This is a genomic window from Nocardia lijiangensis NBRC 108240, from assembly GCF_001613045.1.
GTDB lineage: Bacteria > Actinomycetota > Actinomycetes > Mycobacteriales > Mycobacteriaceae > Nocardia > Nocardia lijiangensis.
Map to the genome: position 1 here is coordinate 1 of NZ_BDBP01000053.1, position 55,296 is coordinate 55,296.

A 55,296-nucleotide genomic window follows, 5' to 3' on the forward strand; every position below is an offset into this window, starting at 1 on the left:
ATCAGGAAGTCCGGCGGGTCGTCGCGCCGGTACTCGGCGGGGACCGCGCTGTCGCGCCAGCGCGCCGCGGCCGCGCACTCGTCGGACAGGCTTGGCGTGCCGGGGAATTCGGTCGGCCGATGCCCGATCTTCATGGTGGCCAGGTACTGGTCGACCACCGCGCAGCAGGCCGCGCGGTAGGCGGGGTGCGGTTCGGCCTTGTCGATGCTCCAGCTCTCGGACAGATCGATCTCGGTGACGATGTTTGCGGGATCGACCCCGCGCGGATCCAGATGCCCGAACCCGGCGTGCAACAGGCAGTGCGCGAAAACCCAAGCCCACTCGGCGGATTCGGCGCGACGCTTCGGGTGGTAGGCGACTCCGGCTCCGACGATGCGCGCCCACACCTCCGGCGGGGTCTGGCGCGGGTCGAGCTCGTAGAGCCGCCCCGGCAGATACGCGAAGGCCCGGTGTGCTTTGACCATGCCCCAGCCGTCCAGCACCGCCTCGCGCCAGGGGTCAACGGTCGCGCGGCGCTTCCCGCGCGCGGCGCCCACGACTATCGCCGCGCGGCCAGGCGCGGCAGGTCGCGGGTCACCTCGACGAGGAACCAGGACGGCAGCACGGGCGCACCGTCGGCGTCGGCGGCGATCACCAATTGCGCGCATTCGACCGAGATCTCGGCCAGCTCGACGAGCATCGTCTTGGCCCGCAGCACGAACCGGTGTACCGCGCCGGAGACGTGCCTGCGCGAACCGGGCAGTTCCTTGATCAGCCGCGCGCGGAAGGTCTCGGACAGGAAGTACAGCAGATCCCGGTCGCCGGGGTCGCGTGGCCAGTCGGCCTCGCCCTTGATCACCGCGTCCAGATCGTAGGCGTGCCGGATGGTCCTGACGAAGGCGCGGAACGCCGAGGCGTGCGCGGGCGTCAGCGTGCCCGCGGCGAGCACGTCGAGCAGCGTGTCGTCGAGATCGTCGCCGCAGGAGTGCAGTGCGTCGGAGAGCATGTGCCACCCGCGCGGGGTGGAGAAGGGCGCCTCGGGCTTCGGCGCCGCCGACCACAGGTGATCGGGGCGCTGGGTCACGTAGCGCACCACCCAGGGATGGATGTCGTTGTGCGCGGCCCACTTCAGCCAGTGGTCCACGTCGGCGCGCAGATGCAGGTGCACCATGCGGTTGACCAGCGCCGAGGTCATCGGCCGTGCCAGCGCGTTGTCCGTGGCACGGTTGCCCGCGCCGATCACCACCGAACCGGCGGGCAGCTCGTAGGACCCGATGCGGCGGTCCAGAATCAGCGAGTAGAACGACTTCTGCACCTCGGGTGCCGCCGCGTTCAGCTCGTCCAGGAACAGGCAGTAGGGCGTCGGCCGGGCGATGAGCTCGGGCGGCGCGAAGCGGCTGCGATCACCGACGATCTGCGGCACCCCGATCAGATCCTCCGGCGCCAGCTGGGTGCCCAGCAGCGTGACGCACTCCAGCCCGAGCGACTCGGCGAACGCGCGCACGAGCGAACTCTTCCCGATACCCGGTGCGCCCCACAGGAATACCGGGCGCACCACGGCGACGTGCAGCAGCAACTCCGGCAGCTGGTCCGGGGTTACCGTGACCGTCGCCTCCATACCTTTCCTCCCCCGTCGAACATCACGAGGGTCGAAGGTACGCGCGCCGAGCCCGGCCGGGCCACTGGTTTTTCCGCGAGGTCAGGCGATCGAGGCCGGCCCGTGCCCTGCGACGGCGGCGCGGGCGAACCGGCCCGGCGAGACGCCACGCCACTGTTTGAATGCGTTGGAGAAGCTGGGCGCGCCCGAATAACCCATGCGGTAGGCGACGTCTTCGACGGTCAGGCCGGTCGCCAGCAGCTCCTCGGCCAGATTGCCGTAGGTCTCGCTGCACAGCCTGCGATAGGACGTGCCCTCGTCGGCCAGGCGGCGGCGCATGGTGCGCAGACTCATGTGCAGCGCGGCGGCCACGTCCTCCTGCGAGACACGCCCGCCCAGCCGGTGCAGCAGGACCTCGCGCACCGATCCGGCGATGCCTTGCGCCAGCCCGCGCCTGCGCAACAGCTGCGCGCACTGCTCCTCGAACAACGCCGCGGTGAGCGGGCTGGCCTGCGGCAGTGGGTCGTCGAAGCCCGCGGTGTCGAACACGACCAGGTGCGGTCCGGTGCTGTCGGTGGCCGGGAGGCCGTACCGGTCCAGGATCGGCCGCAGCCGCGGTCCGAAATGTCCTGACCTGACATCGCATGGCATACCCACCGCGACGCGACCTACCGTCGAGTCGAGGCAAAGGCGGGCGAAATCACATGTCGAAGAAGACACTTGCGGGCAAACGGGTAGCGATCACCGGAGGCGCGCACGGCGTCGGCCGCGAGACCGCGCTGGCGTTCATCGCGGCGGGCGCGCACATCGCGCTCGGCGACCGCGACACGGGGCGGACCCGCGCGGTCGCCGAGCAGTTCGCGCGGATGCACGGCGGCACGGTCGTCGGTCTCGCGCTCGACACCACCGACAGCGCCCGCTTCGCCGAATTCCTGGCCCGCGCCGAACGCAAGCTGGGCGGGCTGGACGTGGTGGTGAACGCCGCCGACGCAGAGCCGACGGGATCGTTCCTGAGCGAGTCCGAGGCCGAGTCGGATCACCAGATCGACGTCAACCTGCGCGCGGTCGTCACCGGATCCCGGCTGGCCGGACGGCGCTTCGTGGAGCAAGGCCACGGCCACATCGTCAATATCGGGTCGGCCGTCGGCGTCACCGCGGCGATGGGCGCTGCCGTCTACAGCGCAACCAAACACGCCGTCGTCGGCCTCGGCACTGCACTGCACCGCGGCTTGGCCGAACAGGGCGTGCTGGTGAGCACGATCGCGCCCGGCTACGCGCCCGCTCCCGAAATGGTGGCCGATGCCATCGTCGACTGCGTCGAGCACCGCAGGGGCGGCCTCGTCGTGGTCCCGCCCCGCGGCCGGTTCCGGACCGCGACCCCCGATTCCGCCCGACTCCGCCGAACCATGCTCCGCATGCTCGGCATGGTCTAACCCATTCCTGCGGAAGCGGGCTCGAAGGATGGCCCCGCCGCCTCGTGCCTCACCGTCTCCAGCTCGCCGCCGAACCCCGTGCGCTGCCTCGCGTTTCTAACTCAACTCGCGCAGAACGCGTTTCAGGACTTTGCCGGTGGGGTTGCGGGGGAGTTCGTCGACGAAGAGGACGTCGCGGGGGACCTTGAAGCGGGCCAGGTGGGTTTTGACGTGCTCACGCACCTCGTCCTCGGTGAGGGTGTGGCCGGGGCGCACCACGACCACCGCCCGCAGGCGCTGGCCGTAGCGATCGTCGTCGACGCCGAAGGCGCTCACTTCCGCGACCGCGGGGTGGGCGGCGAGCAGTTCCTCGACCTCGCCGGGAAAGACGTTCTCGCCGCCGGAGACGATCATGTCGTCGTCTCGGCCGTCGATGAAAAGCCTTCCCTCGCTGTCGAAATGGCCGACGTCGCCGGTGGCCATCAGGGCGCCGATGCGGTCCTTGTCGCCACCGCCGGTGTAGCCCTCGAACTGGTAGTCGTTGCCGACGAAGATGCGCCCGGTGCGACCGTGCGGCAGCTCGATGTCGTCGTCGTCGAAGATCTTCACGACGGTGCTGGGTACCGGGGTGCCGACGCAGCCGGGCTCGATCGCCAGATCCGCGGGCGTGGCGATGGTCGCGTAGGCCACTTCCGTGGAACCGTAGACGTTGTAGACCACGGGCCCGAACGCCTCGGTGACGCGCACGCACAGCTCGGCGCCCAGCTGCGAGCCCGCGACGAAGAGGATGCGCAGCCGCGAGAAATCGTGTCCGGCACGGGCTTCGGGCCCGAGATCGACGAGTCGCCGCAGCATCACCGGGACCGCGATCAAGGCGGTGGCGCGATGCCGGTGCAGGCTGTCGAGCACCGCCTGCGGATCGAAACGGCGCCGGATCACCAATGTCGAGCCGAAACCGACGGCCATGACGGCGTGCGCGAAGCCGAGGGTGTGGAACAGCGGCGCCGGGCATTCGGTGATCTCTTTGGCGCGGAACGGAACTCGGCCGAGGATGGCGCCGAGCGGGGCCAGCGACGTCGGCTCGCGGCGCGGTGCGCCCTTCGGGGTTCCGGTGGTGCCGCTGGTCAGCAGGATGATCCTGGCGGCGGTGCCGGGTCGGCGCGGCGGTTTCCTGGAGCCGCCCGCGATCAGGTTCTCCAGCGTGTCGACCGCGGGTGTGTCGGTCCAGGCGCGGTAGCGCCCGCGCGGCGGCCGCAGATCGCCGAGGATGCCCGCGTATTCGTCGTCGTAGACCAGCAGGTCGGCGCCTTCGCGGGCGAGTACCTCGCGCAGTTGTGGCCCCGCGAAATCGGTGTTGAGCAGGATGATCCTGGCGCCGCACTTGGCCGCGGCGAACACCGCGTAGTGGAAGCCGCGATGGTTGCGCGCCAGCACCGCGACGCCTTCGCCGTCGCGCAGGCCGCGCGCCCGCCAGGCGTTGGCCAAGGCGGTGCTGCGCTCGTCGAGCTCGCGGAAACTCACCGCGCCGAGTTCATCGATGAGCGCGGCCCGGTGCCGGTAGCGCAGCGCCGCGACCGTCACGAGTCCGCCGAGCATGCCCGAACGCACCACCGCCAAGCCCATCCGGGCCAGCCGGTCCGGCCGTTGCGGGGTGGCCAGGCCCGCGCGCACCGCCAGGCTCGCGTAATAGGTCTCGTCGGCGACGCGACGGGCCGCGCCGAGCGCGACGGAGCCGAGCGTGTTGACACGGTTCATAGATCCACCTGAGCTGAGCCACCGAGCGCAAAGGCACTCGAGGTGAGGGCGAGTGTCCTCACAGTAAGGTGTCTCACACAGTCCCGTCGAGGGCCCGGCGCGCGTCCATGATGGACGGTATGTCGAGCCACACCGAGGAACAGCCGTCGCGCACCGGCCTGCGCATCGCCGTCGACGACCTCACCGGCCCCGACGTCATCGATCTGCTGGCAGACCACTTGGCCGAGATGCACGCCAACTCCCCCGCGGACAGCATGCACGCACTGGACTTGTCCCAGCTCCGGGCCCCCGGCGTCACCTTCTGGAGCGTGCGCGACGATATCGAGCTCCTCGGCTGCGGGGCGATCAAGCACCTCGACGCCACGCATGGCGAGATCAAGTCCATGCGCACCGCGCCGGGCCACACCGGCCGCGGCGTCGCCGCCGCGCTGCTGGCCCATCTCGTCGCCGAAGCGCGCGCCCGCGGCTATCACCGGCTCAGCCTGGAGACCGGCGCCGCACCCTATTACCTTCCCGCCCAACGCCTCTACGCGCGGCACGGCTTCCAGGTCTGCCCGCCCTTCGCGGACTACACCGAGGACCCGCACAGCGTGTTCATGACGCTGGCGCTGTGTTCATGACGCCAGTGCTGTGTCCATAACACTGGCGCAGTGTCCGTGACGCTGGCGCAGTGAGTCCGGGGTCAGCCCAGCGCTCGGGTGAACGCGGCCGCCAGTTCGTCGACCTGGGCATCGGTCATCACGAAGGCGGGTGAGACCTGCATCGCCCCCTGACCCGCGGCACGGGTCGAAACACCCTCGGCGCGTAGTTCTTTGACGAAGGCGAGAGCCTCGGACGGGTCGGCCAGCTGGACCGCGGCCACCGCGCCGAGCCCGCTGCGCACCTCGGCCACCCGCGGGTGCGCGGCCAGCGGCGCGAGCTTCTCGTGCAGCGTGGTCTCCAGCCGGGCGGCTTCGGCGAGGAGGTTCTCGCGTTCGATGATGTCGAGGTTGACCAGCGCCGCGACGGCCGCGGCGGCGTGCCCGCCGTAGGTGTAGCCGTGCCGCCACCAGACCCCGCCGCCGAAGAACGGCTCGGCAAGGCGCGGCGCGGCGAACACCGCGCCCATCGGGAGGTATCCGCTGGTGAGCCCCTTGGCGGTGGTCATGATGTCGGGCCGCAGGTCGAATCGGGTGGAGGCGAACCAGCTTCCGCCGATGCGCCCGAATCCGGTGACGACCTCGTCGGCGACGAACAGGATGTCGTGGTCGTGGCAGATGCGGCGTACCTCGCTCAGATAGCCCTGCGGCGGCAGGTACACCCCGCCCGCGCCGATGATCGGCTCGCAGAAGAACGCGGCGATGTGTTCGGCGCCGACCTCCGCGACGAGGGCGAGCAGCGCCTCCGGCTCGTCCCACGCGATGATCCGCGCATCGGGCATGAGCTCGCCGTATCCCGCACGGTTGAGCGGAAGCCCCGCCAAAGCCGTTCCCGCGACGTGCATTCCGTGATAGGCGCGCTCCCTGCCCACCATGATCGTCTTCTCCGGCCTGCCCACTTCGTGCCAGTAGCGCCTGGCCAGTTTGGCGGCGGTATCGATGGCGTCCGACCCGCCGGAGGTGAAGAAGATCTTGCTGCCGGGCACCGGGGCGATCACGGCGAGCCGTTCGGCGAGTTCCCTGGTGGCCGGTTCGGCCAGGTCGCCGAAGTTGGAGTAGTGCGCGATGGTGCGCAACTGGCCGGCGACCGCGTCGGCGATCTCGGCGCGGCCGTGCCCGACGTTGGCGAACCACAGCCCGGCCGTGGCGTCCAGGTATCGGACGCCCGCCTCGTCGTAGATGTAGGCGCCTTCCCCGCGAGCGACCACGAACGCGCCGTCCCGTTCGACGGCGCCCATATCGGCGAACCCATGCCACAGCGCGCTCATGTCACCACCTCGCCGGGTGCACGCCCGCGCGCGCCGAAGGCGCTCACGGTGCGCAGCGCGATCCGGGACAGCGCCACGGTGCCGAGTACATCGGAGGCAACACGAAGTCCTCCGATCACCCACGCCGTGCCCGAGCCCGCGTCCATGGGCCGATCTTCGCACACGGGGCGGTGCTCGACCGGCCGAATCAGAGCTGTCGGCATACGTTCGGCTATCGGTGCGGGTGGCCGCGGCGGCCCGGTAGCGGCGGGCGGTGATGCCCGGCCCGGTAGGCTGGACGGCGCAATGACCAGGACAGCTGATACCGGAACCCGCGCGCTCCGCACCCGCCTGGCGAATCTCTCCCTCCGCGACGAGTACCGGCTGCGGCGTCGGCTGGACCGGGCGCGCGGCACGGACCTCGACGAGATCGCCGCCGACATCACCGCCGCGGAGCTGCGCATGGAGGCGCGCCGCGCGGCGGTGCCGCAGATCCGCTACCCGGAGCAGCTGCCCGTCAGCGCCCGTCGCGACGACATCGCGAAGGCCATCGCCGACAACCAGGTGGTGATCGTCGCGGGCGAGACCGGCTCCGGCAAGACGACGCAGATCCCGAAGATCTGCCTGGAGCTGGGCCGCGGCCTCCGCGGCGCCATCGGCCACACCCAGCCGCGCAGGCTGGCCGCGCGCACCGTCGCCGAACGCATCGCCGAGGAGCTGGGCACCGAGCTGGGCGACGTGATCGGCTACACGGTGCGGTTCACCGATCAGGCCTCCGAGCGCACCCTGGTCAAGCTGATGACCGACGGCATCCTGCTCGCCGAGATCCAGCGCGACCGGCTGCTGCGCCGCTACGACACGATCATCATCGACGAGGCGCACGAGCGCAGCCTCAACATCGATTTCCTGCTCGGTTACCTGAAGCAGCTGCTACCGCGCCGCCCCGACCTGAAGGTGATCATCACCTCGGCGACCATCGATCCGGAGCTGTTCGCCCGGCATTTCGCCGACGAAAAGGGCACGCCAGCACCGATTGTCGAGGTGTCGGGCCGGTCCTACCCGGTCGAGATCCGGTACCGGCCGCTGAGTCTCGAACTTCCCGCCGCCGACGAGGACGACGAGGACACCCGCGTGGTGGACCGCGACCCCGTCGACGCCATCGGCGACGCGGTGCGCGAGCTGTTCGCCGAGGGCGACGGCGACGTGCTTGTCTTTCTCTCCGGCGAACGCGAGATCCGCGACACCGCCGACGCGCTGCGCGACCTGAAGCTGCCGCGCACCGAGATCCTGCCGCTGTACGCCCGGCTCTCGACCGCCGAGCAGCACCGGGTCTTCCAGCAGCACACCGGCCGCCGCGTGGTGCTGGCCACCAATGTCGCGGAGACCTCGCTGACCGTGCCCGGCATCCGCTACGTGATCGACCCGGGCACCGCGCGCATCTCCCGCTATTCGATGCGCACGAAGGTGCAGCGGCTGCCGATCGAACCGGTCTCCCAGGCCTCGGCCCGGCAGCGCTCCGGACGCTGCGGCCGCGTCGCCGACGGCATCGCCATCCGGCTGTACGCCGAGGACGATTTCGAATCCCGGTCCGCCTTCACCGAACCGGAGATCCTGCGCACCAACCTTGCGGCCGTCATCTTGCAGATGACCGCGCTCGGGCTCGGCGATATCGAGAACTTCCCGTTCGTGGAGGCGCCGGACAAGCGCGCGATCCGCGACGGCATCGCGCTGCTGGAGGAGCTGGGCGCACTGGCCCGCGGCGCGGCGAGTCCCGACGCCGCGCTGGCGCTCACGCCGGTCGGCCGCGAGATGGCGCAACTGCCGGTCGATCCGCGCATGGCACGCATGCTGGTGCAGGCCAACGGCAACGGCTGTCTGGCCGAGGTGTTGATCGTCGTCGCGGCGCTGTCGATCCAGGACGTCCGCGAGCGGCCCGCCGAATTCCAGCAGGCCGCCGACACCAAGCACGCGCGCTTCCTCGTCGAGGGCTCGGATTTCCTCGCCTACCTTCGTCTTTGGGACTACCTCACCGAGCAGCGCAAATCGCTGTCGTCCAATCAGTTCCGGCGGATGTGCCGCGAGGAGTTCCTGCACTATCTGCGGATCAGGGAGTGGCAGGACCTGCACGGGCAGCTGCGCACGATCACCAAGGGGCTGGGCTGGTCGGCCGACGGCCGCGGTGCGCGATCCGACAGCGCGGCAACGGAATCCGCGCCCGCCGACCGCGGCGACGACTCCGCCGCATCGAATCGCTCCGGCAGACGACGCGGCGGCCGAGGGACGGCCAAAGCATCGGACGTTCCCGTCGTCGTCGCCGAGAACGACGGCCTACCTTGGGATTCCATCGCCATCCATCAATCGCTGCTGGCGGGCATGCTCTCCCACATCGGCGTGCGCGAGGCGGAGAGCAGGGAATTCCTCGGCGCGCGCGGCGCCAAGTTCATGATCTTCCCCGGCTCGTCGCTGGCGAAGAAGCCGCCGCGCTGGGTGATGGCCGCCGAACTCGTCGAGACGTCGCGCTTGTTCGGCCGCATCGCGGCCAGGGTGGAACCCGAGTGGGCCGAACGGCTCGCGGGCGACCTGGTGAAGCGCACCTACTCCGAACCGCACTGGTCGGCCAAGCGCGGTGCGGCGCGCGCCTACGAGCGGGTCACGCTCTACGGGGTGCCGCTGGTGACGAGCCGTCCCGTGGACTACGGCCGCATCGACCCCGAGGTTTCTCGCGAACTGTTCCTGCGGCACGCGCTGGTGCAGGGCGAGTGGCAGACCAAGCACGAGTTCTTCCACCGCAACCGGGAACTCCTCGACGACGTGGCCGACCTCGAGCACCGGGCCCGCCGCCGCGACATCCTCGTCGACGACGAGGTGCTGTTCGAGTTCTACGACCAGCGGGTCCCCGCCGAGGTGGTCTCGGCGCGCCATTTCGACAGCTGGTGGCGCACGGCGAAGCGGAAAGATCCCGCGCTGCTGGACTTCTCGAAGTCCACCGTGGTCAACGAGAACGCCGCGGCGCTGGACCCGACGGCCTTCCCGGACGCCTGGCGTCAAGGCGAGCTCAGCTTCCCGCTGACCTACCAGTTCGAGCCGGGTCAGGAGGACGACGGCGTCACCGTGCGCATCCCCGTCGAGCAGCTGGCGCACGTGCGCGCCGTCGGCTTCGACTGGCTGGTGCCCGGCATGCGCGAGGAACTGGCGGCGGCGATGATCAAGACACTGCCGAAGACGTTGCGGCGCAGCGTCGTACCCGCCCCGGACTTCGCGGCCGCCGCGCTGGCCGCGCTCACCCCGCGCGCCGAACCGCTGCGCACGGGACTGGCCAGGGAGCTGTCCCGGCTCGGATCGGTGACGATCACGCCGAACGACCTCGACCCCGCCGCGCTGCCCGACCACCTGCGCATGACCTTCGCCGCCGTCGACACCCGTGGCCGGGTGCTCGCCAAGGGCAAGAGCCTCGCCGCGCTGAAGACCGAACTCGCCGAACAGGTGTCGGCCTCGGTGGCCCGGGCGACCGCGGGCGCCGAGCGCGCCGCGGCGACGGTGTGGACCTCGGAGTCCCTCGGCACCGTCGAGCCGACGGTGCGGCGGAAGGTCGCCGGGCAGACCGTGACCGGGTATCCCGCGCTGGTGCCCGAGGGCGAGGGCGTCGCGGTGCGCGTGCTCAGCTCCCCCGCCGAACAGGCCGCCGCCATGCGGGCGGGCACCCGCACCCTGGTGCTGCACGCGATTCCGACCTCGGTGCGCACCGTCACGTCGGGGCTCTCGCCCACGGATCGCCTTGCGCTGAGCCAGAATCCGTACGGTTCGCTGGAGGGGTTGGTCGACGACTGCCGCGCCGCGGCCGCCGACGAGCTGATCGCGAGCGCGGGCGGCCCGGTGCACAGCCCGGACCGCTTCGAGGCGCTCGTCGCCGCGATCCGTCCCCGGCTGGCCACCGAGGTCGCCCGCCTCATCCGGTCGGTGGTGCCGGTCCTGGCCGAAGCACACCTGGTGACGTCGGCGCTGGGTGGCGCCGCGGAGCGCGACATCGCCGAGGATGTCCGGCACCAGCTCGACGATCTGGTCTTTCCCGGCTTCGTCTCCGAATGGGGCAGCGCCCGCCTGCGGGACCTCCCCCGCTACTTGCGCGCCGCGGTGACCCGGCTGGAGTCGCTGCCCGGTTCCGCCGTCCGCGACCGGCAGGGCATGGCCGAACTCGACCGCGTCCTCGCCGCGTACGACCGCTTGCTCGCCGCACTGCCCGAAGGGCGCAAGCAAGCGCCCGACGTCACCGAGATCTGGTGGATGACAGAGGAATTCCGGGTGAGCTTGTTCGCCCAGAAGCTCGGCACGCCCTATCCGGTGTCTGCCAAGCGGATCGAGAAAGCGATCGCCGCGATCCGCCGTTGAGGGCCTGCGTGTAGCCCGTCAGACACCAGAGCCCGCCGGATTCGTTCCGGCGGGCTCGGATGTCGGCGGATCAGTCCGCGGCGACGCTCGCCGCGGCGCGCGCCTCGCGCATCTGCTGGATCTCGCGTTCGAAATCCTCGGCGGAGGTGAAGGACCGGTAGACGGAGGCGAAGCGCAGATAGGCGACCTCGTCGAGGTCGCGCAGCGGGCCGAGGATGGCGAGACCGACCTCGTGGCTCGGCACCTCCGGCGAACCCGTCGCGCGCACGGCATCCTCCACCTGCTGGGCCAGCAGGTTCAGGGCGTCGTCGTCGACCTCGCGGCCTTGGCAGGCGCGCCGCACGCCGCGGATGACCTTCTCCCGGCTGAACGGTTCGGTGACGCCGCTGCGCTTGACCACGGACAGGATGGCGGTCTCGACCGTGGTGAAACGCCGCCCACAGTTCGGGCAGGAACGTCGACGGCGGATGGCCGCGCCTTCCTCGGCCTCGCGCGAGTCGACCACCCGCGAGTCAGGGTGTCGGCAGTACGGGCAATGCATCCGAGAGATCCTTCGTCGATGGACCCGGCACAAGGTATACCCCTTGACACGCGGTATACCTCCCTAGCCCTTCGAGAATACCCGGGTCGTTACCGGGCGTTTCGCCCGGCGGGGCCGCATCACTCGACCAACTGCCACCGAGCGGTCAGATCGGCCAGCAGTTCGGGCAGGCGCGGGACCAGCCTGCCACGGGCGAGCTTGTTCCAGAACGACTCGCCGAGCACCGCCCCGGCGAGCACGGGGTCGGTCTCCATGTCGATGTGGCGCGGCACCAGGTCACCCATGATGTAGGTCCAGCGGTCCTCCCGGTCGGCCCAGTTGAAGGCGGGCAGCGCGGTGCGCAGCGCCATCGGCCGTCCGCCGAGGTCGGCGCGCACGGTGGCCGGAGCGAAGACGCCCGGCGCGCGCACGCCCGGCACCGCGGGCTTGCCCGCGATGGTGCTGACGTAGGTGAGCACCCGCCCGATGCCATCGCGGCCCGCGGCGGTGACGTCCCACTGGTCGGCGACGACGTGGTTCTGCTCCCGGTCGGTCATGCGGATCAGCGCGTCGATGTAGCCGTCGCGGGTGCCCGACGTGATCGACTGCCACGCGGCGCGGATGCCGGCGTCGATGATGCCCGCGGCGTACATCTCGTCGATGCCCGGCATGCCCAGCGCGACAAAGGCTTCGTGCATCGGAACGAGGTCGGTGAAGATGTGTTTCTGCATGATCATCAGCCGGGTCTGGTACCAGGCGACGTCCTCGGCGGACAGGCGCGCGCCCTCGGTGGCCAGCAGCCGGAGGTCGGCGGGCAGCTCGCCCACCAGTTCCTCCGGGGTCCCGCGCAGCAGATCGGCGACCGTGTTGCCGAGCTGATGGATGCCGGGCACGTCGAGGACGACGCCGACATCGCTCATGTCGAAGAAACCCGAGGCGAACGAGCCGCCCGCGATCCCCGCCAGACCGGCCCAGTAGAACTCCGGATGCGTCGTGGTCAGCCGCAGGTAGTTGACGTACACCTGGTTGAACGTGCGCTCGTTGGCCCGCACGCCGCGACTCGGATCCCAGCCCGCCAGGTCGATCGCGGCGTTGCCGGTGGCCACCACGAGCCAGTACTGATGCAGCAGTGTCGCATAGCGTTCCGGTGCGATGCCGTCGGAACGCGCCCCGTCCAGCGCCGTGCGCAGCGTCGGTTCGTCCAGTGGCAGCGCGGGATTCAGGCCGCCGCCGTGCTCACCGTCGCCGTTCACCGACGGAAGATCGAGATAGCCCAGGTAGGCCGGCGTGGCGTTGGCGGCGGGAATCGCGCCGAGCCCCAAGAGAAGACAGAAGAACAGACCGGCGAAAGCCCGGAGCGCGCCGCCCGCGGTGTGTCGATGCGTCATTGCACGAAGTCCCGAAATCGTTCGAGGCAAATGTTGCCTGGGTCACGTTTTCAGCACAGTAGCAACGTGTTCTAGTTGTAGATCGAGATTTTCGGCCACGCCGACTGGCCGACTCCGTGGATGATCAACCCGTGTCGGCGCGCGAAACCTGCTCGCCCTCCGACGAATCGGAGGGGCGGCCGCCGAATCGGCGTCGCATCCGGTGAATCAGCGTGGCAGGCCGCCGTAGGCCGGTTGCTGTTCGATTTCGGCGGGGATCGAGGTCGAGAACTCGGGGACGACGACAGTGCCCGCCCGCCAGTGCGCCAACCCCAGCAGTGCCGCGACCACCAGCGCGCTCAGCAGTGCCGCGACCGCGAGCACCGCGAATCCCAGTTGCGCCTGCTCCACACTCGGCGCCGGATGCACGCGGCGCGGCCGCCGGGCCGCGTGGATGCGCACAGGCCGGCGCCGATACAGTTCCACCGCACCGCCGGGCCTGCTCGCCCGCGGGCGGCGATCCGCCACCGCGCGAACGGCGCGCAGTCCGCCGCGGTGCGCGCGCCGCACCCGCGGCACGGAGTCGAAGACCGGATTGCCGACCGGATGCCCTGATTCCGGAGCGGATTCGGTGGAGCGGATTTCGCGGATCGCTGTGTTCATCGGACAAACCTCCGTGTGGACGCTGGCGAGATGGCTCGAAGGGAGTCGCTTTTCGATCACATGTTCGAAGAACTGATGTTCGATTTCTACCACGTGCCCTCGCCGAAGTCAGCACGAAACGCCCGACATGCGTCGAACAGATGTTTGAAACCTGAGCGTGACCGGACTAAATTCGAGAAGCGACATCAACGACAGGAAAGGCGGTTGCGGTGAGCCACACAGACGACACGGGCGAGGAGAGCGGAGTCGGCGGCGAGCCGTCGCCGACCGGGGCAGATCTCACCGTGCGTCAGCGCAAGGTGCTGGAGGTCATCCGGACCTCGGTGAGCGAGCGCGGCTACCCGCCGAGCATCCGCGAGATCGGCGACGCGGTCGGATTGACCTCCACCTCGTCGGTCGCCCATCAACTCCGGGCCTTGGAGCGCAAGGGCTATTTACGCCGCGACCCCAACCGCCCCCGCGCGGTCGACGTTCGCGGACTCGACGAGGCGGTGCGCGCGGTGACCAGCCTGCCCGGCGCCGCGCTCGAGGACGCCGACGCCGCGGCGATCGATCCGAACCGCCCGACGCCGACGTTCGTTCCGGTGCTCGGCCGGATCGCCGCCGGTGGGCCGATCCTCGCCGAGCAGGCCGTGGAGGACGTGTTCCCGCTGCCGCGCGAACTCGTCGGCGACGGTTCGCTGTTCCTGCTGAAGGTCGTCGGCCAGTCCATGGTCGACGCCGCCATCTGCGACGGCGACTGGGTGGTCGTCCGCCAGCAGAACGTCGCCGACAACGGCGACATCGTGGCCGCGATGATCGAGGGCGAGGCCACGGTGAAGACCTTCAAGCGCAGCGGCAGGGACGTCTGGCTGATGCCGCACAACCCGTTGTTCGAGCCGATTCCGGGTAACGACGCCCGCATCCTCGGCAAGGTTGTGACGGTCATCCGCAAGATCTAGCGGAACAGCCGGACGTCGTCCGCGCTCCGGCCGCGCACGGCCGGAGCGAAGGCGGAGGCCCGGAATGCCCGCCGCGGGAACGGAATTCCTGCGGCGGGCACCCGTTCCAGCGCCGGAAGGCGCGAATGAACGAGGCCGATTCGGCGCAGCCGAGACGGCTCGCGATTGTTCGGTGGTCAGGTGCGTGTGGCCGACCAATTCCCCACGCGCTCGGCGCACGAAACTCGCGAATTCCCTTCGAAGAGAAGGGCGATCACGCCGCAGCGCTATCCCGCGGTGCGCACGTGGGCGATCGCGGGCGGGATGTCGCGCAGCACCGGCACCCGCTCGAACAGCGGCAGCGTGGCGGGCAGCGGTCCGTGCGACGGACTGTACGACGAGACCGTCACCTCCGTGACCTTCGGGCTCCACGAGCGCACCAGGGCCGCGATGCCGCTGCGCCGGACGCCCCACGGCATCGGCGGCGCCTCATAGTGCGGAGTCTTGTGGAAGCCGCGCACCGTCTTGCGGGAGAACCAGGGCGGGATGGTGTCGAACATCAACTCGACGCCAGGGAATCGGTCCAGGATCGTGGAGCACAGCTGCCGCACCTGCTCCGGTTCGAAGTACATGAAAAGCCCCTGCGCCGTGACGAATACGCCGCGCGCCGGATCCACCTCGTCCAGCCAGGCGGTGTCCAGCGCGCTCACGGCCAAGTGCCTGCATCGCCCACTCGGCGGCAGGAATCGTTCGCGCACCGCGATCGCGTCCGGCACGTCCACGCACAGCCACCGCACCTGCCCGTCGTCGCAGCGCTGGAACTGCGTCTCGAGTCCGGCCGCGAGTTCCACCACCGTGCCGCCGGGGTGCGCCGCGAGCCAGGGCCGCAGCACCGCGTCGAACTTCTTCGACCGCACCGCATGCGTGCCGTCCGGCTTGCCGAAAGTCCGCTCGTAGTCGAAGGCGATGGCATCGTAGATCCGCTCGCAGTCCGGGTCGCGCAGGATCGCGTCGGGCCGTTTGGACTCGGCGGCTCGATTGTGCAGGGTCCAGAGCATGGTCAGCGGGATACCGTCGAGTTCGACGTCGGCGCCCATGGGTTCGTCCTCTCACTCGGTCGGCCGGCGTCACCCGCGCACCCCGGCCGCAATAGTGAAATCAATGTTCAAGAAGAACTAAGGACAACCTAACTCAGGCCCGTTGCCTGCGCAACGACTTCGATTCTCCGCCCTGGCACCCGTCGGCGACAGCCGGTTCAGTCGAACGATTCGGCGCGTTCGGCGATGTCGGCCAGCAGCTTCGCCGCACCGGCGAGCGGAAACCTCGGACGCCAGATCGCGCGGAACCGCCTGGTCAGCGCGGTGGAATCGGCCAGAGGCACCTCGACGAGCGTCCCGCTCTCGAGCTCGGGCGCGGCGATCAATCTGCTGAGCACCGCGGGCGCCAGTGCCGTCCGCGCGGCGGCGATGATCGTGGCCGCCGAGCCCAGTTCCGCGGCCGGTCTGGCGGGCTCGCCATAGCCGCTGAGCACCTCCCAGACAGCGTCGCGGGTCCCCGAACCCGCCTCCCGCCACAGCAGCGGGGTGGCGGCCAGCTCGCGCAGCGACATCGCCCGGCGGCGGCGCGCCCACGGATGGGTGGGAGCGACCACGACAACGAGTTCGTCCGCGCCGAGCACCCGGCTACCGAGATCCGCGGGCGGGTGCGGACCCTCGACGAACCCGATGTCGGCGGCCTCGCGGCGGACCAGTTCCAGCACCTGACTGCTGTTGGCCACCTCCAAGGCGACCGCCACTTCGGGGTGGACATTGCGCAGCGCCTGCAACCACTGCGGAATCCGATGGTCGGCAATCGTTTTGGAGGCGGCGATGCGCAGCCGGGGAACGGCGCCCGCGCGCAGGGCGGCCACCGCCACACCGAAGGAGCGGGCGGCCTCGAGCACCGGGCGCGCGTGATCGACCACCGCGCGGCCCGCCTCGGTCAGCGCCGAACCGGTCGGCCCGCGGTCCAGCAGCCGCAGGTGCAGCCTGCGTTCCAGCGCGCTGATGCGCATGCTGGCGGCGGGCTGACTGATGCCGTGGCGGCGGGCGGCCGCGCCGAGGCTGCCGAGTTCGGCGACGGAGACGAGCAGATCGAGGACATCCAGATCGGGCGTCCCCGGCGGCAACGTCATGAGGACCGAGGATAGGCCCGGCGGTGGCACCGGGCGAGACGGGTGCACATAAGCGAATCTTATGGGGTCCTCGGAAAGCGCTCTCTACCTGGGCACCGTATGCCGCGCGATGGTGAAAGCGTGTGCTGCTCACCTCGTCTTCTGCCCGGGCTCGCGCTGGTCGCCGGGCTTGCCACCGTCGCGACACTGATCGGCCGGATTGCGCCTGCCATCGGCGCTCCGGTGGTCGCGCTGGGTGCGGGCGCGCTGGTCGGACTCGCGCGCAGGCGGTCGGTCGACGAGGGCGGCGTCTTCGGGCCCGGACTCGCGTTGACGCGGCAGCACGTGCTCGGGTTCGCCATCGTGCTGCTCGGTCTGGGGCTGCCGTTCGGCGCGGTGCTGAGCGTTGGGCGGCAGACGGCGGTGGTGCTGGTCGGCACCGTCGTCGCCGCGGCGGTCGCCGCGGTGGTGGTCGGCAGGCTGCTCGCTCTCGATCGAGAGTCGGCGACCTTGGTCGCGGTCGGGACGACGATCTGCGGTGCGTCGGCGATCGCGGCGGCGACCGCGGTCATCAAACCGGACCGGGAGCGGGTGGCCTACGCGCTCGGCACCATTTTCGTCTTCAATGTCCTTGCCGTGCTGATCTTTCCGCCGCTCGGCCGGATGCTCGGCATGTCCGAGGAGGCGTTCGGGCTGTGGGCGGGCACGGCGATCAACGACACCTCCTCGGTACTGGCGGCGGGCGCGATCTTCGGCCCCGCCGCGGCGCAGTTCGCGGTGATCGTGAAACTGGTGCGCAGCTTGCTGATCGTGCCGATGTGCGTGGGGTTGCATCTCGGTCAGCGCGGGCGGGCTGGGCAGTCCGGCGCGGAGAGCAATGGCAACCACGCCGCATGGCGGGTGATACCGCTGTTCGTGGTGCTCTTCGTGGCGGCCTCGGTGATCGCCGGGTTCGGGTTGGTGCCCGAATCGTGGTCCGGGCCGCTGGGCAAGGTGAGCGCATGGTTGATCGCGGCGGTGCTGGCAGCGATCGGGACGTCGCTCTCGTGGCAACGGGTTCGCTCTGCTGGCTTGCGGCCGCTGGTTTTCGGCGGGGCTCTCGGACTGGTGCTCGCGGTGACGTGCTTGGGTTTGCAGCAGCTCACCGGGTGGCTCTGAGTATTGCGGGCGACGAGATCCGCGCCCGGCTCCCGCGGACGTCCGGCAGGCGCCCGTCGGAACGAGGGACAATGACAGGGTGACGTGCCTCGTGTGGTACGCCGCCTACGGCTCCAACATGCATCACCGCCGCCTGCACTGCTATCTCGAGGGCGGCAGGCCCGCGGGCGGCGCGATCGAACTGCCCGGGTGCCGCGACCGTTCCGGTCCGCGGCGGTCCCGCCCCCTCATGCTGCCCGGCCTGCTCTACTTCGCCACCGAATCGCTCACCTGGACCGGCGGCCGGGCCTTCTACGCACCGGACGCCACGGGTGCGACGGCCGTCCGCGCCTACCTGCTGACGGCCGCGCAGTTCTCCGACATCGTCGCCCAGGAGATGTACCGCACGCCGGGCGAGGATATCGATCTGACCGAGGTGCTCACCCACGGCCGCACCACCCTCGGTCCCGGGCGCTACGAAACCCTGGTCCGCGCAGGCACTCTCGACGGCCATCCGATCCTCACCTGCACGGCCCCCTGGCGCCACACCGATCTCCCCGGCAATCCACCCGCCCCCGCCTACCTGCGCCACCTCGCCGCGGGTATCACCGAATCACACGGCTGGCCCCTCCCCCGCACCGCCGCCTACCTGGCCACCCGCCCCGGCGCCGACCTGCACTGGACCCCCACCTCCGTCGCCAACTTGCTGCGCACCACCGACCCCCCGCCACTACCGGCAGGCTAGCGCCTCGGCGGAAAAGCGTCCGGCCGCACGGTATTCCGTGCGGCCGGAGGCGAAAGAAGTGGGGATCAGGACAGATTCAGCGATCGGCCGATGATCTCCTTCATGATCTCGGTGGTGCCGCCGTAGATCGTCTGGATGCGGGCATCCATGTAGGCCTTGGCGATCGGGTATTCCTTCATGTAGCCGTAGCCGCCGTGCAGTTGCAGGCAGCGGTTGATCAGGTCGAGCTGTTCCTCGGTGCTCCACCACTTGGCCATGGCGGCGTCCTCGGCGGAGAGCTTGCCCGCGTTGAGGTCCTCGATGAAACGGTCGACCATGATCCGCACGGCGGTGGTCTTGGTGGCCAGTTCGGCGAGCACGAAGCGAGTGTTCTGCAGGGCGCCGATGGGCTTGCCGAACGCCTTGCGGTCGCGCACGTACTGGCAGGTCATGTCCAGGCAGGCCTCCATGGCGGCGGCGGCCATGACGGCGATCGACAGGCGCTCCTGCGGCAGGTTGTGCATCAGGTGGATGAAGCCCATGCCCTGGGTGCCGAGCAGGTTCTTACCGGGCACCCGCACGTCGGTGAAGCTGAGTTCGGCGGTGTCCTGGGCCTTGAGGCCGATCTTGTCCAGGTTGCGGCCACGCTCGAAGCCCGCCATGCCGCGCTCGACCACCAGCAGGCTGAAGCCCATCGCGCCCTTCTCGGGGTCGGTCTGGGCGACCACGATGACGATGTCGGCGTTGACGCCGTTGGTGATGAAGGTCTTGGCGCCGTTGAGGATCCAGTCGTCGCCGTCGCGCACCGCGCGGGTCTTGATGCCCTGCAGGTCCGAGCCGGTGCCGGGCTCGGTCATCGCGATGGCGGTGATGATCTCGCCGGAACAGAAGCCGGGCAGCCAGCGCTGCTTCTGCTCGTCGTTGGCCAGCTCCAGCAGGTACGGCGCGACGACATCGTTGTGCAGCGCGAAGCCGAGGCCGGAGTACTGACCCTGCACGCACTCCTCGGTGACGATCGCGTTGTAGCGGAAATCCTTGACCCCGCCGCCGCCGTACTCCTCCGGCACGGCCATGCCGAGGAAGCCCTGTTTGCCCGCCTCGAGCCAGACCTCACGGTCGACGATGCCCTGCTCTTCCCACTTCGCGTGGTTCGGCGCGACGTGCTGATCGAGAAACTTGCGGAACGACTCCCGGAACAGATCGTGTTCGGGCTCGAACAGTGTGCGCTCCACACCAACCTCCTAGTGACCACACCGGGCGGTCCACACCAGCCCGTCGTTACCGCATACGTTACCCGGAAGACGAATGGCAGTTCACTTCACGTACCGAATTCGCTGCTTCACCTGGAAAAGCTGCGCCGACATCGTCGTACTCACACCGATTCGCGACAAACCTGAGCCTCCAGTATGTGATAGCTCATTGCTATCGAACAGCGATCAGGAGGGAAGGCCGAGCCCCTTGGCCAGTACCGGCCAGGACGCCACGAGCGCGTCCTCCCAGTAGCCCCACGAGTGCGTGCCGACCGGCTGGAAATCGAAGGTCGCGGGAATGCCGAGCTCGCTCAGGCGAGCCTGCATGTTGTGCGTGCAGTAGTTCGAGGCCACCTCGAGCGCGCCGCCGACGGCGAGCTGATTGGCCAGCCCGCCGACGCCGGGCAGGGTGTACGGGCCGTCGAGGGTGTCCCACCGGCCGGGGATGCCGGTGCCCGTCGACAGGAACAGCTCGACCCCGCGCAGTCCTTCGGCGTTCCGATAGGGGTCGTTGGCCGCCCACATCGGATCACCCAGCGGGCCATACATGTTCGCCGTATTGCCGCCGCCCGTGGACACCACCGTTTTGACGAAGGTGTAGCCGACCGGGTCGCTGATCTGGGCGCAACCGCTGTACGAGGCGACCGCGCCGTACAGTCCCGGCGCGGCGATCGGCAACTGCAGCACCGAGGTTCCCGACATCGACAGTCCCGCGATGGCATTTACGCCGTTCGCGCCCAGCGCGCGGTCGATCAACGGCGGCAGCTCCTCGGTCAGGAATGTTTGCCACTTGTTGACCCCGAGCACCGGATCGGGTGCGCGCCAGTCGGTGTAGTAGGTCCACGCGCCGCCGACCGGCTGGACCACATTGACGTTCTTGTCGGCGAGGAACTGCAGCGCGGTGGTTCGCTGCTGCCAGGTCGCCGTATCCTGGCCGCCGCCCGCGCCATCGAGCAGGTACAGCGTCGGGCGTGGCGCCGAGGTGTCGGCCGGGCGTTGGACATCGATCTCGACAGTCCGCCTCATGGCGGCCGAGTACACCTGTAGCCGCAGGTTGCGCTCGTCCAGCACGGTGGTTTCGGTGATGCGGGAACCGTTGGTCCGCACCGGATTTCCGAGAGCGGTGATCGAATCGGCCGACGCCGCTACTGCATTCCCCGCGGCCGTTGCGGTGGCGCCGCAGACGATCACGGCCGCACAGGCCGTGACGGCCGATCTGATTCGCGTACTACCCATCTCCCCACGCTACGTGTCCGTAGCTGAGAGATTGCCAGCTGATTCTCGGTATCTACTCAGAAAGGCAGTGATTCGCGGACCCGGCCGACCAGAGTGCGACCGGAGTCACGGTCGCGCTCGGCGAGCAGGAACTTCAGCTCCTCCTCGAGCGCCTTGCGCACCACATCGCGCAGGTCGGTCGCGGCGGTGTCGAGGTCGTCGGCGTCGCGCCAGGGCGCCGGGTCGATCGGGGCGCCCGCGGAGAAGTAGAACCGTTCGGGACGCGGGATCGGGGTCGGGCCGACACCGCGCAGCAGCGGCGGGGTGAGGTCGCGCTTGAGGCCGAGCGCCTCGACCGTCCAGCGCAACGGGCGCATCACCGGATGGTCGCCATCGAAGACGATGTCGTAGGCGTCGTCCACGCCGATCATCGCGACCGGCACGATCGGGGCGCCCGCCTCGATCGCCATCCGTGCGAATCCGCTGCGCCCCTCCCACTTGAGCAGGTACTTCTCGTTCTTGCGGCGCACCGCTTCGCGCCCGCCGCCGGGGAAGACGATGACCGCCTCGCCCCGCGCGAGCAGCGTCGTGCAGTTGTGCCGGTTGCCGCGGACCGCGCCGTAGTAGTGCAGGAAGTGGCGCAGGCCGGGCACCGCGATCAGGACGTTCTCGGCGAGGCCGCGGATCAGCCTGCCGCGGCGGCGCAACACCTCGGGCATGAGCAGCGGAGCGTCGAGGCCGCCCATCAGGTTGTGGTTGCCGACCAGCAGCACTGGGCCGTCGGCGGGAATGTTGTCCAGGCCGTAGAAGCGCGGACTCGTCCAGGCTCGCATCGGCGCGAGCAGGGCTTCGATCAGCCGGATGTCGGTCTCGTCGAGACGCACGTCCAATGGCGCCCCGTCGGTCAGCGCCGCCGCGGCAGGCGAGGATTCAGGCATTGGCGGTTTCCCCATCGCATGTCGGATCCCAGCACATCGTCGTACGGAATTAAGGTCCCCTGCGCCGCAGTCGAATACGGCTACGGGGCCCCACCCTACCCGATCACGTTGGAACGCGTTGCAACACAGAGGCCCATTCTGTGTGACCGGTCACAAAGGGCGTACGGCGGGACCGGCGACTCCGCGAGCGATTCGGCAGCGAATACCCTTGCGTCCGAACGGCTCCGAAGCATAGCTGAACGAAACAGCCGCGGCGAGAGGAACCGCCACATCCGGCATCTGCACGACACCGAACATGACGGTCGATTCTATTTCTGCCCCTCGGATCGCACCACGGACTACGCGGACTGTCCTTCGGCGGGCGCCGCGCCGTCGCCGCCCGCGTGGGCGTATTCCGAGAGCGCCGCGGCCAGCGAGTGCGGAACCCGCGCCCGGACCCGGGTGCCCGACTCCTCGTGGGTGGAGGACAGGATCCGGCCATCGGCGTGGATACGCGCCAGCAGATCGCCGCGGGTGTACGGCAGCAGCACGCCGACCTCGACGTCCAGCCCGCCGAGCACCTCGGCCAGCCGGTCCAGCAGGCCCTCGATGCCCTCGCCGGTCTGCGCCGAGACGAACTCGGCGTCCGGAAGCAGGGCGCGCAGCCTGGTCAGCTCCATCGGATCGACGGCATCGATCTTGTTCAGCACCAACAGTTCCGGCGGAGCGGCCGAACCCTGCTCCTTGATCACATCGGTGATCACCTCGCGCACGGCCTTGATCTGCTCGGCAGGCAGCGAGTCGGAACCGTCCACCACGTGCAGCAGCAGATCGGCGCCGGTGACCTCCTCCAGGGTCGAGCGGAACGCCTCGACCAACTGGGTCGGCAGGTGCCGCACGAACCCGACGGTGTCGGTGAACACGACCTCGCGGCCGTCGTCCAGATCGGCGCGCCGGGTAGTCGGATCCAAAGTCGCGAACAGCGCGTCCTGGACCAGGAGGCCCGCGCCGGTGAGCGCGTTCATCAGGCTGGACTTGCCCGCGTTGGTGTAGCCGACGATGGCGACCTGCGGAATGCCCGAGGACGCCCGCCGCGCCCGCTTGGTCTCGCGAGCGGTCTTCATCTCCCGGATCTCGCGCCGGAGCTTGGCCATGCGCTCGCGAATGCGGCGACGATCGGTTTCGATCTTCGTCTCACCCGGACCGCGCAGACCCACACCGCCGTTGCTGCCCGCACGACCACCGGCCTGCCGGGACATCGACTCACCCCAGCCGCGCAGCCTGGGCAGCATGTACTCCATCTGGGCCAGCGCGACCTGCGCCTTGCCCTCGCTGGAGGTGGCGTGCTGGGCGAAGATGTCCAGGATCAGGGCGGTCCGGTCGATCACCTTGACCTTGACCACCTTCTCCAGCGCGGTCAGCTGGGCCGGGGTCAGTTCACCGTCGCAGATGACGGTGTCGGCGCCGGTCTCCAGCACCACCGAGCGGAGCTCGTCGGCCTTGCCGGAACCGATGTAGGTGGCCGGGTCCGGGCGGTCGCGGCGCTGGATCAGCGCCTCGAGCACCTCCGAACCCGCGGTCTCGGCGAGCGCGGCCAGCTCGGCCATGCTCGCGTCGGCTTGGGCCACCGAACCCGAGGTCCACACGCCGACCAGCACGACCCGCTCCAGGCGCAGCTGCCGGTACTCGACCTCGGTGATGTCGGTGAGTTCGGTGGACAGACCGGCGACGCGGCGCAGCGAGCTGCGTTCGTCCAGCTGCAGCTCACCGACCGTCGGCTCCATCGTCCAGCCGTTGCGCTTCATTCGGGCGGCACGTTCGGCCACCACGTCGCCGGAGCGCGCGGCGTCGTCGTCCGGATCGACGACATCGAAGTCGTCGTCCGGATTGATGTCATACGTCTCTGAATTCCTCATACACCATCCATGCTGCCACGATGCGGCCACCGTGCGCATTCCGTTATTTCGCCGGGCGCGCCTCAGCGCCCGTTCCACCACTGTTCTGCGAGCGTGCCGGTGGCGACGAGCACCGACGGCCCGCGCAGCCAGGCCGACCCGCCCTCGAGGCCCACGGTGACCGCGCCGCCCGGCACCCGGACCGTCACCCGGCCGGTGTCCTCGGCGATGCGGAAGCCGTCGGCGGCCAGCGCCGCCGCGGCCGCCGCCACGGTTCCCGTTCCGCAGGAACGGGTTTCGCCGACACCGCGCTCGTAGACGCGCATGTCGACCGCGCGGTCCGCGTCCAGCGGGGTCAGGATCTCGACGTTCACCCCGTGCGGGAAGAGGTCCGGGTCATAGCCGGGCGCGACGGTCAGGTCGAGCTTGCCGAGCGCCTCGGCCGTCAGGCCGGGGTCCACACAGGCCAGGTGCGGGTTGCCTACATCGATGCCGATCCCCGGATACGCCCAACCGACGATGGTCGCCGTCGAGTCCCCGAGTTCCTTCACCCGGCCCATGGCGACGGTGACCTCGCCCTCGACCGGTCCGCCCGCGTGCACGGTGACCGGCCGGGCGCCCGCCCTGCTGCCCACCACGAACTCCGCGCGCTGCTCGCGCCCGCTCGCGGCCAGGTAGTGCGCGAAGACCCGCACGCCGTTGCCGCACATCTCGGCGAGCGAGCCGTCGGCGTTGCGGTAGTCCATGAACCAGTCGTCCGCGCCGACGCCCTCGGGCAGGTCCGCCAGCACGCCGGCGTCTCGCAGCGCGCCCGCTCGCGCGACCCGCAGCACACCGTCGGCCCCGAGACCGCGCTGCCGGTCGCAGAGCGCGGCGATGCGGTCCGGGGTCAGGTCGAGCCGGACATCCTCGTCGGGCAGCACCACGAAGTCGTTCTGGGTGCCGTGCCCCTTCGTGAATTCGATGTCCGTCACGCGTGTGCTCTCCTCATGGTCGTCATCTGGCAAACGTCCGGCGCTGCCGGGAAATTTCGTACAGGGCTACCGCGGCAGCCGAGGGCGCGCCGAGCGAGCTGGCGGTGCCGCCCATCGGGATGGACACCAGGTCGTCGCACGCATCCTGCCAGGCGGCGCTCATCCCGCTGGTCTCGTTGCCGATGACCAGGATGGTCGCCTCGGTGAAGTCATGGTCGAACACCGGGTGCGAGCCGTGCTCGTCGGTGCCGACGATTCTGGTCGGAATGCCGCGCGCGATCTGGCGATCGCGCAGCTCGACCACCTGGGCGGGCCCGCCGGCGCGGTAGACCGGGACCGCGAACAGCGAGCCGGTGGAGGCCCGCACCGCCTGCGGGTCGTACTGGTCGGCGCCGTGACCGGTGACGATGACGGCGCAGGCGCCGAAGGCGTCCGCCGACCGGATCAGGGTGCCGAGGTTGCCGGGCGAGTTGGGGCGGTCGAACACCACGATCACCGGCGCGTCCTCACCCGGCTCGCCGGGCTCGAAGGTCGCCAGCTCGGACTGCCGCGATACCGCGACGGCCACCAGTTCCGGTACGGCGGTTGCCTTTTCCCCCAGCTCCGCCATCAGCTCCGGCACCAGGCCGACGCGCGGCACGTCGGTGGTGTCCAGCACTTCCCGCGCCCAGCCGGACAGATCGGGGTCGCCGAGCCGGTAGAGCAGGGTCTCCAGCGGCCACCCGTTGGCGATCGCCTGGGTGATCGGCCGCACGCCCTGCACCAGGAACCGGTTGTCACGGTGGCGCTTGGTGCGGTTGTTCAGGTACGCCTGCCACACCTGCACCGAGGCGTTGCGGGTGCTGACACGTCTGGTCACTGCGTGGTCCATTCTGTCCTGTCTATCGAGCCCGCGTTGTCGATGGCACTTGCGTTTTCGGTGGCACCGCTTTCGATCGCACCGCTTTCGATTGCACGCAGCGCCGCGCCGAGCAGGTCCGGATCGGCGCCGTCCACCCAGCGCACCCGGGGATCGCGGCGGAACCAGGAGCGCTGCCTGCGCACGTAGCGGCGGGTGCCGATGAAGGTGCGTTCCTCGGCGTGGTTCAGGTCGTATTCGTCGTCCAGGTAGGCGAGGACTTGCGCGTAGCCGATCGCCCGGCGCGCGGTGACGCCCTCCCGCAGGCCCTGGTCGATCAGCCCGCGCACCTCGTCGACCAGTCCGGTCTCGAACATCAGCGCGGTGCGCCGCTCGATGCGCGCGTCCAGCTCGGCGGTATCGCGGTCGACGCCGAGGATGACGGTGTTCCAGCGCGGTGCGCCGATGGTGGGCGCCGAGGCCGCGAACGGCTGCCCGGTGAGCTCCACGACCTCCAGCGCCCGCACCATGCGGCGGCCGTCGGTGGGCAGGATGGTGGCGGCCGCGACCGGATCCGCCGCACGCAGCGCGGCGTGCACGGCGGCCACGCCCTGCTCGGCCAGTACCTGCTCCCAGCGGGCGCGCACCGCGGCATCGGTGGCCGGAAACGCCCACTCGTCCAGCAGCGCCTGCACGTACATCATCGAGCCGCCCACGATGACGGGCGTGCGGCCGCGGGCCAGGATGTCTTCGACGTCGGCGGCCGCCGCGTGCTGGTAGGTGGCCACGCTCGCGGTCTCGGTCACGTCGAGCACGTCGAGCTGGTGGTGCGGAATGCCGCGCCGTTGCGCGACGGGCAGCTTGGCGGTGCCGATGTCCATGCCGCGATAGAGCTGCATGGCGTCGATGTTCACGATCTCCCCGTCGAGACGGGCCGCGAGATCCAGGCCGAGATCGGACTTGCCGGTGGCGGTGGGGCCGACCACCGCGATCGGCACGCTCATCGCATCTCCCTTTCCGGTCGCCAGACGCTCACGTGATAGCCAACTCCGAAAGGCGCGTCCCGGTAGTGGGTTTCGACGGATGGATCCGACGGATCCGCCGCGAACAGACCGCCGAGGACTTGGTAGGCGGCCCGCCCGGACACGGCCAGTTCGGCGCACAGCCCCGGGTCGAGCGCGCCAAGGGCCGACCGGTCGCCCGCGCTCAGCGCGTGGTCCAGCTCGGCTTGCAGCGCGGCGGCGCGCTCGTCGAGATAGCCGGGCGATTTCACGGTCAAGGTGGCGGCGCCGTCGGCGACGACGAGGACGCCGCACGGCTCGTCGCCGGCGTCGAGTTCCGCCCGCAGCGCCGCGCCGAGTTCCAGGCATCGGGACGGGGCGGTGTCGGCCGCGATCAGGCGAGCGGTGGCGAGAGCGGTCGGTGCGACGCGTCCCCGCAACCATCCAGCGATCAAGGCGGGCAGCGGAAGCTGCGGATCCGCAGCAAACCCGGGCGCGGCGGCCGAATCGGCAAGCGCGACACGCACGTCCACACCGAAACCGCGAAAAGTTCCCGCGGATTCCGGCCCGAGCACATGGTCGGCGTTCCCGACGCCGAGCACCGTCCATCGCTGGGTCACCGCCGCCAGTTCCCGTGCGGCGTCCAGCGCGGCCGCGCGCAGCACGGCGGGCGGGTCGGCCGGATCCGCAGCGCTCCCGACCGCCGCACCGCCCCCGAGTTCGGGCACCAGGATCGGCGGCGACGGGACCAGAACCGCAATACTGAACACGCGATAAACCGTATCTGTTCGGCCCGCGGGCCCGGCGCACGGCGGTACCAAGACGCCCGCCGGTCCGCTTCGAGTGTCTGTAGCGTCAATTCGCCCCGAGATTGATAGTGTCGACATGCGACGACCCAGGTCATCACGGGTTGCCGGCCCGGGATTTCCTCCCGGGGAGAGCGTAGACCGATGGTCTCGAAGGCTCGGACCGGGTTCAATGGGATGAGCTAGGGCGTAACCAGGCAGCCGTGACGCGCGGCAGGGACGGAGAACAATGACCGACAGCAACGGAACCGCGAAGGCCAAACCCGGCACGACACCGCGCCCGTCCGGTGCCCCGAAGCCCGGTGGCTCGTCAGCCCATCCCAAGCCGCACGCGGTCAAGCCAGCCCCCGGCCCGGCCGATCAGCAGCACCCGCATGCGGTGGTCGTGCCTACCGTCACCGACCCCAGCCGGTGGGGCCGCGTCGACGAGGACGGCACCGCCTGGGTGAAGACGGCCGAGGGCGAGCGGGTCGTCGGCTCCTGGCAGGCGGGCGACGTCGCCGAGGGCCTCGCGCACTTCGGCCGCCGCTTCGACGACCTCGCCACCGAGGTCGCGCTGCTGGAAGCGCGACTGGCCGCGGGCGCCGACGCACGCAAGACCAAGGCCGCCGCGCTGACGCTGGCCGAATCGCTGCCCACCGCCGCCGTCATCGGCGACATCGACGGGCTGGCCAAGCGGCTGGAAGCCATCACCGAGCATTCCGAGGAAGCGGCCGCGCACGCCAAGGAGGAGAAGGAGCGCACCCGCCACGAGCACACCGAGCGCAAGGAAGCGCTGTGTGCCGAGGCCGAGCAGATCGCCGCCGACTCCACCCAGTGGAAGGCCGCGGGCGATCGGCTGCGCGAGATCCTCGACGAGTGGAAGTCCATCCGCGGCGTGGACCGCAAGGTCGACGACGCGCTGTGGAAGCGCTACTCCAAGGCCCGCGAATCCTTCAACCGCCGCCGCGGCGCGCACTTCGCCGAACTCGACCGCGAGCGGGCCGCCGCCAAGGCGCGCAAGGAAGAGCTGTGCGTGCGCGCCGAGGAACTGTCCGGCTCCACCGACTGGGTCGGCACCGCGGCCGTCTTCCGCGACCTGCTGACCGAGTGGAAGGCCGCGGGCCGCGCGCCGCGCGAGGCCGACGAGGCGCTGTGGCGGCGCTTCAAGAGCGCGCAGGACGTGTTCTTCGCGGCGCGCAACGCCGCGGTCTCCGAGCGCGACGCCGAGTTCGAGGAGAACGCCTCCGCCAAAGAGGAACTGCTGCACGCCTACGACCACATCGACCCGGCGAACGGTCTGGACACCGCCAGGGCGCAGCTGCGCGAGCTGCAGGACAAGTGGGACGCCATCGGCAAGGTGCCGCGCGAGCGCATGCAGGAACTCGAAGGCAAGCTGCGCTCGATCGAGAAGCGGGTCCGCGAGGCGGTGGACGCCCAGTGGCGGCGCACCGACCCCGAGGCCGTGGCGCGCGCCGCTCAGTTCCGCGAGAAGGTCGCCCAGTTCGAGGAGCAGGCGGCCAAGGCGCAGGCGGCGGGCAAGCAGCGCGACGCCGAGAAGGCGCTCGAACAGGCCAAGCAGTGGCGGGAGTGGGCCGAGGCCGCGGAGGGCGCCGTCAGCAACCGCTGATCCGCGCGCGAAGCCGATTCGCGGCCAATGCCTTTCGGCCGCCTCGGTAGCGTTGGTCCGATGCGGCAGGTATGGGATGCGTGGGGCCACGTGCTGACCGTGTGGGCGTGCGCTGCGCCCGCCCTGGTCGCGGTGATCGTTTCGATGACGCGATGGCGGGTGCGTCGCGGGCTGACCCCGGACTTGGCGCTGCGGTACACGGCGGCCGAGGTGGGTCTGATCGCGGGAACCCTGCCCTGGGTGTGGATGATCCTGACACCGGTCGAGGGCGAGGGCTCGATCAGCGCGGTGCCGCTGCGAGATTTCGTCGCGACGCTGACCGACTCGCCGTCGAGCGCGTTCGTCCAGATCGGGGCGAACACACTGCTTTTCGTACCGCTGGGTTTCTTTCTCCCGCTCCGCCTCCCCCGATTCGCGGGCGTGCTTCGGATGACGTGGACGGGCGCGGCGGTCTCCGCGACGCTCGAGATCTCCCAGTACGTCTTCGACCTCGGCCGCGTCTCGTCCGTGGACGATGTGCTGATGAATGCCGCGGGCGCGGGCTTGGGCGCGCTGCTCGCCCGGACGCACGTCACGCGACGCGAAACCGGTCGATCACACAGCGAACGGATGCTCCTTCGCTTCGGCTGGAGCACCTGACAGCGCGCGGAAATCACCACCGAAGCCGCGCACAGCGTGCGGATCAGCGCACAGAGAACCACCAACGCCGGGCAAACGACCCGGCGGGGGAAGAACTCAGTCGCCGAGCAGCCTGCGGCGGTCGCGTTCCTCGGCGGCGGCCGCGGCGTTGCGGCGCTGCTCCTCGGCGGCCAGGTGCACGGCGGTGCGGCTCCACACCACGCGGATCCAGTGGAAGGTCAGCACCATGACGGCCAGCGTGCCGACGATCAGGCCGATGCCGGGGCCCGCGCCGACGTAGTTGCCGAGGCCGGGGGTCTGGCGGTGCCAGATGGAGAAGACACCGAACACGCTGGCGATGGCCGAACCCGCGACCGCGATCCAGGCCAGCACCCAGCGCCGGGTCATCAGCGCCAGCAGCGAGAAGCCGATGCCGAACACCACGACGAACCAGACGAAGATGCGCGAAGGCAGTCCGATGTGCTCGATCCTGGTGACTTCGGTGCTGAGCAGCACATCGAAGCCGCGCGCGCTGCCCGCGTGTGAGAGCACCAGCGAGAACAGCAGCACGAACACCGCGCCCGCCACCACCATGGCGCGCACGCCGGGATCGATCTCCCCGGCGAGCCGTCGCTCGACAGCGTCGAGCTCGTTGCGGAACTGCTCGAAATCCTTTGTGCTCTCGACCGAGCTCACGGCGCTGTCGTCTCCTTCGACTGGATGGTCGGCGTGGGGCTTGTCCGCGTCCACTGTGCCAGCTCCGTCGGTCCCCGCGTCCGCCGACCCACTACGCGCGGTAGTACCGGAATCGGATTCGGGCGTCGCGCCCTTCCCGGCGGCCGAGTCTGCGGCGCCCCGCGCGGAATCGTCGGGGCCCGGTGGTGGGGTCTCGCCGTCTCCCGCAGCGGAGCGCGCGCTCATGCGTCGCAGCCCGTCGCGCAGCCCGAGGCAACGGGCTCCAGGACCGGCGCGCCGATCCTGGGCAGCCCGAGACCGACACCGATGGGTTCGGTCTTCGGCGTGAGGCCGCGCTCGTGCGCGTCGCCCGCCCGGGTCCGGCGATGGGTCTTGATCGGGGCGTCCGCGATCAGGTGGTGCGGCGCGGCTTCGGTGATGTCGACGGTGATCACGTCGCCGGGACGCACCGCCTCGGCGGTGCCGCCGGGCCGGAAGTGCACCAGCCTGCCGTCACGGGCCCGCCCGCTCATCCGCGCGGTCGCGGCGTTCTTCTTGCCCGCGCCGTCCGCGACGAGCAACTCCACCTCGGTGCCGATCAGCGCGCGGTTGGCCTCCAGTGAGACCTCCTCCTGCAGCGCGATCAGCCGGTCGTAGCGCTCCTGGACCACCTGCTTGGGCAGCTGGTCGGGCATGTCGGCGGCGGGGGTGCCGGGCCGCTTCGAGTACTGGAAGGTGAACGCGCTGGTGAACCGGGCCTGGCGCACCACGTCCAGGGTCTCCTGGAAGTCCTCCTCGGTCTCGCCGGGGAAGCCCACGATGATGTCGGTGGTGATGGCCGCGTGCGGCATGGCCGCGCGGACCTTCTCGATGATGCCCAGGTAGCGCGCCTTGCGGTAGGAGCGCCGCATGGCCTTGAGCACCCGGTCCGACCCCGACTGCAACGGCATGTGCAGCTGAGGGCAGATGTTCGGCGTTTCGGCCATCGCCTCGATGACGTCGTCGGTGAACTCGGCCGGGTGCGGCGAGGTGAACCGGACGCGCTCGAGGCCCTCGATGTCGCCGCAGGCCCGCAGCAGCTTCGCGAACGCGCTGCGGTCGCGCGGCTCGGTCGGGTCGACGAAGTTGACGCCGTAGGAGTTCACGTTCTGACCCAGCAGCGTCACCTCGAGGACGCCCTGATCGACCAGCGCCTGCACCTCGGCGAGCACGTCGCCGGGACGGCGGTCGACCTCCTTGCCGCGCAGCGACGGCACGATGCAGAACGTGCAGGTGTTGTTGCAGCCCACCGAGATCGACACCCAGCCCGCGTAGGCGGATTCGCGCTTGGCGGGCAGCGTCGAGGGGAACGCCTCCAGCGATTCCAGGATCTCGACCTGGGCCTCTTCGTTGTGCCGCGCCCGTTCCAGCAGCACCGGCAGCGAGCCGATGTTGTGCGTGCCGAACACCACGTCCACCCACGGCGCCTTGCGCACGACGGTGTCGCGGTCCTTCTGCGCCAGGCAGCCGCCGACCGCGATCTGCATGCCCGGTCTGCCCATCTTGATCGGGGCGAGGTGGCCGAGGGTGCCGTAGAGCTTGTTGTCGGCGTTCTCGCGCACGGCGCAGGTGTTGAAGACCACGAGGTCCGCCGTCGCCCCCGGCGCGGCCTTCACATAGCCCGCGTCCTCCAGCAGGCCGGACAGGCGTTCGGAATCGTGCACGTTCATCTGGCAACCGAAGGTGCGGACCTCGTAACTGCGTACTCCCGCCACAACCTGATCGATCGAATCCACGCATCAAGGGTACGGGGGCCCGTCGAGCGGGTTTCCAGCGCATCGCCGCAGGCTCCGGGCCTCGTCGCGGTCACGGGCCGAACCGGCCGCCAGGTTACGGGATTGTTACAGATATGTAACGGAGCTGTGACTATGCGGCGTTGCGTCACGGTGTGTCGCGGAAACCGGGGCAAATCCGGTTTTTCCCCTTAAGGTCAAGGACCATGACCGACGCCGCCGCCGCGCCCGACACGACCGGGGACGCCACGAGCTTGGACAAGGGCCCCGCCACCAGCGCGCCGCCGATGATCTCGATGCGCGATGTGAACAAGCACTTCGGTGACCTTCATGTGTTGCGCGATATCAATCTCGAGGTCCCCAAGGGACAGGTCGTCATCGTTCTCGGTCCCTCGGGTTCCGGGAAATCGACTTTGTGCCGCACCATCAACCGGCTGGAGCCGATCAACTCCGGCGACATCGCCGTCGACGGCGTGCCGCTGCCCGCGGAGGGCAAGGCGCTGGCCGCGCTGCGCGCCGACGTCGGCATGGTGTTCCAGTCGTTCAACCTGTTCGCGCACAAGACCATCATCGAGAACGTGATGCTCGCACCGATCAAGGTGCGCAAGATCAAGAAGGACGCGGCGCGCACCCGCGCCATGGAACTGCTCGAGCGGGTCGGCATCGCCAACCAGGCCGAGAAGTACCCGGCCCAGCTGTCCGGCGGGCAGCAGCAGCGCGTGGCCATCGCCCGCGCGCTGGCGATGAACCCGAAGGTGATGCTGTTCGACGAGCCGACCTCGGCGCTGGACCCGGAGATGGTCAACGAGGTGCTCGAGGTGATGGTCTCGCTGGCCAAGGACGGCATGACGATGCTGGTGGTCACCCACGAGATGGGCTTCGCGCGCCGCGCGGGCAACCGGGTGCTGTTCATGGCCGACGGTCAGGTGGTCGAGGACACCGAGCCGGAAACCTTCTTCACCGCACCGAAGTCCGAGCGCGCCAAGGACTTCCTTGGCAAGATTCTGAGCCACTGACACGCCCGGCACAGACGACGGCATCGACAGTCACACAAGGAGTTAGGAACTCGATGAGGATCAATCGTGCACTTCGCCTCGGCGTCGGGGCGATCGCCCTGGCATTGGCCGCCACCGCGTGCGGCGGCGGTGACGAGGGCAGCGCCCTCGACCACGCCAAGGACGGCAAACTGACCGTCGGCATCAAGTTCGACCAGCCGGGTCTGGGTCTGCGCACCAAGGACGGCTCCTACACCGGCTTCGACGTCGAGGTCGCCAAGTACGTGGCCGGAAAGCTCGGCGTGCAACCGGATGCGATCACCTTCAAGGAAGCGCCGACGCCGCAGCGCGAGACGCTGATCGAGAACGGTCAGGTCGATTTCGTCGTCGGGACCTACTCCATCACCGACAAGCGCAAGGAGAAGGTCGATTTCGCGGGGCCGTACTACGTGGCGGGCCAGTCGCTGCTGGTCAAGGCCGACAACACCGAAATCACCGGCGTCGAATCCCTCACCGGCAACAAGAAACTCTGCTCGGTGAAGGGCTCCACGCCCGCGCAGAACGTCAAGGAGAAGTACGCCAAGGACGTTCAGCTGCAGGAGTTCGACACCTACTCGCTGTGCGTCGAGGCGCTGCGCAACGGCTCGGTCGACGCGGTGACCACCGACGACATCATCCTGGCCGGTTTCGCCGCGCAGTCGCCCGGCCAGCTGAAGGTGGTCGGCAAGCCCTTCACCACCGAGAACTACGGCATCGGCCTGAAGAAGGGTGATCAGGAGACCCGCGACAAGATCAACGACGCGATCGAGGCGATGATCGCCGACGGCTCCTGGGCCAAGGCGATCGCGCAGAACGTCGGCGGCGCCGGCTTCACCCCCTCGCCCGCCCCCGCCGTAAACCGCTACTGAGATTCCACACACGGGTGGTCCGGGGCGATCCTCCGGGCCACCCGCTCGGCTCACCACCGATGAACCACACCGCACCGATGGGAGGGACGCGCCCGCCGTGTTCGATCTGATCTCGGAATACGACACCAAGATCCTGGAAGCCTTCTGGGTCACGATCCAATTGACCGTGTTCTCCGGGGTCGGGGCGCTGATACTCGGCACGATCGTCGCCGCGATGCGCGTGTCCCCCGTACCGGTCGCCCGCTGGGTGGGCACCGCCTACGTCACGATCTTCCGCAACACCCCGCTGACGTTGATCATCATCTTCTGCTCGCTCGGCCTGTATTCGGCGCTCGGCTGGAAGCTGGCTGGTGATTCCATCGAGGACAACAACTACCGCTGGGCCATCATCGGCCTGAGCGTCTACACCGCGGCGTTCGTCTGCGAATCGCTGCGCTCGGGCATCAACACCGTGGCGCTCGGGCAGTCCGAGGCGGGCCGTTCGCTGGGCCTCAGCTTCACCCAGAACCTGCGGCTGGTGGTCCTGCCGCAGGCGTTCCGGTCCGTGATCGCACCGCTGGGCAGTGTGCTCATCGCCTTGACCAAGAACTCCACCATCGCCGCGGCGATCGGTGTCGCCGAGGCCGCCAAGCTGATGGCGGAGATGATCGAGGTCGAGGCCGCGCTGCTGGCCATCGGCGCGATCTTCGCCCTCGGCTTCGTCATCATCACCCTGCCGACCGGCCTGCTGTTCGGCTGGCTCGCCAAGCGATACGAGGTGGCCCGATGAGTTCGAACGCTTCCGTCCTCTTCGACGCGCCGGGCCCGAAGGCGCGGCTGCGCAACAACCTCTACTCGGCGATCGTGGTCGTCGCCGTACTGGCGGCCGGCTACCTGCTCTTCCGCGCCTTCGACGACAAGGGTCAATTCGAGGCGGAGAAATGGCAGCCGTTCCTCGAGGCCGACGTGTGGTCGACCTACCTGTGGCCGGGCCTGAAGGGCACCGTCGTCGCCGCGCTGATATCGATCGTGTTCGCGATGGCGATCGGCATGATCTTCGGCATCCTGCGACTGTCCGAGCATCGTTCGGTGCGGCTGATCGCGGGCGCGATCGTGGAATTCGCCAGGGCCATCCCCGTGCTGATCCTGATGATCTTCCTGTTCGCTCTCTTCAGCGAATACAACCTGTTCAAGTCCGACGACCTCGCGCTGGCCGCGGTGGTGACGGCGCTGACGATCTACAACGGCTCGGTCATCGCCGAGATCGTGCGCGCGGGCATCCGCTCGCTGCCCAAAGGCCAGACCGAGGCCGCCGTCGCGCTCGGCTTGCGCAAGAACCAGCTGATGCGGCTGATCCTGCTGCCGCAGGCCATCACCGCAATGCTGCCCGCGCTGATCTCGCAAATGGTTGTCGCGCTGAAGGACACGGCGCTCGGCTACCAGATCACCTACATCGAGATCGTCCGCTCGGGCCAGCAACTCGGCGCCGCGGAACAGAACACCATTCCCGCGCTGATCGTCGTGGCGATCATCATGATCGCACTGAACAGCACGCTGACCATGGTGGCGACCAAGCTGGAGCGGCGACTGCGGGCCCGCAAGCGCGGCAAGGGCGGGACGGTCCTCCCGGCCGATTCGATCATCACGGACGCCGCGCCTGGAGTCGACGTGGTGAAGAAGTCGTGAGCCTGCGCGGGTAACGCGTCAGCGGACAAGGAGTTCGGGAGAGGAATGGTGGCTCCGCATCGGTGAGCCACCATTCCTCTCCCGTCGCTTCCCGGGTCGGCGCTACTTGTACCGGTAGAACCCTTCGCCGGTCGCGATGCCGAGTTTGCCCTTGTCGATGTAGTTGTCCTTGAGCCAGGACGCGAGGTGCTGCGCGTCCTCGCCGCCGTGCACGAGGATGTTGTAGGGGGTGGTGAGACCGATGACATCGAGGATCTGGAACGGGCCCATCGGCGCGCCCGTGGCGATCCGCCACGTCTTGTCGACCGCCTCCGGGTCGGCGTAGCCGCCCGCGCCGAGCGCCATGGCGGAGTTCAGGAACGGCACCAGCAGCGAGTTGAGCACGTAGCCGGCCTTCTCCTTGTGCACCTCGATCGGGACCATGCCGATGGCTTCGGCGAAATCGACGAGGGCGCGGAACACCGCGGGGTCGGTCTCCGGCGTGCCCATGATTTCGGCGGTGTTGAACTTCCACACCTGATTCGCGAAATGCAGCGCGAGGAACTTGCCCGGGCGACCGGTGGAGTCCTTGATGTCACTCGGCAGCAGGGTCGAGGAGTTCGTCGCGAAAATTGTTCGCTCGGGGGCGACCTCGCCGAGATGGCGGTAGATCTCCTGCTTGAGGGTCAGCACCTCGGGCACGGCCTCGATCACCAGGTCGGCGTCCTTCACCGATTCGGCGAGGTCGGTGGTGAGCGCGATGCCCGACGCGGTCTGCTCCGCCTTGCCGCCCGCGGCGCCCGGCACCTCGGCCACGTAGGTCGCGGCGAGTTTGGCGAACCGCTCGCGCGCGGCCTCGAGCGCGGGTTCGTTGATGTCGTAGGCCGTGACGTCGAAGCCGCGGAACGCGGTCTGGTAGGCGATCTGCGAACCGAGCACCCCGGTCCCCAAGACTGTCACCCTTCGAATATCGATCGCCATACTCGTTCTCCTCCCTTGTCGCGGGGCACGATCCGCCCCGGAATCTGCACGGTAGCGAGACGGACTCCGATCGCCGGAGCCACGGCGCGCGGTACGCCCCGCTCCCCGCGGACTCCGTACCCCCCATCCTGGCCCGGCGTGCCGACGAACGACCGACCGATATCGGACATATCGGCAGGATACGAGTAACGATTCGGCAAATCTCCGGGGCGAGCCGAGGCGGTTCAGCGACGGGACCGTGACAGTCTCGCGACACCGTGCGGGCACGGTAAGACGGGCAGGAGTGCACCGCGCGCGACCGTCGGATCAGTCCGGCGGATCGCCCGCCTCGTCGAGCGGCTCCGAACCCCAGTCGGCCTGGGCGAGTTCGGCTTTCACCACGGTGAAGGCCGTGGACTGGCCGTAGCCGCGGCGGGCGAGCATGCCGACGAGGCGGCGAATGGCCTTGTCGCGGTCGAGGTCTCGGGGCAGGGTGCGGAGTTTGCGGCGGACCAGTTCGGTGGCGCGCTCTTGTTCGTCGTCGGAGCTGATCGATTCCAGCGCGGGCGCGGCGTCGGCCGGGGCAACGCCCTTGCGGCGCAACTCCTGAGCTAGTGCCTGTTTGCCCTTGCCGGAGAAGGTGTGCCGGGAGTGGACCCACTGTTCGGCGAAGGCGGCGTCGTCGAGGAGGCCGACCTCGCTGAGGCGGTCGAGGGCACCCTCGGCGACGTCTGCGGTGAAACCCTTGGCGGCCAAGCGCTGCGCCAGTTCGGCGCGGCTACGGGCGCGGACGGCGAGCAGACGAAGACACGCCTCCTTCGCCTGCTCGACCGTCCCGCCTTCGGGGGTGCGTTCCGACGTCGACCGGCTCCTGCCCGCCTCCGCCTCCCGCGCATCCCCTTCGGATCCGGCCGCCACCGGATCCACCCGTCGGCCGGTGTTTCGACCAGTATCGACCGTCCGGGAGTCGTTGCGGCGGTGACTGTTCCGCCGTCCGCGCCGGGACGAATGCGGGGCCCCGGCCGAGCCCGCCCGCTGCGGATCGGGCGTGCTCGACCGGGCTCCCAGGGTGTCCGTGTCGGCCGAACCACCATCGGCCGACCGGACCGGTCCCGGCTCCCGCCCGCCGGGGCGTGATCCGCGGCTTTCCACGGATCGCCCGTCGGCAGACAGGAGTTCGTGCAGCCGGCGCCGCATGTCGTGCACCGGATCGGGCCGCTCGGCGGCGGCTCGATCGGGACGGCGCGGCGACCGACCGGAGGTGGACTCAGAAATCGGCGGGCACCTCGCCCGCGGCGTCCGCGGTCACGTCGGCGCCGATACCGAGCTTCTCCTTGATCTTCTTCTCGATCTCGTCGCGCACGTCGGTGTTCTCCAGCAGGAACTTGCGGGCGTTCTCCTTGCCCTGCCCCAGCTGGTCGCCCTCGTAGGTGTACCAGGAGCCCGACTTGCGGATGAAGCCGTGCTCGACACCCATGTCGATGAGCGAGCCCTCCTTGGAGATGCCGTGCCCGTACAGGATGTCGAACTCGGCCTGCTTGAACGGCGGCGAGACCTTGTTCTTGACGACCTTGACGCGGGTGCGGTTACCGACCGCGTCGCTGCCGTCCTTGAGGGTCTCGATGCGTCGCACGTCCAGGCGCACCGAGGCGTAGAACTTCAGCGCCTTACCACCGGTGGTGGTCTCGGGCGAGCCGAACATGACGCCGATCTTCTCGCGCAGCTGGTTGATGAAGATGGCGGTGGTGCCGGAGTTGTTCAGCGCGCTGGTCATCTTGCGCAGCGCCTGGCTCATCAGGCGGGCTTGCAGACCGACGTGACTGTCGCCCATCTCGCCCTCGATCTCGGCGCGCGGCACCAGGGCGGCGACGGAGTCGATGACGATGATGTCGATGGCGCCGGAGCGCACCAGCATGTCGGCGATTTCCAGCGCCTGCTCACCGGTGTCGGGCTGGGAGACGAGCAGCGCGTCGGTGTCGACGCCGAGCTTGCGCGCGTAGTCCGGGTCCAAGGCGTGCTCGGCGTCGATGAACGCCGCGACGCCGCCCGCCGCCTGCGCGTTGGCCACCGCGTGCAGCGCGACGGTGGTCTTACCCGAGGACTCCGGGCCGTAGATCTCGACGACGCGGCCCCGCGGCAAACCGCCGATGCCGAGGGCGACGTCCAGCGCGATGGACCCGGTCGGAATCACCGAGATGGGCTGGCGGGCCTCCTCGCCGAGCCGCATCACCGCGCCCTTGCCGAAGCTCTTCTCCACCTGGGCAAGCGCGAGCTCGAGCGCCTTGTCGCGGTCGTACGCCTGTGGTGCCATGTCCTTGGTCCCCTTTTCGACGGGTAAGTCTCTCGATCTGTGGTTGGCGCCCACATTAGAGGGCGGCACCGACAAGTTCTGACGACAAGACTAGACGAACAAGTGTTCGAGTCAAGCGACGCGCCCTGCGACACGCGGCGCTCCTTTCGCGACCAGCAATTTCCGCGCTACCCCCGGCGGAGGCCGTGCGGCCTCCGCCCCCGCCGCGGCCTAGGCCCTGTCTCGAAGTCCGGCCGGATGCATCCGTGGCTCAGATCGTCGCCTGGCAAGGCGGAGGAGGAGCCGATACCGGGGTTGTATCGGTGACGACGACAACGCGGCCAGGCGGCGATCTGGGCCGCGGAGGCGCCGGATGGGACTTCGAGACAGGGCCTAGCGCTGCGGCAGCACGGCGTCGTCCTCCTCCGGGCCGCGCGGACCGAAGATGCGGCGTTCCGATTCGGCGATGCGGACGTCGTTGATGCTGGCCTCGCGCCGCGACATCCGCCCGTCGGGCGCGAACTCCCACTGTTCGTTGCCGTAGCTGCGCCACCACCGGCCGGATTCGTCGTGCCATTCGTACTGGAAGCGCACGGCGATGCGGTTGCCGTCGAACGCCCACAGGTCCTTGCGCAGCGCGTAGCCGTTCTCCTTGGCCCATTTCCCGGTCAGGAAGTCGACGATGGCCGCGTGCCCAGTGAAGAACTCGTCGCGGTTGCGCCACACGGAATCCTCGGTGTAGGCGGCCGCGACGCGTTCGGGGTCGCGGGTGTTCCAGGCGTTCTCGGCGGCGCGCACCTTGGCCTCGGCGGAGGCGCGGTCGAACGGCGGCAACGGGGGTCGCATGGGTAGTCCTTTCGGTTGGGGATCAGGGGTTGACGGGCGACAGTTCCGGCGGGCTCCACCGCAGCGGGCCCGTGTCTCGCCACACCACCTCGGTGACGGTGAAGTCGATCGAGCACTGCGCGCCCGCGGCGAAGGTGCCCGCGTCCCAGTTCAGTTCGGCCGTGCCGGTGAGCTGGAGCGCGCCGCCGGTCGACCAATCCGGGATCAGCAGTCCGCAGCGCGGCCGCACCGCGAGATTGCCGAGCGTCATGAACATCGAGTTGCCGCGATAGTCGGGCCAGCGCAGCCGGGTCGGCGAAAGCACCCGCAGCACGCCGGGATTCCCGCCGCGGTGCGAGGCGTCGGCGTTCCCCTCGTCGTCGGCGCTGGCCACGAAGAAAGTGTCGGCGGACGCGACGACCTCCCGCTGCCGGGCGTCGAGCGCGGGGCCGCGCCGCGCGGCGTCGAGCGCGGCCGCGGGGTCGTAGGCCGTCACCCACCGGCGTGAAATGTATTTGGGGCAGTTGGAGTACACCTGGTCGGTGACGATCCGCAGTCCGTCGCGGTGCGGACGCGCGGCGCCGTTGACCCGCATGCGCCTGCGCCGTCCCGGTTCCAGCGCGATCATGCCGACCCGGGCCGGGCGGGTCAGCGCATCGGCCAGTGGGTCGCTCGCGTCGGGCCGCGCGTCGACGGCGATCGTCTCGGCGTCCACGGCGTGCACGAACCCGGGCTGCCCGACCAGCGGACCCGCCCATAGCCGCCCCGCGGCGTCGGCGGCGGCGAGCACCAGCATCGGCTGTGCGGCGAGGAAATTCGCGGCGACCGCGGGGATGTCGCGGCGGATCATGCGGCCGACCTTCGCCGCGATGTCCGCCTGCCCCATGCGCCGCTGCACGGCCAGTTCACCCGAGTGGTAGAGCGCCACCTCGAAACTCCGTGACTCAGAAGAATCCGCACGTGGGGGCGGCGCCGCTGGGCGCGGGCGCGGATTCCGCCCCGGTGGGTGCGTAGACCTCGAGCCGGATGCCGTCGGGATCGGTGAAGAAGATGCCGCCGGAAGCCACCCCTTCGCCGTGCGCGACCACGCCGTCGTGGACGAAGCGCACGGACAACTCGCGCAGCACCGATTCCACGGCGCGCACCTGCTCGATGTCCTCGACCTGGAACGAAAGATGGTGCAGCCCGGGCATTTCGGTGGAGAAGACGCCGTCGGACTGCTCCCACAGGGTGAGCACGAGCTTGCCGTCCGCGCCGAGGAACGCCCACCTCTGCTCCGCCGCATCGCCCGCGGCGAGTTGCTCGAAGCCGAGCGCGCGCTTGTAGAAGTCCACCGAGCGGTCCAGATCCGAGACGTTCAGCCCGATGTGCCCGGTCGCGAGCTGGGGTGCGGCCACTGCGGTCATGATGGTCCTCCTGGAATAGCCAACCACTGTTGATCGTTTCAACGGTTAGAACCTAATCCGATGCACCCCAGCGCGTCAACCATTGATATAAAATTGACCGGTTAGAACGGCGGTGGTTGTCCTGACTCACCGAGACGGCTCGTTACCCTCAGGCATGCTCGATCCACGCCCTCACGTCGGGGAACCGCTGGCGCTCGATCTGCTGAACACGCGGTGGATCGAGAACGGACCGCAGGATCTGCTCACCGATGTAGCGGGTCTACGCGTCTGGCTGACCACCGCGGGTCTGGCCGATCGAGCGCCCGCCGACGGCCAGACGCTGGCCGCGGTGCTGACCGCGCGCAGCGCGATCTACGACACCGTCCGGCACGGTGCGCATCGGGCGCTCAACGAGGTGCTCGAGCACGGCAGGATCAAGCGCCGCCTCACCGACGACGGCCCGGTGGACCTGCCCGACGTGACCGACCCGGTCTGGCTACCCGGCTGGCTGGCGGCCGAGAACCTGCTGCAGCTGATCGCCAAGGCGCCGGACCGGATTCGCCAGTGCGCGCACCCGGACTGCGTGCTGTTCTTCTACGACACGTCCAAGAACGGCACCCGCCGTTGGCATTCCATGGCCACCTGCGGCAACCGAACCAAGGCGGCAAGGCACTACGCCAAGAAGGTCTGAGCGCCCGAAGCGCCGAGCTCAGAAGAGCTCGTCGAGCAGCCGGTAGTAGTCCAGCCGCCGCTGGTCCGGCGCGTCGAGGCCGTAGGCGGCGAAGAAGGCGCGCACCTCGCCGTCGCCGAAATCCTCGCGCAGGTCGCGTTCGGCCAGGGCCAGGTCACGGTAGCGGTCCGCGACGCCGAGGCCGCCGACGTCCAGCAGGGTGCCGTTCTCCAGCACGTTCGGCGGCGTGAAATCGCCGTGCGCCACCACCAAGTCCTCGGTCTCCGGACGCTCGGCGACCAACCGATCCAGCACCTGTTCGGGGCCGAGGTCGCCGTGGTCGTCGTCGAAATCGTCCGGATCGACCAGCCCTTCGAGCACGTGCCTGCGAGCCTGCGCCAACGCGATGTCGAGCCTGCCGTCGAACGGGCATTCCGCGACGGGCAGCGCGTGCAGCCGCCGCAGCAGTTCGCCCATGATCGTGCCGATGGACGGCGACGTCGCGGCGCGGCCGGAGTCTTCGCGCGCGGCCAGGCTCGGCGCGCCCGCGTCGCCGAGCACGAGGACGTCCTCGGCGAAGGCGGCCACCTCCGGCACCCGAATTGCCCGGGCGCGCAGCCAGTTCAGGCGATCGTGCTCGGCGGTCGCGCGCGGCCCCCGCTTCACCCAGTAGACGCCGTTCACCAAGGCGACGCCGCCGCTGAGTCCCTCGTGCTCGTCCGAGAACTCCGGGTCCTCGCCGACCACCGCCACCACGGCGGGCGGCAGCGGGATCGGCAGCTCCGCGAGGCCGTCCAGCGCGGTGCGGGTGGATTCGATCAGCTCGACGTCACCCTCCGCGACCCGCAGCCGCAGCGCCTCGGTCAGCAGCTCGCGCGCCTCGTCGAGGCGGCCCTGTTCGGCCAGCGCTTTGCCCAGGTGCTGGGCGGCGAAGGAGAGGGCCTCGGCGTCGGTGCCGCGGGCGGCCTCGACGGCCCTCAGATAGAGGATTTCGGCGGTCGGCGCGTCGCCGCGATACCGGTATACGTCGGCCAGGTTGATCCAGAGCGACAGGTGCTGCCGCGGCGTGCTCGCCAGCTCGAGCGCGCGATCCAGGTGATCGAGGGCCTCGTCGTGGCGGCCGAGCAGCATCAGTTCGAGACCGGTCTGCCGGAAGCCGGCGAAATCCTCCGGATGTGCCTGTGCGACGCGGACGGCGAGTCCTTCCGGATCGACGGGGACCATGCGCAGTCGCTCGTCGAATCGGTAGGGCCGCTGCTCGGCCACTGGATCGGGGGCGGTCACCACCGCACCTTCGGCACGTCGAAGTCGGCGCACAGGGCGCGCCACACATCTCGCGGATCGATCCCCGCCTCGATGGCGGCGGCGCCGGTCCGGCCGCCGAGCGAGGGGATCACGTGGTCGGTCAGCAGCGCGTCACCGCGCGCCACCCCGAATTCGGTATGCAACAGGTCCTGGAACTCAGTCAACCGCACCGTGTTCAAGATACTCCGGTCCCCACCTATGTGGGTCAGGGAGCCCGTACGCCCTCGCGCACCCGATGGCACAGCTCGACCGGGTCGGCGACCTCCGCGATGCTCATGGCTGCTTCCTCGGCGGCGGCGGTGTAGCGCGGGTGGTCGAGCACGGCGAGCACCGCGGCGCGCACGGACTCCACGGTCAGCGGACGCACCACGATCGAACTGCCCTGGCGGGCCGCACGATTGGCAAGTTCCCACTGGTCGCCGCCGCCCGGCACCGTGACGACGGGGACACCGGCCAGCAGCGACTTCGCGAGCAAGCCGTGCCCGCCGCCGCCGACCACGACGGCCGCGTGGCCGAGCAACTCGTCCTGACGGCCGAGGCCGGCGGTGGCCCAGGACGGCAACCCGGTCGGCGGGGTGTCGATCATGGAGACGGCGACCCGGACACCGGCGCCGTCGAGCGCCTCGAGCACGGTCTCCACCATGCCCGTCACCCCCGTGTGCGCCGTGGACGGCGCGACCATGACCAAGGGACCGTCGCCCGGCGGCGGCGCGAGGATGTCGTCGGTGGGTTCCCACAGCAGCGGGCCGACCAGGTGGGCGTTGTCCGGCCAGTCGGGGCGCGGCACCTCCAGCGCGGGCAGGGTGGCCAGCAGGCGGGCGGCCGGACCCGGATCGGCGGCGGGCAGTCCCACACTCTCGCGGGCCTGCTCCCGCTGCCGCAGCCCGTTGCGGATCGCCCGCGCCGACATCGCGCGCAGCGTCCGGTCGCGCAGCGCGCCGCGCAGGCCCTCCCCCGGCGCGAGTCCGCTGCCGATCGGCGGCAGTCCTTTCGACGGCAGGTAGAGCGGGTGCGGCGAGAGCTCGACCCACGGCACGCCCAGCCGCTCGGCGGCCATGCCGCCGCCCGCGGTGAGGACGTCGGAGACCACCAGTTCCGGCAGCATCGCGCTCAGATCCGGCAGGATCTCGGTCGAGATGTGGGCGGCGCGCTGGTGGATACGCCTGCCCGCGTCGTTGTCGTCGTCGACGGCGCGCGGTGCGAGACCCTTGAGCCTGCGCACCGCGATGCCCGCGTCCTTCGCGGCGTCGAACCAGCGGGGACCGGTGAACAGCACCGGCTCGTCACCCGCCGCCAGCAACCGCTCGCACAGCGCCAACGCCGGAAAGGCATGCCCCGGATCGGGACCGGCAACGACGGCAATACGCATTGGCCCAGCCTGCCACACCGGCCCTACGAACCGACGGCGCCCGCCTCGAGTTGCACGGTCGCGCACGCGTTCACCGCGCCGCCGTCGGCACGCAATCCGCCGGACCGGCGTCGAAGACATTCTGGTCCAGGCCATTCCGACGTTCGGACCCGCGAAAGCGCGGCAGCCGAATCCGCTCAGCCGAAGTAGTACAGCTCGAATCCCACCGCGCGCTCGGCGGGGAACCCGTCCTTCGGCCCGGTGGCCATGTCGACGATGGCCCGCACCTGGTCGGCGACCGGCTCGGAGCTGAGCACCTCGAGGTAGCGGCGGTGTTCGGTCAGGGAGGCCGCCGCCTGGTCGAGGGTGGCGGTGACGTCGACGGCGTGCGTCGCGACCGGCCCGGCGACCGCGGCCCAGCGCGGCGACCAGGTCGGCAGGTCGGCCAGTTCCGGGAAGATCCATTCGTTGCCCGCGTCGGAGACGGCGTCCAGTCCGGCCCGGCCGACGGCGCGGTGGTCGGCGCTGTTGGCGTAGCCGGGCGCCCAGGTGTCGCCGAAGTTGAACAGCACCAACATCTCCGGGCGGTGCCTGCGGATCGCGGCGGCCAGGTCGCGGCGCAGTTCCAGGCTCTCCTGCACCCGGCCGTCCGGGTAGCCGAGGAATTCCACCTGGTCGACGCCCACCGCCTTCGCCGAGGCGATCTCCTCGGCCTGGCGCAGCGGTCCGGCCTCGGCGGGCGGCATTCCGGCGATGCCCGCCTCGCCGCTGGTGACGAGCACGTAGCGAATGTCCTTGCCCTGCCCCGTCCAGCGCGCGACGGCCGCCGCGGCGCCGTACTCGATGTCGTCGGGGTGCGCGACGATCACCAGGCCGCGCTGCCAGTCCTCGGGAACCTGCTCCATGGCACCCATTGAAACACCCGAGATCCCCACGGGGGCACACACGTAGCCGGGCCCGAAACGGCCGTGAAGCGGGTCCGGGTGGCGGGCCAGGCCGACGCTGCGGTAGACACTGTGGCCATGACGAAGCTCACACGCGCCGCCGCGGTCCTCGGCCTTGCGCTCATCGCACTGTTCAGCCCGGGCCCGCTGACCGCGGCCCCCGCCAAAGCCGACCCGCTGCCCAGGGTGTTCTTCGACATGTCGGTGGAGGGCATCCCCACCGGCCGCATCGTCATCGAGCTGCGCTCGGACGTGGTGCCCGAGACCGCCGAGAACTTCCGTGCGCTGGCCACCGGCGAGCAGGGCTTCGGCTACAAGGGTTCGACGTTCCACCGCGTGATCCCCGGATTCATGGCGCAGGGCGGCGATTTCACCAACGGTGACGGCACCGGCGGCACCAGCATCTACGGCCCGACCTTCCGCGACGAGAACTTCCAGCTGACCCACGCCGCTCCCGGCACGGTCAGCATGGCCAACCGCGGGCCAGGCACCAACAGCTCGCAGTTCTTCATCACCATGAAGGACACCCCGTGGCTGGACGGCAAGCACGTGGTGTTCGGCACCGTGGTCGAGGGCATGGACGTGGTGCACGCCATCGAGCAGGTGGGCTCGCCCTCCGGCACGCCCGGCCGCAGGGTCGTGATCGACAACAGCGGGCAGTTCTGACCCGGCACACCGCAACGGGCCGTGCGCCATCCTCCCGGATGACGCACGGCCCGTTGGCTTGTGCCGCTACAGCTTGCTGACGGTCGAGTTGTTCGACCCCGACACCGCCTTGTACAGCAGGTACAGGCCGAACACCACCGCACTGATCACCAGAATCGGGAACAGCCCCTTGATCAGCGCACCGATGATGGCGAGCGCGATCCAGACGACCGCGACGACACCGATGATCTTCCACAGCATTTCCAGCCTCCTGGATGTCTCTCCCGAACCGCCGTCCGGCGATCCGACACCTCCATGCTGGCAGTCCCGTGACCAGAAATCACCAGGTCAGCAGCGATATCCGGGTGCAAATCAGGGTTCACCCTGAGCATTTCGCCCGCGCTGTCGCGGCATGCCCGGACGCTACTGCGGCAGACCGGGAGGCGGCGGGGAGACCGTGAGGGTGGGACGGTCGGCGACCTCGGTCAGCGCCTGCGCCCAGCCGTCCAGGCGATCCGCCGCATGCCGCAATTCCGCGACGATGCCGTCGAATTGGTGTGCCACGACGGTGGTTTCGGGCACCGCGAGGACGCGGCTGGCAGCCGCGACGACCTGCTCGTATTCGGCGATCCCGGATTCCAGCCGGGTCAGCGCGAACCGCACGTTGCCGGTGAGGGTCTCGGTCGCCTCCGGGTTGGACCTGCCGACCACGGCGGCGGCGCGCTCCATCTGAACGATGTCGGCGGCGAGGGCGTGCAACGCGGCGGCTCCGGACGCGGCCGTCTCGACCATTTCGGCGAGGTCCTCGTGGGGCAGCCGGTGCGAGGCGGCGATCTGCCCGGTGAGCCCGTGCATCGCCCGTTCGGCCTGGACCAGGCGGGCGATCGGGGCGCGGGCGGCCGAGCGCGCAGGCGGCTGTTTACGCGGCAGGAACGCGGCCTGCGGCAGCGGGGAGCGGCGCAACCGCAGATAGCGCCGCGCGCTGAGCGCGGTCCCGGTGACGAACGCGACCGCGCCGCCGCCGAGCACGACCACCGCCCAGGCGGGAGCCGAGACGACGACCAGACCGACCGCGCCCGCGGTGGTCAACCCGGAGACCGTGCCGAGCTGGTAGCTGCGGCGCCGGGCGCGGCGGCGCTTGCGGAGTTCTCGTTCGCGCGGGTCGGCCCAGCGGCGCACCGCGACGAGCGCGTGCTCGCCCACGTCGCGCAGGGTCTCCGGCAGGGCGCCCTGCGGCATCCCGAACGTGGACTGCGCGGGAATTCGCTTACTTCGTTCGCTCATGCGCTTTCCTCACACCGTTCACGTCGGACGGCAGCTGGACCCGTGGGAGACGACGCGGTGCGCACGCCGCGGCCGCGGGGCGTGACGAGGGCACCCCCCGGCGATGCGACGGTCTCGCGCGTGCCCGCGTCCTTCACCGCACCGGTCCTTGCCTGTCTCGAGCCGTTACTGCTGGGCGGCCTGGCCCTTGTTCATCTGCGGCTGCGCCGGATTCGCCTGCGTCTGGGCGGAATTGATCGCGGACTGGCCGCCGCCCGCGGGCAGCGCCTCGCCGCGCATGGAGGCGCGGATCTGCTCGAGCTTGCTGTGGCCCGCCATCTGGATGCTGGCCTGCTGTACCTCGAGCATGCGACCCTGCACCGAGTTCTGCGCGAGCTCCGCGGAGCCGAGCGCGTTGGCGTAGCGGCGCTCGATCTTCTCGCGCACCGCGTCGAGGCTCGGGGTGGTGCCCGGCGCCGACAGCGTCGAGTCCATCTGCTGCAGCGACGCGGAGACCTGCTCCTGCATCTTGGCCTGCTCCAGCTGGCTGAGCAGCTTGGTGCGCTCGGCGACCTTCTGCTGCAACAGCATCGCGTTCTGCTCGACCGCCTTCTTGGCCTGCGCGGCGGCCTGCAGCGACTGATCGTGCAGGACCTTCAGGTCCTCGACGGACTGCTCGGCGGTGACCAGCTGGGCGGCGAACGCCTCGGCGGCGTTGGTGTACTGGATCGCCTTCTCGGTGTCACCTGCGGCGGTGGCCTGGTCGGCGAGCAGCACGGCCTGGCGTGCGTTGGCGTTGAGCTTCTCGACCTCGTCGAGCTGGCGGTTCAGCTTCATCTCCAGCTGACGCTGGTTGCCGATGACCGACGCGGCCTGCTGCGACAGGGCCTGGTGCTGGCGCTGGGCTTCCTCGATAGCCTGCTGAATCTGCACCTTCGGATCCGCGTGCTCCTCGATCTTGGCATCGAAGAGGGCCATCATGTACTTCCAGGCCTTGACGAACGGATTAGCCATCGATTGATCCCGCCTCCATCTGATGTACCGCTTGACGCGGCCCGGGTACACGACCCTCGCGCACCCGCTTGTGCCTATCCTCCACCATGCGGCACCTGGGCCGGGGCTACCCGGCCCAACCGACGCCTACTACAGAATCTATCCGTTTTCGGCGTCGGCCCGCAGCGTTGCCCGCGGCTGGGCATCCGATGTTCCGATGTCAGTTGCTCTTCACCAGGACCAGCATGTCGGCCTTCGGGGCCGGAATGACGATCCGGGTGTCCTCGGCGATCTGCGGCCGGGCCGCCGACATGCTCGCCGACGCCGGAGCCAGCGCGGGCTCCTGCGCCGGGGCGACCTCGGCGGATTCCGCGGCGGCAGCTGTCTGCTCGGCTTCCATGGCGGGTGTGGCGGCAGGCTCGGCGGCCTCGCCGACCGGAACCCCGTCGACGCCGGCCATGATCGTGCTCACATCCCATAGCACCCGCGATAACGGCACGTCGAGTGCGGCGCAGATCGCGGCGAGCAGTTCGCTCGACGCCTCCTTACGGCCCCGCTCGACCTCCGAGAGATACCCCAGGCTCACGCGCGCCGAGGTGGACACCTCACGCAAGGTCCGGTGCTGGGCGAGACGTGCACGCCGCAGACTGTCCCCGATCGCCTCTCGCAGCAGCGTCATCTCGATCTCCTTCGCTCCGAACACCGGGCGCCGCTTCGCGCAGTCGCCTGGCGCGCACCGTTCTTTCTGGCACAACGTCCCGGGGCGCCCCGTTGGTTCCCGGCGGGCGAACTCGTCGCACGAATTCTCGCGCACCGCGCTCAGCCGCCCTGCACACACCGAAGCAGCTCCCGCACCGCGTTCTCGGTCGCGGTGAGTCTGATGGTCCACCGGTCGCCGGACAGTTGCAACCGCATCACCTCGGTATGCCACGGACTGGACAGCCCGAGGAAGACGGTGCCGACCGCGTGCCCGTCCTGGCCGTCGGGTCCGGCGACGCCCGTCAGGCCGATCCCCCAGTCGGCAGTGCAGCGGGTACGCGCGCCGACGGCCATCTGCTCGGCGGTGCTCGCCGCCACCGGCCCCTCGGCGGCGAGCACTTCCGCGCTGACCCCGGCCAGGCTGCTCTTGAGGTCGGTGGCGTACACCACCAGTCCGCCGCGCAGCACCGCGCTCGCGCCAGGCACCCCGGCGATGGTCGCGGCCACCAGCCCGGCGGTCAGCGATTCGGCGGTGGCCACGGTCTGGCGGGCGGCCACCAGGGCACGCACCAATTCGTCGGCGGGAACGGACGCGGTGAGAGGGTCTGTCATGCCCCGCGCGCCCGGCCGGAGCCGCCCGCGAACCACACCCGTGCGGCCTGGCCGACGTAGTCCAGGCCGGTGACGACCGTCAACACCACCGCCAGGTACATCAGGGCCATGCCCGCGGCCTCGAAGCCGCCGGACAGCGGCAACAGCAGCACCCCGATGGCCAGCGACTGCACCAGCGTCTTCAGCTTGCCGCCGCGCCCTGCGGGAATCACCCCGCGCCGCACCACCAGCAGCCGCAACACCGTGACGCCCACCTCGCGCCCGACGATGACCAGGGTGATCCACCAGGGCAGGTCACCGAGTACGGACAGTCCGATCAGGGCCGCGCCGATGAGCGCCTTGTCCGCGATCGGGTCCGCCAGTTTGCCGAAATCGGTGACCAATCCGTACTTGCGCGCCAGCTGCCCGTCGAAGCGGTCGGTGATGGCGGCCAGCGCGAACAGCGCGGCGGCGGCGATCCGCCACCCGGTGTCGTGCCCGCCGCCCACGAACAGCGCGACCACGAACAGCGGAACGATCGCGATGCGCGCCATGGTCAGCACGTTCGCGATATTCATCAGCGGTACGGCGGTGTCGGCCTGGGCGGGCGGCACGAAACCGCCACCTGGGCGCTCCGCTCCGGTGCGCAGCAGACCTGCGTCGGGCCAGCGACGATCGATCTCTTCGGGTTGCACGCTCATGTCCTCGCCTCGAGGACGCGCGTTCCGAAGACGGCCACGGCTCCATCCGGTTGCGCTACCCCGGCGCGATGCGGTGAGCGGAACGACAGGATGTGCGGCACACGTTCAGACTATCGGTAAGCGCGCCGACTACTGTGCACCCCATGACCTCTCGGGGACCACTTGGTGGTTCGACCAGCGACGCGCACCCCAGCGCGGCCTCTGCCGCGCCCGGCACCGGACCGGTTGTGCGACGCGCCCGAACCTCGGACGTTCCCGCGATCAAAGGCCTCGTCGACGTCTACGCGGGCCGCATTCTGCTGGAGAAGAACCTGGTCACCCTGTACGAGGCGGTGCAGGAGTTCTGGGTGGCCGAAGACGGCGGCAAGGTGGTCGGCTGCGGCGCGCTGCACGTGCTGTGGGCCGATCTCGGCGAGGTGCGCACGGTCGCGGTGCACCCGGACGCCAAAGGCACCGGAGTGGGCAAGCTCATCGTGCAGCGGCTCGTCGCGGTGGCCAGGGAACTGGAGCTGCGCAGGCTGTTCGTGCTGACCTTCGAGGTGGAGTTCTTCAGCAGGCACGGGTTCGTGGAGATCGACGGCACCCCGGTGACCGCCGAGGTGTACGCCGAGATGTGCCGGTCCTACGACACCGGCGTCGCCGAGTTCCTAGACCTGAGTTATGTGAAGCCGAACACGCTCGGCAACACCCGCATGCTGCTGACCCTCTGAAGCGCCGACCAAGAAAGCGACACACCGTGCCGATCTTCGCCGTCCACTACACCTACTCCGAGGCCACCGTTCCCGGCCGCGACACCCACCGGCCCGAGCACCGCGGCTGGCTGTCCGGTCTGGTCGACGCGGGCACGCTGCTGTCGAGCGGACCGTACCCGGACGGGTCGGGCGCGTTGCTGCTCTTCCGCGCCGGGGACGAGACGGCGCTGAAGGACCTGCTCGCGCAGGACCCCTTCGCCAGGGAAGGTCTCATCGACGCGGTGCGCACCGTGGAGTGGCTGCCCATCATGGGCGCTTTCTCCGCCTGATCGATGGAAAGAGCCCCGCACCCTTCGATCGGGTGCGGGGCTCTTCCGCGCCGTTACTCGGCGTCCTGGGGCGCCGTGCCGCGGGTCTTGATCAGGCTGGCGACGGTCGCCACGACCAGCACGCCGATGATGACGCCCAGCGAGACCGGGGTGGAGATCTCCGGCACGCTGACGTGCTCGCCGCCGTTGATGAACGGCAGGGTGTTCTCGTGCAGCGCGTGCAGCACGAGCTTGATTCCGATGAACGCCAGGATCGCGGCCAGACCGTAGGACAGGTACACCAGCCGGTCCAGCAGGCCGCCGATCAGGAAGTACAGCTGACGCAGGCCCATGAGCGCGAACGCGTTGGCGGTGAAGACCAGGTACGGCTCCTCGGTGAGGCCGTAGATCGCGGGGATGGAATCCAGCGCGAACAGCAGGTCGGCGAAGCCGATTGCGAGCAGCGCGAGCAGCAGCGGGGTCACCACCCTGCGGCCGTCGACTCGGGTGACGAGCTTGTCGCCGTCGTACTCGTCGGTGGTCGGCAGCACCCGCTTGGCCAGCGCGACGATGCGGCTGTCGCGCTTCTCCTCGGCCTCCACCTCGTGGCCGCTCTCACGCAGCAGTTTGACGGCGGTGTAGATCAGGAAAGCGCCGAACAGGTAGAACACCCAGCTGAACGCGCTGATCGCGGCCGCGCCGACGGCAATGAACACACCGCGCATGGCCAGCGCGAGCACGATGCCGATGAGCAGCACCTTCTGCTGGTAGATCCGGGGCACGGCGAAGGTGGTCATGATGATCAGGAAGACGAACAGGTTGTCCACCGAGAGCGCCTTCTCGGTGACGAAACCGGCGTAGTACTCCCCGCCGAACGTGGAACCCCACCGCCAGGCGACGAAGCCGCCGAAGGCCAGGGCGAGGCTGATGTAGACCGCCGACCAGAAGGCCGATTCGCGGAAGGTCGGTTCGTGCGGCGTGCGCACGTGGGCGAAGAAGTCGAAGACGAACAGGCCGAGGATCACCGCGATGGTGATCCCCCATTCGAGTGCGGTCACCTGCATGCTGCGACCCGATCGGAGGCGGTAGTCATGACGGCCATCATGCCCGATTTGTCCGTTCTTATCGGCTAGCGGATTGGTTGCCGACCATCCTGTCACACTCCCTGGAGTCGCCCGACGGGCGCAAGAACCCACGTCGAACGCTCGAAAAGTCGCATCCAGGTGATTGCGAGCACATTGCAGTGCTACTGAAATCGGACATATCGACCGGGTACGAAAAACCGGTTTCCCCTGGCGGATTCGGGTGTTAGCGTCGAAGACGACGAAGCACCGCTCCCGAAAACCGAGAGGCACAGGCGATGACAGCGCGAATCCGGCAGCAGCGACAGTGGTCGCTCGGCGCCACGCGCCCGAATGCCGCCCTGCGCCTACTCGACTACCGCTGGATGCGCGTCCGGAGCGGCCCCTGAGTTCTCGGCACCCGAGAACCTATTCCAGGGGTCATTCCACGGCAACGCGCCGGGAATGACCCTTTTTTCGTCTGCGGGGGTAGCTCAACTGGTAGAGCACCGGTCTCCAAAACCGAAGGTCGGGGGTTCGACTCCCTCCCTCCGCGCCACCCAACTTCATAGTGAACCGGCAGCATGCGCGAGCCGACTTACGATCTGCTCGTGCACTTGAAACTCCTACTGCCACAAGATTTTCGGCCTCCGGGCCGCACTCCCTCGTAGCCCAACTGGTAGAGGCACCGGCATTAGGAGCCGGGAGTTGCGAGTTCGAATCTCGCCGAGGGAACTGGTTCGCGTGCGAGCGCGAACGAGCGTTTGTAGCTCAACGGGAAAGAGCGCCTGCCTACGAAGCAGGAGGTTGGAGGTTCGAGTCCTCCCAAGCGCGCCGATGGAGTGTGGTGTAAGGGGAGCATGGCGGGTTTTGGTTCCGCCGGTTCAGGTTCGAATCCTGGCACTCCAGTCCCGGCTCACGCAGGGTGGCCGCTGGGCTCTCACAAGGCCCGATCGCGTTGGCACTCGGGCCGATCGACGCCTGCCGGTCCTCGCGTATGTTCGGTGGGGTCATGGTGACTCTTCTCTTGGCGCTGACCGGCTTCGCCTTCCTCGATTCGCTGGATCTGCTGCTCGTCGGCGTCACGGTCGCGATCGTCTACGACAGCAAGCTCGCGCGCCGGTCACCGCTGCCGGGCGGATTGAGTTTCGTCGCGGGGGTGTTCGCGATGACCACCACGTTCGGTATCTGCGGCGTCCTCGGCATCACCTGGCTCACCTCGCTGATCGGCTTCGAGCTGACGCCCACCATCCGCTATTGGGGCGAGCTGGCGGTGGGCGCGGTGCTGCTCCTGCTCGCCGTGCTGCCTTCCGGCGCGCGCCGCGATCCGCCGGAGTGGGCGACGAAGGCCCGGCGGCAGCCTTGGGTGCTGGCGCTGGTGGGTATCGCGATCGGCTTCGCGCAGGCGCCGACGGCGGTGCCGTATCTCGCGGGTCTGGCCATGCTGTCCGCGCACGACCCGCTGCCCCCGCTGTGGCCGCTCATCATCGTCGCCTACTGCGCGGTCGCGCTGCTGCCGCCGCTGCTGATTCTCGCCCTGTCCGTCCGCGGCACCGCGCGGGCCCGCCGCGTGTATCGAACGATCGTCCGCGTCCTGACCGAATACGGCCCGCTCTCGGTGCGAATCATCTTCGGGCTCTTGGGCGCCGCGCTGATCACCGACGCGCTCGTCCACCACGCCCATCTGTGGTGAACAGTCGGAATTGCCTGGTCCCTCGTCACCGACACGATCGTCCACCGCGGGCACCGTCGAATAGCCGAAGTCGGCGGACCGCGCCCTGCCGGAGCGCCGTAGGGACGCCTACTCCTCGGCGTCGCCCGAATCGTCCCCGCCGCCGCGGATCGACCACAGCAGCCCCTCCAGCTCGTCGGGCTTGACGAGTACATCGCGCGCCTTGGACCCTTCGCTGGGACCGACGACGCCGCGGGTCTCCATGAGGTCCATCAGGCGGCCCGCCTTCGCGAAACCGACGCGCAGCTTGCGCTGCAGCATGGAGGTGGAACCGAACTGGGAGGTGACGACCAGTTCGATGGCCTGGAGCAGCACGTCGAGGTCGTCGCCGATGTCGGGGTCGACGTCCTTCTTCTCCCCGGCCTTGGCGGCTGTGACGCCCTCCTGGTACTCGGGTTCGGCCTGGTTCTTGGCGAAATCGACGACGCCGTGGATTTCCTCGTCGCTGATGAACGCGCCCTGCAGACGGGTGGGTTTGCCCGCGCCCATGGGCAGGAACAGGCCGTCGCCCATGCCGATCAGCTTCTCGGCGCCCGGCTGGTCCAGGATGACCCGGGAGTCGGTGAGCGAGGAGGTCGCGAACGCCAGGCGGGAGGGCACGTTGGTCTTGATCAGACCGGTGACCACATCGACCGACGGACGCTGCGTCGCCAGCACCAGGTGGATGCCCGCGGCGCGGGCCTTCTGGGTGATGCGGACGATCGCGTCCTCCACATCGCGCGGCGCCGTCATCATCAGGTCGGCGAGCTCGTCGACGATGGCGAGGATGTAGGGGTAGGGCCGGTAGACCCGCTCGCTGCCCAGCGGCGCGGTGATCGCACCGGACTTCACCTTCTTGTTGAAGTCGTCGATGTGGCGAACCTTGTTGGCCTGCATGTCCTGGTAGCGCTGCTCCATCTCCTCCACCAGCCAGGCCAGCGCGGCGGCGGCCTTCTTCGGCTGGGTGATGATGGGCGTGATCAGGTGCGGAATGCCCTCGTACGGGGTGAGTTCGACCATCTTGGGGTCGATCAGGATCATCCTGACCTCCTCCGGGGTGGCCCGTTGCAGCAGCGAGACCAGCATCGAGTTGACGAAGCTGGACTTACCGGAACCGGTGGAACCCGCAACGAGCAGATGCGGCATCTTTGCCAAATTGGCAGAGACGAACTCGCCCTCGATGTTCTTGCCGAGACCGATCACCAACGGGTGGTGGTCGTTTCGGGTGGACGGCGCTTTCAGCACGTCGGCCAGCCGCACCAGTTCACGATCGGCGTTGGGCACCTCGATG

56 protein-coding genes and 4 tRNA genes (1 of these 60 only partly in view) are annotated in these 55,296 nt (G+C 69.5%); 21 read left to right on the top strand and 39 right to left on the bottom strand.

Annotation, left to right across the window (positions count from 1 at the left end):
* From NL1_RS20440 to NL1_RS20450, 3 genes are all read right to left on the bottom strand, one after another.
* A partial coding sequence (locus tag NL1_RS20440; RefSeq protein WP_218024459.1) for a hypothetical protein occupies positions 1-536 on the bottom strand: 536 nt, incomplete at its 3' end.
* A 2-nt stretch (positions 537-538) separates the two neighbouring features.
* Complete coding sequence (locus NL1_RS20445; RefSeq protein WP_067841699.1) at positions 539-1,597, bottom strand: AAA family ATPase; 1,059 nt, start codon at positions 1,595-1,597, stop codon at positions 539-541.
* Between the two features lie 81 nt (positions 1,598-1,678).
* A complete protein-coding gene (locus NL1_RS20450; RefSeq protein ID WP_084510797.1) occupies positions 1,679-2,227 on the bottom strand; it encodes a helix-turn-helix domain-containing protein in 549 nt (182 codons plus the stop codon).
* 53 nt (positions 2,228-2,280) lie between these two features.
* Between NL1_RS20450 and NL1_RS20455 the strand changes: the two genes are divergently transcribed.
* On the top strand, positions 2,281-3,009 hold the full coding sequence (locus tag NL1_RS20455; RefSeq protein WP_067841701.1) for an SDR family NAD(P)-dependent oxidoreductase: 729 nt from the start codon (positions 2,281-2,283) through the stop codon (positions 3,007-3,009).
* 96 nt (positions 3,010-3,105) lie between these two features.
* Here NL1_RS20455 and NL1_RS20460 read toward each other — a convergent pair whose 3' ends face one another.
* The gene (locus NL1_RS20460; RefSeq protein ID WP_067841703.1) at positions 3,106-4,743 is read right to left on the bottom strand and encodes an acyl-CoA synthetase; all 1,638 of its coding nucleotides are present in this window, start codon (positions 4,741-4,743) and stop codon (positions 3,106-3,108) included.
* A 119-nt stretch (positions 4,744-4,862) separates the two neighbouring features.
* Between NL1_RS20460 and NL1_RS20465 the strand changes: the two genes are divergently transcribed.
* Positions 4,863-5,363: a GNAT family N-acetyltransferase gene (locus NL1_RS20465; protein ID WP_067841789.1), complete on the top strand. Its 501-nt coding sequence runs from the start codon at positions 4,863-4,865 to the stop codon at positions 5,361-5,363.
* 62 nt (positions 5,364-5,425) lie between these two features.
* On the opposite strand, the gene NL1_RS20470 is transcribed toward NL1_RS20465, so the two are convergent.
* A complete protein-coding gene (locus tag NL1_RS20470) occupies positions 5,426-6,649 on the bottom strand; it encodes an aminotransferase family protein (protein WP_067841705.1) in 1,224 nt (407 codons plus the stop codon).
* Positions 6,646-6,795: a hypothetical protein gene (locus NL1_RS20475; RefSeq protein WP_156094963.1), complete on the bottom strand. Its 150-nt coding sequence runs from the start codon at positions 6,793-6,795 to the stop codon at positions 6,646-6,648. Before NL1_RS20475 ends, NL1_RS20470 begins: the two co-directional genes overlap by 4 nt.
* Before the next feature lie 139 nt (positions 6,796-6,934).
* Between NL1_RS20475 and hrpA the strand changes: the two genes are divergently transcribed.
* Positions 6,935-11,014: an ATP-dependent RNA helicase HrpA gene (hrpA, locus tag NL1_RS20480; RefSeq protein WP_067841709.1), complete on the top strand. Its 4,080-nt coding sequence runs from the start codon at positions 6,935-6,937 to the stop codon at positions 11,012-11,014.
* A 70-nt stretch (positions 11,015-11,084) separates the two neighbouring features.
* Here hrpA and nrdR read toward each other — a convergent pair whose 3' ends face one another.
* The 3 genes from nrdR to NL1_RS20495 all read right to left on the bottom strand — a co-directional run bounded on the left by nrdR (position 11,085) and on the right by NL1_RS20495 (position 13,564).
* Entirely contained in the window at positions 11,085-11,555 is a 471-nt protein-coding gene (gene nrdR / locus NL1_RS20485; protein WP_067841711.1) for a transcriptional regulator NrdR, read from the bottom strand.
* Between the two features lie 119 nt (positions 11,556-11,674).
* The gene (locus tag NL1_RS20490; RefSeq protein WP_067841713.1) at positions 11,675-12,922 is read right to left on the bottom strand and encodes a hypothetical protein; all 1,248 of its coding nucleotides are present in this window, start codon (positions 12,920-12,922) and stop codon (positions 11,675-11,677) included.
* Between the two features lie 207 nt (positions 12,923-13,129).
* Positions 13,130-13,564, bottom strand: a complete 435-nt coding sequence (locus NL1_RS20495; RefSeq protein WP_156094964.1) for a hypothetical protein — start codon at positions 13,562-13,564, stop codon at positions 13,130-13,132.
* A 209-nt stretch (positions 13,565-13,773) separates the two neighbouring features.
* Between NL1_RS20495 and lexA the strand changes: the two genes are divergently transcribed.
* Positions 13,774-14,505, top strand: coding sequence for a transcriptional repressor LexA (lexA, locus tag NL1_RS20500; protein ID WP_067841717.1), 732 nt, complete (start codon positions 13,774-13,776; stop codon positions 14,503-14,505).
* 266 nt (positions 14,506-14,771) lie between these two features.
* Here lexA and NL1_RS20505 read toward each other — a convergent pair whose 3' ends face one another.
* Both NL1_RS20505 and NL1_RS20510 read right to left on the bottom strand, forming a co-directional pair.
* The gene (locus NL1_RS20505; protein ID WP_067841719.1) at positions 14,772-15,581 is read right to left on the bottom strand and encodes a class I SAM-dependent methyltransferase; all 810 of its coding nucleotides are present in this window, start codon (positions 15,579-15,581) and stop codon (positions 14,772-14,774) included.
* A gap of 158 nt (positions 15,582-15,739) precedes the next feature.
* Positions 15,740-16,657, bottom strand: a complete 918-nt coding sequence (locus tag NL1_RS20510; protein ID WP_067841721.1) for a LysR substrate-binding domain-containing protein — start codon at positions 16,655-16,657, stop codon at positions 15,740-15,742.
* Between the two features lie 120 nt (positions 16,658-16,777).
* Here NL1_RS20510 and NL1_RS20515 point away from each other — a divergent pair, with 120 nt between their 5' ends.
* Positions 16,778-17,794: a YeiH family protein gene (locus tag NL1_RS20515; protein ID WP_245673423.1), complete on the top strand. Its 1,017-nt coding sequence runs from the start codon at positions 16,778-16,780 to the stop codon at positions 17,792-17,794.
* A 79-nt stretch (positions 17,795-17,873) separates the two neighbouring features.
* The gene (locus NL1_RS20520) at positions 17,874-18,518 is read left to right on the top strand and encodes a histone deacetylase (RefSeq protein WP_174553441.1); all 645 of its coding nucleotides are present in this window, start codon (positions 17,874-17,876) and stop codon (positions 18,516-18,518) included.
* 65 nt (positions 18,519-18,583) lie between these two features.
* Here NL1_RS20520 and NL1_RS20525 read toward each other — a convergent pair whose 3' ends face one another.
* From NL1_RS20525 to NL1_RS20560, 8 genes are all read right to left on the bottom strand, one after another.
* Complete coding sequence (locus tag NL1_RS20525) at positions 18,584-19,729, bottom strand: acyl-CoA dehydrogenase family protein (RefSeq protein WP_067841725.1); 1,146 nt, start codon at positions 19,727-19,729, stop codon at positions 18,584-18,586.
* A 204-nt stretch (positions 19,730-19,933) separates the two neighbouring features.
* Positions 19,934-20,983 (bottom strand): alpha/beta hydrolase, encoded by a 1,050-nt coding sequence (locus NL1_RS20530; protein ID WP_067841727.1) that lies wholly within the window; start codon positions 20,981-20,983, stop codon positions 19,934-19,936.
* A 56-nt stretch (positions 20,984-21,039) separates the two neighbouring features.
* Positions 21,040-21,900 carry a lysophospholipid acyltransferase family protein gene (locus NL1_RS20535; RefSeq protein ID WP_084510799.1) on the bottom strand — a complete coding sequence of 287 codons (861 nt, stop codon included), beginning with the start codon at positions 21,898-21,900 and terminating at the stop codon, positions 21,040-21,042.
* A gap of 338 nt (positions 21,901-22,238) precedes the next feature.
* Positions 22,239-23,684, bottom strand: coding sequence for a GTPase HflX (hflX, locus tag NL1_RS20540; RefSeq protein ID WP_067841795.1), 1,446 nt, complete (start codon positions 23,682-23,684; stop codon positions 22,239-22,241).
* A 173-nt stretch (positions 23,685-23,857) separates the two neighbouring features.
* Positions 23,858-24,739: a diaminopimelate epimerase gene (gene dapF, locus NL1_RS20545; protein ID WP_067841800.1), complete on the bottom strand. Its 882-nt coding sequence runs from the start codon at positions 24,737-24,739 to the stop codon at positions 23,858-23,860.
* Positions 24,740-24,770: 31 nt separating this feature from the next.
* Positions 24,771-25,607: a TrmH family RNA methyltransferase gene (locus tag NL1_RS20550; RefSeq protein ID WP_245673424.1), complete on the bottom strand. Its 837-nt coding sequence runs from the start codon at positions 25,605-25,607 to the stop codon at positions 24,771-24,773.
* Positions 25,604-26,590: a tRNA (adenosine(37)-N6)-dimethylallyltransferase MiaA gene (gene miaA, locus NL1_RS20555; RefSeq protein WP_084510800.1), complete on the bottom strand. Its 987-nt coding sequence runs from the start codon at positions 26,588-26,590 to the stop codon at positions 25,604-25,606. The genes NL1_RS20550 and miaA overlap by 4 nt, the downstream gene beginning before the upstream one ends.
* The gene (locus tag NL1_RS20560) at positions 26,587-27,357 is read right to left on the bottom strand and encodes a class III extradiol ring-cleavage dioxygenase family protein (protein WP_067841731.1); all 771 of its coding nucleotides are present in this window, start codon (positions 27,355-27,357) and stop codon (positions 26,587-26,589) included. The genes miaA and NL1_RS20560 overlap by 4 nt, the downstream gene beginning before the upstream one ends.
* A 265-nt stretch (positions 27,358-27,622) precedes the next feature.
* On the opposite strand from NL1_RS20560, the gene NL1_RS20565 reads away from it, so the two are divergent.
* Positions 27,623-29,002 (top strand): DUF349 domain-containing protein, encoded by a 1,380-nt coding sequence (locus NL1_RS20565; RefSeq protein ID WP_067841735.1) that lies wholly within the window; start codon positions 27,623-27,625, stop codon positions 29,000-29,002.
* A gap of 60 nt (positions 29,003-29,062) precedes the next feature.
* Positions 29,063-29,641, top strand: coding sequence for a VanZ family protein (locus tag NL1_RS20570; RefSeq protein ID WP_162272755.1), 579 nt, complete (start codon positions 29,063-29,065; stop codon positions 29,639-29,641).
* Positions 29,642-29,737: 96 nt separating this feature from the next.
* Here NL1_RS20570 and NL1_RS20575 read toward each other — a convergent pair whose 3' ends face one another.
* Positions 29,738-30,316, bottom strand: a complete 579-nt coding sequence (locus tag NL1_RS20575; protein WP_067841805.1) for an Rv2732c family membrane protein — start codon at positions 30,314-30,316, stop codon at positions 29,738-29,740.
* A gap of 221 nt (positions 30,317-30,537) precedes the next feature.
* On the bottom strand, positions 30,538-32,070 hold the full coding sequence (miaB, locus tag NL1_RS20580; RefSeq protein ID WP_067841737.1) for a tRNA (N6-isopentenyl adenosine(37)-C2)-methylthiotransferase MiaB: 1,533 nt from the start codon (positions 32,068-32,070) through the stop codon (positions 30,538-30,540).
* 284 nt (positions 32,071-32,354) lie between these two features.
* On the opposite strand from miaB, the gene NL1_RS20585 reads away from it, so the two are divergent.
* The 4 genes from NL1_RS20585 (at position 32,355) to NL1_RS20600 (ending at position 35,635) form a co-directional block, all read left to right on the top strand.
* Positions 32,355-33,083, top strand: coding sequence for an amino acid ABC transporter ATP-binding protein (locus NL1_RS20585; RefSeq protein WP_067841807.1), 729 nt, complete (start codon positions 32,355-32,357; stop codon positions 33,081-33,083).
* 53 nt (positions 33,084-33,136) lie between these two features.
* The gene (locus NL1_RS20590) at positions 33,137-33,970 is read left to right on the top strand and encodes a glutamate ABC transporter substrate-binding protein (protein ID WP_067841739.1); all 834 of its coding nucleotides are present in this window, start codon (positions 33,137-33,139) and stop codon (positions 33,968-33,970) included.
* Positions 33,971-34,067: 97 nt separating this feature from the next.
* On the top strand, positions 34,068-34,739 hold the full coding sequence (locus tag NL1_RS20595) for an amino acid ABC transporter permease (protein WP_067841741.1): 672 nt from the start codon (positions 34,068-34,070) through the stop codon (positions 34,737-34,739).
* Positions 34,736-35,635 (top strand): amino acid ABC transporter permease, encoded by a 900-nt coding sequence (locus NL1_RS20600; protein WP_067841743.1) that lies wholly within the window; start codon positions 34,736-34,738, stop codon positions 35,633-35,635. The genes NL1_RS20595 and NL1_RS20600 overlap by 4 nt, the downstream gene beginning before the upstream one ends.
* A 102-nt stretch (positions 35,636-35,737) precedes the next feature.
* On the opposite strand, the gene NL1_RS20605 is transcribed toward NL1_RS20600, so the two are convergent.
* The 6 genes from NL1_RS20605 to NL1_RS20630 form a co-directional block, all read right to left on the bottom strand.
* Positions 35,738-36,595: a 3-hydroxyacyl-CoA dehydrogenase gene (locus NL1_RS20605; RefSeq protein ID WP_067841745.1), complete on the bottom strand. Its 858-nt coding sequence runs from the start codon at positions 36,593-36,595 to the stop codon at positions 35,738-35,740.
* A 306-nt stretch (positions 36,596-36,901) separates the two neighbouring features.
* Positions 36,902-37,492 carry a recombination regulator RecX gene (recX, locus tag NL1_RS20610; protein ID WP_067841809.1) on the bottom strand — a complete coding sequence of 197 codons (591 nt, stop codon included), beginning with the start codon at positions 37,490-37,492 and terminating at the stop codon, positions 36,902-36,904.
* Between the two features lie 349 nt (positions 37,493-37,841).
* Complete coding sequence (gene recA / locus NL1_RS20615) at positions 37,842-38,885, bottom strand: recombinase RecA (RefSeq protein ID WP_067841747.1); 1,044 nt, start codon at positions 38,883-38,885, stop codon at positions 37,842-37,844.
* Between the two features lie 372 nt (positions 38,886-39,257).
* The gene (locus tag NL1_RS20620; protein ID WP_067841749.1) at positions 39,258-39,710 is read right to left on the bottom strand and encodes a nuclear transport factor 2 family protein; all 453 of its coding nucleotides are present in this window, start codon (positions 39,708-39,710) and stop codon (positions 39,258-39,260) included.
* Positions 39,711-39,732: 22 nt separating this feature from the next.
* Entirely contained in the window at positions 39,733-40,575 is an 843-nt protein-coding gene (locus tag NL1_RS20625; protein WP_067841811.1) for a pyridoxamine 5'-phosphate oxidase family protein, read from the bottom strand.
* Positions 40,576-40,633: 58 nt separating this feature from the next.
* Complete coding sequence (locus tag NL1_RS20630) at positions 40,634-41,095, bottom strand: VOC family protein (RefSeq protein WP_067841751.1); 462 nt, start codon at positions 41,093-41,095, stop codon at positions 40,634-40,636.
* A gap of 154 nt (positions 41,096-41,249) precedes the next feature.
* On the opposite strand from NL1_RS20630, the gene NL1_RS20635 reads away from it, so the two are divergent.
* Positions 41,250-41,765: a CGNR zinc finger domain-containing protein gene (locus NL1_RS20635; protein ID WP_067841753.1), complete on the top strand. Its 516-nt coding sequence runs from the start codon at positions 41,250-41,252 to the stop codon at positions 41,763-41,765.
* 18 nt (positions 41,766-41,783) lie between these two features.
* Here NL1_RS20635 and NL1_RS20640 read toward each other — a convergent pair whose 3' ends face one another.
* The 4 genes from NL1_RS20640 to NL1_RS20655 form a co-directional block, all read right to left on the bottom strand.
* Positions 41,784-43,028, bottom strand: a complete 1,245-nt coding sequence (locus tag NL1_RS20640; RefSeq protein WP_245673425.1) for a phosphotransferase — start codon at positions 43,026-43,028, stop codon at positions 41,784-41,786.
* Entirely contained in the window at positions 43,025-43,219 is a 195-nt protein-coding gene (locus NL1_RS20645) for a DUF3046 domain-containing protein (RefSeq protein ID WP_067841813.1), read from the bottom strand. Before NL1_RS20645 ends, NL1_RS20640 begins: the two co-directional genes overlap by 4 nt.
* 35 nt (positions 43,220-43,254) lie before the next feature.
* Positions 43,255-44,418 (bottom strand): glycosyltransferase, encoded by a 1,164-nt coding sequence (locus NL1_RS20650; protein ID WP_067841755.1) that lies wholly within the window; start codon positions 44,416-44,418, stop codon positions 43,255-43,257.
* Positions 44,419-44,594: 176 nt separating this feature from the next.
* Positions 44,595-45,302 carry a PIG-L deacetylase family protein gene (locus NL1_RS20655; protein ID WP_067841757.1) on the bottom strand — a complete coding sequence of 236 codons (708 nt, stop codon included), beginning with the start codon at positions 45,300-45,302 and terminating at the stop codon, positions 44,595-44,597.
* Between the two features lie 117 nt (positions 45,303-45,419).
* Between NL1_RS20655 and NL1_RS20660 the strand changes: the two genes are divergently transcribed.
* The gene (locus NL1_RS20660) at positions 45,420-46,007 is read left to right on the top strand and encodes a peptidylprolyl isomerase (RefSeq protein WP_084510802.1); all 588 of its coding nucleotides are present in this window, start codon (positions 45,420-45,422) and stop codon (positions 46,005-46,007) included.
* Between the two features lie 66 nt (positions 46,008-46,073).
* On the opposite strand, the gene NL1_RS38615 is transcribed toward NL1_RS20660, so the two are convergent.
* The 6 genes from NL1_RS38615 to pgsA all read right to left on the bottom strand — a co-directional run bounded on the left by NL1_RS38615 (position 46,074) and on the right by pgsA (position 50,233).
* Positions 46,074-46,247 carry a hypothetical protein gene (locus NL1_RS38615; RefSeq protein ID WP_169813595.1) on the bottom strand — a complete coding sequence of 58 codons (174 nt, stop codon included), beginning with the start codon at positions 46,245-46,247 and terminating at the stop codon, positions 46,074-46,076.
* Positions 46,248-46,409: 162 nt separating this feature from the next.
* Positions 46,410-47,270, bottom strand: a complete 861-nt coding sequence (gene pspM, locus NL1_RS20665) for a phage shock envelope stress response protein PspM (RefSeq protein ID WP_084510803.1) — start codon at positions 47,268-47,270, stop codon at positions 46,410-46,412.
* Between the two features lie 165 nt (positions 47,271-47,435).
* Positions 47,436-48,263 (bottom strand): PspA/IM30 family protein, encoded by an 828-nt coding sequence (locus NL1_RS20670; protein WP_067841761.1) that lies wholly within the window; start codon positions 48,261-48,263, stop codon positions 47,436-47,438.
* A gap of 199 nt (positions 48,264-48,462) precedes the next feature.
* Positions 48,463-48,921, bottom strand: a complete 459-nt coding sequence (locus NL1_RS20675) for a helix-turn-helix domain-containing protein (protein ID WP_067841819.1) — start codon at positions 48,919-48,921, stop codon at positions 48,463-48,465.
* Positions 48,922-49,061: 140 nt separating this feature from the next.
* Positions 49,062-49,553 carry a CinA family protein gene (locus NL1_RS20680; RefSeq protein WP_067841821.1) on the bottom strand — a complete coding sequence of 164 codons (492 nt, stop codon included), beginning with the start codon at positions 49,551-49,553 and terminating at the stop codon, positions 49,062-49,064.
* Entirely contained in the window at positions 49,550-50,233 is a 684-nt protein-coding gene (gene pgsA / locus NL1_RS20685) for a CDP-diacylglycerol--glycerol-3-phosphate 3-phosphatidyltransferase (protein ID WP_067841763.1), read from the bottom strand. Before pgsA ends, NL1_RS20680 begins: the two co-directional genes overlap by 4 nt.
* Before the next feature lie 143 nt (positions 50,234-50,376).
* Between pgsA and NL1_RS20690 the strand changes: the two genes are divergently transcribed.
* Together NL1_RS20690 and NL1_RS20695 are read left to right on the top strand one after the other, a co-directional pair.
* Entirely contained in the window at positions 50,377-50,943 is a 567-nt protein-coding gene (locus NL1_RS20690) for an amino-acid N-acetyltransferase (RefSeq protein ID WP_084510804.1), read from the top strand.
* A gap of 26 nt (positions 50,944-50,969) precedes the next feature.
* Positions 50,970-51,254 (top strand): YciI family protein, encoded by a 285-nt coding sequence (locus tag NL1_RS20695; protein WP_067841766.1) that lies wholly within the window; start codon positions 50,970-50,972, stop codon positions 51,252-51,254.
* Between the two features lie 53 nt (positions 51,255-51,307).
* On the opposite strand, the gene NL1_RS20700 is transcribed toward NL1_RS20695, so the two are convergent.
* Positions 51,308-52,297, bottom strand: coding sequence for a TerC family protein (locus tag NL1_RS20700; protein WP_067841768.1), 990 nt, complete (start codon positions 52,295-52,297; stop codon positions 51,308-51,310).
* 480 nt (positions 52,298-52,777) lie between these two features.
* Here NL1_RS20700 and NL1_RS20705 point away from each other — a divergent pair.
* The 5 genes from NL1_RS20705 (at position 52,778) to NL1_RS20725 (ending at position 53,987) form a co-directional block, all read left to right on the top strand.
* Positions 52,778-52,853: transfer RNA gene (locus NL1_RS20705), tRNA-Trp, on the top strand.
* A gap of 102 nt (positions 52,854-52,955) precedes the next feature.
* A tRNA-Leu gene (locus NL1_RS20710) sits at positions 52,956-53,029 on the top strand.
* Between the two features lie 25 nt (positions 53,030-53,054).
* Positions 53,055-53,128: transfer RNA gene (locus NL1_RS20715), tRNA-Arg, on the top strand.
* A gap of 4 nt (positions 53,129-53,132) precedes the next feature.
* Positions 53,133-53,203: transfer RNA gene (locus NL1_RS20720), tRNA-Gln, on the top strand.
* A 103-nt stretch (positions 53,204-53,306) separates the two neighbouring features.
* Positions 53,307-53,987: a GAP family protein gene (locus NL1_RS20725; protein ID WP_067841823.1), complete on the top strand. Its 681-nt coding sequence runs from the start codon at positions 53,307-53,309 to the stop codon at positions 53,985-53,987.
* 108 nt (positions 53,988-54,095) lie between these two features.
* Here NL1_RS20725 and NL1_RS20730 read toward each other — a convergent pair whose 3' ends face one another.
* Positions 54,096-55,296 carry the end of a DNA translocase FtsK gene (locus NL1_RS20730; RefSeq protein WP_067841770.1) on the bottom strand. The gene runs 1,367 nt beyond the window's last position, so 1,201 of the gene's 2,568 nt are visible here — the last part of the coding sequence; its start codon lies beyond the right edge, outside the window — the gene reads right to left on this strand; its stop codon occupies positions 54,096-54,098.

Bases quoted from the DNA above. Each gene is read 5' to 3' on its own strand.
- NL1_RS20445 (WP_067841699.1), bottom strand. From the start codon at position 1,597: ATGGAGGCGACGGTCACGGTAACCCCGGACCAGCTGCCGGAGTTGCTG.
- NL1_RS20450 (WP_084510797.1), bottom strand. From the start codon at position 2,227: ATGCCATGCGATGTCAGGTCAGGACATTTCGGACCGCGGCTGCGGCCG.
- NL1_RS20455 (WP_067841701.1), top strand. From the start codon at position 2,281: ATGTCGAAGAAGACACTTGCGGGCAAACGGGTAGCGATCACCGGAGGC.
- NL1_RS20460 (WP_067841703.1), bottom strand. From the start codon at position 4,743: ATGAACCGTGTCAACACGCTCGGCTCCGTCGCGCTCGGCGCGGCCCGT.
- NL1_RS20465 (WP_067841789.1), top strand. From the start codon at position 4,863: ATGTCGAGCCACACCGAGGAACAGCCGTCGCGCACCGGCCTGCGCATC.
- NL1_RS20470 (WP_067841705.1), bottom strand. From the start codon at position 6,649: ATGAGCGCGCTGTGGCATGGGTTCGCCGATATGGGCGCCGTCGAACGG.
- NL1_RS20475 (WP_156094963.1), bottom strand. From the start codon at position 6,795: ATGGACGCGGGCTCGGGCACGGCGTGGGTGATCGGAGGACTTCGTGTT.
- hrpA (WP_067841709.1), top strand. From the start codon at position 6,935: ATGACCAGGACAGCTGATACCGGAACCCGCGCGCTCCGCACCCGCCTG.
- nrdR (WP_067841711.1), bottom strand. From the start codon at position 11,555: ATGCATTGCCCGTACTGCCGACACCCTGACTCGCGGGTGGTCGACTCG.
- NL1_RS20490 (WP_067841713.1), bottom strand. From the start codon at position 12,922: ATGACGCATCGACACACCGCGGGCGGCGCGCTCCGGGCTTTCGCCGGT.
- NL1_RS20495 (WP_156094964.1), bottom strand. From the start codon at position 13,564: ATGAACACAGCGATCCGCGAAATCCGCTCCACCGAATCCGCTCCGGAA.
- NL1_RS20505 (WP_067841719.1), bottom strand. From the start codon at position 15,581: ATGGGCGCCGACGTCGAACTCGACGGTATCCCGCTGACCATGCTCTGG.
- NL1_RS20510 (WP_067841721.1), bottom strand. From the start codon at position 16,657: ATGACGTTGCCGCCGGGGACGCCCGATCTGGATGTCCTCGATCTGCTC.
- NL1_RS20530 (WP_067841727.1), bottom strand. From the start codon at position 20,983: ATGGGTAGTACGCGAATCAGATCGGCCGTCACGGCCTGTGCGGCCGTG.
- NL1_RS20535 (WP_084510799.1), bottom strand. From the start codon at position 21,900: ATGCCTGAATCCTCGCCTGCCGCGGCGGCGCTGACCGACGGGGCGCCA.
- hflX (WP_067841795.1), bottom strand. From the start codon at position 23,684: ATGAAGCGCAACGGCTGGACGATGGAGCCGACGGTCGGTGAGCTGCAG.
- miaA (WP_084510800.1), bottom strand. From the start codon at position 26,590: ATGAGCGTGCCGATCGCGGTGGTCGGCCCCACCGCCACCGGCAAGTCC.
- NL1_RS20565 (WP_067841735.1), top strand. From the start codon at position 27,623: ATGACCGACAGCAACGGAACCGCGAAGGCCAAACCCGGCACGACACCG.
- NL1_RS20570 (WP_162272755.1), top strand. From the start codon at position 29,063: ATGCGGCAGGTATGGGATGCGTGGGGCCACGTGCTGACCGTGTGGGCG.
- NL1_RS20585 (WP_067841807.1), top strand. From the start codon at position 32,355: ATGATCTCGATGCGCGATGTGAACAAGCACTTCGGTGACCTTCATGTG.
- NL1_RS20590 (WP_067841739.1), top strand. From the start codon at position 33,137: ATGAGGATCAATCGTGCACTTCGCCTCGGCGTCGGGGCGATCGCCCTG.
- NL1_RS20600 (WP_067841743.1), top strand. From the start codon at position 34,736: ATGAGTTCGAACGCTTCCGTCCTCTTCGACGCGCCGGGCCCGAAGGCG.
- NL1_RS20605 (WP_067841745.1), bottom strand. From the start codon at position 36,595: ATGGCGATCGATATTCGAAGGGTGACAGTCTTGGGGACCGGGGTGCTC.
- recA (WP_067841747.1), bottom strand. From the start codon at position 38,885: ATGGCACCACAGGCGTACGACCGCGACAAGGCGCTCGAGCTCGCGCTT.
- NL1_RS20620 (WP_067841749.1), bottom strand. From the start codon at position 39,710: ATGCGACCCCCGTTGCCGCCGTTCGACCGCGCCTCCGCCGAGGCCAAG.
- NL1_RS20625 (WP_067841811.1), bottom strand. From the start codon at position 40,575: ATGGGGCAGGCGGACATCGCGGCGAAGGTCGGCCGCATGATCCGCCGC.
- NL1_RS20630 (WP_067841751.1), bottom strand. From the start codon at position 41,095: ATGACCGCAGTGGCCGCACCCCAGCTCGCGACCGGGCACATCGGGCTG.
- NL1_RS20635 (WP_067841753.1), top strand. From the start codon at position 41,250: ATGCTCGATCCACGCCCTCACGTCGGGGAACCGCTGGCGCTCGATCTG.
- NL1_RS20650 (WP_067841755.1), bottom strand. From the start codon at position 44,418: ATGCGTATTGCCGTCGTTGCCGGTCCCGATCCGGGGCATGCCTTTCCG.
- NL1_RS20655 (WP_067841757.1), bottom strand. From the start codon at position 45,302: ATGGAGCAGGTTCCCGAGGACTGGCAGCGCGGCCTGGTGATCGTCGCG.
- NL1_RS20660 (WP_084510802.1), top strand. From the start codon at position 45,420: ATGACGAAGCTCACACGCGCCGCCGCGGTCCTCGGCCTTGCGCTCATC.
- NL1_RS38615 (WP_169813595.1), bottom strand. From the start codon at position 46,247: ATGCTGTGGAAGATCATCGGTGTCGTCGCGGTCGTCTGGATCGCGCTC.
- pspM (WP_084510803.1), bottom strand. From the start codon at position 47,270: ATGAGCGAACGAAGTAAGCGAATTCCCGCGCAGTCCACGTTCGGGATG.
- NL1_RS20670 (WP_067841761.1), bottom strand. From the start codon at position 48,263: ATGGCTAATCCGTTCGTCAAGGCCTGGAAGTACATGATGGCCCTCTTC.
- NL1_RS20675 (WP_067841819.1), bottom strand. From the start codon at position 48,921: ATGACGCTGCTGCGAGAGGCGATCGGGGACAGTCTGCGGCGTGCACGT.
- NL1_RS20680 (WP_067841821.1), bottom strand. From the start codon at position 49,553: ATGACAGACCCTCTCACCGCGTCCGTTCCCGCCGACGAATTGGTGCGT.
- pgsA (WP_067841763.1), bottom strand. From the start codon at position 50,233: ATGAGCGTGCAACCCGAAGAGATCGATCGTCGCTGGCCCGACGCAGGT.
- NL1_RS20690 (WP_084510804.1), top strand. From the start codon at position 50,377: ATGACCTCTCGGGGACCACTTGGTGGTTCGACCAGCGACGCGCACCCC.
- NL1_RS20700 (WP_067841768.1), bottom strand. From the start codon at position 52,297: ATGCAGGTGACCGCACTCGAATGGGGGATCACCATCGCGGTGATCCTC.
- NL1_RS20725 (WP_067841823.1), top strand. From the start codon at position 53,307: ATGGTGACTCTTCTCTTGGCGCTGACCGGCTTCGCCTTCCTCGATTCG.